Annotated in this window: 41 protein-coding genes, 1 tRNA gene and 1 pseudogene; 34 read left to right on the forward strand and 9 right to left on the reverse strand. The window is 40.2% G+C overall.

All coding sequences use genetic code 11. From position 1 onward, the window contains the following. Positions 1–523 precede the first annotated feature (523 nt). Genes H5164_RS19015 through cydX form a run of 3 tightly spaced genes read left to right on the forward strand, consistent with a single transcriptional unit; the run spans position 524 to position 3363 of the window. Positions 524–2080 carry a cytochrome ubiquinol oxidase subunit I gene (locus H5164_RS19015; RefSeq protein WP_124016871.1) on the forward strand — a complete coding sequence of 519 codons (1557 nt, stop codon included), beginning with the start codon at positions 524–526 and terminating at the stop codon, positions 2078–2080. A 15-nt stretch (positions 2081–2095) separates the two neighbouring features. Next, positions 2096–3235: a cytochrome d ubiquinol oxidase subunit II gene (cydB, locus tag H5164_RS19020; RefSeq protein WP_182697974.1), complete on the forward strand. Its 1140-nt coding sequence runs from the start codon at positions 2096–2098 to the stop codon at positions 3233–3235. Positions 3236–3252: 17 nt separating this feature from the next. Next, positions 3253–3363, forward strand: a complete 111-nt coding sequence (cydX, locus tag H5164_RS19025) for a cytochrome bd-I oxidase subunit CydX (RefSeq protein WP_124016873.1) — start codon at positions 3253–3255, stop codon at positions 3361–3363. Between the two features lie 492 nt (positions 3364–3855). Here the strand turns inward: cydX and H5164_RS19030 are convergent, their stop codons facing one another. Then, the gene (locus H5164_RS19030; RefSeq protein ID WP_182721993.1) at positions 3856–5862 is read right to left on the reverse strand and encodes a methyl-accepting chemotaxis protein; all 2007 of its coding nucleotides are present in this window, start codon (positions 5860–5862) and stop codon (positions 3856–3858) included. A 390-nt stretch (positions 5863–6252) separates the two neighbouring features. On the opposite strand from H5164_RS19030, the gene H5164_RS19035 reads away from it, so the two are divergent. Further along, positions 6253–6396, forward strand: coding sequence for a hypothetical protein (locus tag H5164_RS19035; RefSeq protein WP_220492760.1), 144 nt, complete (start codon positions 6253–6255; stop codon positions 6394–6396). An 83-nt stretch (positions 6397–6479) separates the two neighbouring features. Here H5164_RS19035 and H5164_RS19040 read toward each other — a convergent pair whose 3' ends face one another. Both H5164_RS19040 and H5164_RS19045 read right to left on the reverse strand, forming a co-directional pair. Then, positions 6480–9548 (reverse strand): efflux RND transporter permease subunit, encoded by a 3069-nt coding sequence (locus H5164_RS19040; protein ID WP_182757329.1) that lies wholly within the window; start codon positions 9546–9548, stop codon positions 6480–6482. Further along, positions 9545–10666 (reverse strand): efflux RND transporter periplasmic adaptor subunit, encoded by a 1122-nt coding sequence (locus H5164_RS19045; RefSeq protein ID WP_182721991.1) that lies wholly within the window; start codon positions 10664–10666, stop codon positions 9545–9547. The genes H5164_RS19040 and H5164_RS19045 overlap by 4 nt, the downstream gene beginning before the upstream one ends. Positions 10667–10910: 244 nt before the next feature. Between H5164_RS19045 and H5164_RS19050 the strand changes: the two genes are divergently transcribed. Both H5164_RS19050 and H5164_RS19055 read left to right on the forward strand, forming a co-directional pair. Then, positions 10911–11561, forward strand: a complete 651-nt coding sequence (locus H5164_RS19050; RefSeq protein WP_182757330.1) for a TetR/AcrR family transcriptional regulator — start codon at positions 10911–10913, stop codon at positions 11559–11561. 106 nt (positions 11562–11667) lie between these two features. Next, positions 11668–12612 (forward strand): DUF6268 family outer membrane beta-barrel protein, encoded by a 945-nt coding sequence (locus tag H5164_RS19055; RefSeq protein WP_182757331.1) that lies wholly within the window; start codon positions 11668–11670, stop codon positions 12610–12612. A 122-nt stretch (positions 12613–12734) separates the two neighbouring features. On the opposite strand, the gene H5164_RS19060 is transcribed toward H5164_RS19055, so the two are convergent. After that, the gene (locus H5164_RS19060) at positions 12735–13181 is read right to left on the reverse strand and encodes an LPP20 family lipoprotein (RefSeq protein WP_182697980.1); all 447 of its coding nucleotides are present in this window, start codon (positions 13179–13181) and stop codon (positions 12735–12737) included. Next, complete coding sequence (locus H5164_RS19065; RefSeq protein ID WP_182757332.1) at positions 13178–13888, reverse strand: FlgO family outer membrane protein; 711 nt, start codon at positions 13886–13888, stop codon at positions 13178–13180. Before H5164_RS19065 ends, H5164_RS19060 begins: the two co-directional genes overlap by 4 nt. A gap of 268 nt (positions 13889–14156) precedes the next feature. On the opposite strand from H5164_RS19065, the gene H5164_RS19070 reads away from it, so the two are divergent. The 12 genes from H5164_RS19070 (at position 14157) to H5164_RS19125 (ending at position 24371) form a co-directional block, all read left to right on the forward strand. Further along, complete coding sequence (locus H5164_RS19070) at positions 14157–15365, forward strand: flagellar assembly protein FlgT (protein ID WP_259396879.1); 1209 nt, start codon at positions 14157–14159, stop codon at positions 15363–15365. A 69-nt stretch (positions 15366–15434) separates the two neighbouring features. Then, positions 15435–15510: transfer RNA gene (locus H5164_RS19075), tRNA-Arg, on the forward strand. 214 nt (positions 15511–15724) lie between these two features. Then, the gene (locus H5164_RS19080; protein WP_182757333.1) at positions 15725–16318 is read left to right on the forward strand and encodes a hypothetical protein; all 594 of its coding nucleotides are present in this window, start codon (positions 15725–15727) and stop codon (positions 16316–16318) included. 15 nt (positions 16319–16333) lie between these two features. Further along, entirely contained in the window at positions 16334–16627 is a 294-nt protein-coding gene (locus H5164_RS19085) for a hypothetical protein (RefSeq protein ID WP_182757334.1), read from the forward strand. Positions 16628–16744: 117 nt separating this feature from the next. After that, positions 16745–16933, forward strand: coding sequence for a helix-turn-helix domain-containing protein (locus H5164_RS19090; protein WP_182721987.1), 189 nt, complete (start codon positions 16745–16747; stop codon positions 16931–16933). Then, complete coding sequence (locus H5164_RS19095; RefSeq protein WP_182757335.1) at positions 16917–17189, forward strand: hypothetical protein; 273 nt, start codon at positions 16917–16919, stop codon at positions 17187–17189. Before H5164_RS19090 ends, H5164_RS19095 begins: the two co-directional genes overlap by 17 nt. Beyond that, on the forward strand, positions 17189–17467 hold the full coding sequence (locus H5164_RS19100) for a hypothetical protein (RefSeq protein WP_182757336.1): 279 nt from the start codon (positions 17189–17191) through the stop codon (positions 17465–17467). The genes H5164_RS19095 and H5164_RS19100 overlap by 1 nt, the downstream gene beginning before the upstream one ends. Beyond that, a complete protein-coding gene (locus tag H5164_RS19105; RefSeq protein WP_182757337.1) occupies positions 17460–19349 on the forward strand; it encodes a replication endonuclease in 1890 nt (629 codons plus the stop codon). Before H5164_RS19100 ends, H5164_RS19105 begins: the two co-directional genes overlap by 8 nt. Positions 19350–19450: 101 nt before the next feature. Then, positions 19451–20590: an antiviral reverse transcriptase Drt3a gene (gene drt3a, locus H5164_RS19110; RefSeq protein WP_182757338.1), complete on the forward strand. Its 1140-nt coding sequence runs from the start codon at positions 19451–19453 to the stop codon at positions 20588–20590. A 181-nt stretch (positions 20591–20771) separates the two neighbouring features. Beyond that, complete coding sequence (gene drt3b / locus H5164_RS19115) at positions 20772–22823, forward strand: antiviral reverse transcriptase Drt3b (protein WP_182757339.1); 2052 nt, start codon at positions 20772–20774, stop codon at positions 22821–22823. A 332-nt stretch (positions 22824–23155) separates the two neighbouring features. Next, complete coding sequence (locus tag H5164_RS19120; protein WP_182757340.1) at positions 23156–23782, forward strand: DUF6988 family protein; 627 nt, start codon at positions 23156–23158, stop codon at positions 23780–23782. A gap of 166 nt (positions 23783–23948) precedes the next feature. Then, positions 23949–24371, forward strand: a complete 423-nt coding sequence (locus tag H5164_RS19125; protein ID WP_182697993.1) for a hypothetical protein — start codon at positions 23949–23951, stop codon at positions 24369–24371. Positions 24372–24417: 46 nt separating this feature from the next. Here H5164_RS19125 and H5164_RS19130 read toward each other — a convergent pair whose 3' ends face one another. Next, complete coding sequence (locus H5164_RS19130; protein ID WP_182757341.1) at positions 24418–25725, reverse strand: site-specific integrase; 1308 nt, start codon at positions 25723–25725, stop codon at positions 24418–24420. A gap of 400 nt (positions 25726–26125) precedes the next feature. On the opposite strand from H5164_RS19130, the gene H5164_RS19135 reads away from it, so the two are divergent. Together H5164_RS19135 and H5164_RS19140 are read left to right on the forward strand one after the other, a co-directional pair. Then, the gene (locus tag H5164_RS19135) at positions 26126–26605 is read left to right on the forward strand and encodes a DUF2947 domain-containing protein (protein ID WP_182697995.1); all 480 of its coding nucleotides are present in this window, start codon (positions 26126–26128) and stop codon (positions 26603–26605) included. Between the two features lie 161 nt (positions 26606–26766). Further along, positions 26767–27327 (forward strand): chalcone isomerase family protein, encoded by a 561-nt coding sequence (locus H5164_RS19140; protein ID WP_182721957.1) that lies wholly within the window; start codon positions 26767–26769, stop codon positions 27325–27327. 107 nt (positions 27328–27434) lie between these two features. Here the strand turns inward: H5164_RS19140 and H5164_RS19145 are convergent, their stop codons facing one another. The 3 genes from H5164_RS19145 to flgA all read right to left on the reverse strand — a co-directional run bounded on the left by H5164_RS19145 (position 27435) and on the right by flgA (position 29133). Further along, a complete protein-coding gene (locus H5164_RS19145) occupies positions 27435–27920 on the reverse strand; it encodes a flagella synthesis protein FlgN (RefSeq protein WP_182757342.1) in 486 nt (161 codons plus the stop codon). 99 nt (positions 27921–28019) lie between these two features. Next, positions 28020–28352 carry a flagellar biosynthesis anti-sigma factor FlgM gene (gene flgM, locus H5164_RS19150; RefSeq protein WP_182697998.1) on the reverse strand — a complete coding sequence of 111 codons (333 nt, stop codon included), beginning with the start codon at positions 28350–28352 and terminating at the stop codon, positions 28020–28022. A 73-nt stretch (positions 28353–28425) separates the two neighbouring features. Further along, complete coding sequence (flgA, locus tag H5164_RS19155) at positions 28426–29133, reverse strand: flagellar basal body P-ring formation chaperone FlgA (protein ID WP_182757343.1); 708 nt, start codon at positions 29131–29133, stop codon at positions 28426–28428. Between the two features lie 384 nt (positions 29134–29517). Between flgA and H5164_RS19160 the strand changes: the two genes are divergently transcribed. From H5164_RS19160 to H5164_RS19225, 14 genes and pseudogenes are all read left to right on the forward strand, one after another. Further along, a complete protein-coding gene (locus H5164_RS19160; RefSeq protein WP_124016904.1) occupies positions 29518–30438 on the forward strand; it encodes a chemotaxis protein CheV in 921 nt (306 codons plus the stop codon). A gap of 65 nt (positions 30439–30503) precedes the next feature. Beyond that, positions 30504–31337, forward strand: a complete 834-nt coding sequence (locus tag H5164_RS19165; RefSeq protein WP_124016905.1) for a protein-glutamate O-methyltransferase CheR — start codon at positions 30504–30506, stop codon at positions 31335–31337. A 135-nt stretch (positions 31338–31472) separates the two neighbouring features. Then, positions 31473–31871: a flagellar basal body rod protein FlgB gene (gene flgB / locus H5164_RS19170; RefSeq protein ID WP_182757344.1), complete on the forward strand. Its 399-nt coding sequence runs from the start codon at positions 31473–31475 to the stop codon at positions 31869–31871. 2 nt (positions 31872–31873) lie between these two features. After that, a complete protein-coding gene (gene flgC / locus H5164_RS19175) occupies positions 31874–32290 on the forward strand; it encodes a flagellar basal body rod protein FlgC (RefSeq protein WP_124016907.1) in 417 nt (138 codons plus the stop codon). Between the two features lie 23 nt (positions 32291–32313). Next, a complete protein-coding gene (gene flgD / locus H5164_RS19180; RefSeq protein WP_182742694.1) occupies positions 32314–33099 on the forward strand; it encodes a flagellar hook assembly protein FlgD in 786 nt (261 codons plus the stop codon). Positions 33100–33159: 60 nt separating this feature from the next. Then, positions 33160–34539, forward strand: coding sequence for a flagellar hook protein FlgE (flgE, locus tag H5164_RS19185; RefSeq protein WP_182698001.1), 1380 nt, complete (start codon positions 33160–33162; stop codon positions 34537–34539). A 251-nt stretch (positions 34540–34790) separates the two neighbouring features. Next, positions 34791–35534, forward strand: coding sequence for a flagellar basal-body rod protein FlgF (gene flgF / locus H5164_RS19190; protein ID WP_124016910.1), 744 nt, complete (start codon positions 34791–34793; stop codon positions 35532–35534). Positions 35535–35545: 11 nt separating this feature from the next. Beyond that, a complete protein-coding gene (gene flgG, locus H5164_RS19195) occupies positions 35546–36334 on the forward strand; it encodes a flagellar basal-body rod protein FlgG (protein ID WP_124016911.1) in 789 nt (262 codons plus the stop codon). A gap of 9 nt (positions 36335–36343) precedes the next feature. Continuing rightward, complete coding sequence (gene flgH / locus H5164_RS19200; RefSeq protein ID WP_182698003.1) at positions 36344–37018, forward strand: flagellar basal body L-ring protein FlgH; 675 nt, start codon at positions 36344–36346, stop codon at positions 37016–37018. Positions 37019–37028: 10 nt separating this feature from the next. Then, positions 37029–38126, forward strand: coding sequence for a flagellar basal body P-ring protein FlgI (locus tag H5164_RS19205; protein WP_124016913.1), 1098 nt, complete (start codon positions 37029–37031; stop codon positions 38124–38126). A gap of 17 nt (positions 38127–38143) precedes the next feature. Continuing rightward, positions 38144–39271 carry a flagellar assembly peptidoglycan hydrolase FlgJ gene (flgJ, locus tag H5164_RS19210; protein WP_182757345.1) on the forward strand — a complete coding sequence of 376 codons (1128 nt, stop codon included), beginning with the start codon at positions 38144–38146 and terminating at the stop codon, positions 39269–39271. Continuing rightward, positions 39271–41184 (forward strand): flagellar hook-associated protein FlgK, encoded by a 1914-nt coding sequence (flgK, locus tag H5164_RS19215; protein ID WP_182757346.1) that lies wholly within the window; start codon positions 39271–39273, stop codon positions 41182–41184. Before flgJ ends, flgK begins: the two co-directional genes overlap by 1 nt. A gap of 10 nt (positions 41185–41194) precedes the next feature. Continuing rightward, the gene (flgL, locus tag H5164_RS19220) at positions 41195–42415 is read left to right on the forward strand and encodes a flagellar hook-associated protein FlgL (protein WP_182757347.1); all 1221 of its coding nucleotides are present in this window, start codon (positions 41195–41197) and stop codon (positions 42413–42415) included. Between the two features lie 163 nt (positions 42416–42578). After that, positions 42579–43219, forward strand: a pseudogene (locus H5164_RS19225) (flagellin); the annotation flags it as partial.

A 43219-nucleotide genomic window follows, 5' to 3' on the forward strand; every position in this document is an offset into this window, starting at 1 on the left:
TATTAATTATTATTTAGTTGTTGGTTTTTATACTTTCTTTTAACAATAGCGATGAGTTAGGTTTTTTGTGGCGACCTATATTCAATCGATTTATCTTCCTAGCAATTGGCTTGTTTTTGTCAATACCTCAAGAGGGGGATGCGAGAGATGTTCAAAAAGTTTTACAGAAAATATGACCATTTTTTTGATAAATTGTGATCCATCTGACAACAACTGGAGATCATTTAAGAGTGATTTTCACTGTAAAGGCCTGATTTTTTATATCAAAATATTATCCATTCGAAAAATCTAATGTTTATCACATTTTTGACTAAAAAATATGATCTCCTAGGTATTTATACCGTAAGATACAAGGCGTTTAAGATTGCACTTGAAAACACAGGCAAACAGATTAATTTATCATTTTTACTCATTGGTGAGTTATCCACTGCTTCAATATGACCGTTTTCAGGTATAACATCATCATTATAGTAACCCCGTGTTACTGTGTAGTATTTGGTTGTACTGAAGTAAGGAGCCGCCAATGATTATCGAAGAGGTCGTTGAGCTATCGCGTTTTCAATTTGCGTTGACAGCCATGTATCATTTTCTATTTGTTCCACTCACCCTAGGTTTAGCTTTCATCCTTGCGATTATGGAATCACTGTATGTGATGACAAATAAGCAAATCTATAAAGACATGACAAAATTTTGGGGTAAGTTGTTTGGGATTAACTTTGCTCTAGGTGTTTCTACGGGTTTAGCAATGGAATTCCAGTTTGGTACTAACTGGTCCTACTATTCTCACTATGTAGGTGACATTTTTGGTGCGCCTCTGGCCATTGAAGGCTTAATGGCTTTCTTCCTCGAGTCAACGTTAGTCGGGATGTTCTTTTTCGGTTGGGATCGTTTTAGTAAACGTCAGCATTTAGTGGTCACATGGCTTGTTGCCATCGGCTCTAATATGTCAGCCTTATGGATTTTGATTGCCAATGGTTGGATGCAAAATCCAGTAGGTTCAGTATTTAACTATGAAACCATGCGCATGGAGATGGTTGATTTTGGCGCCGTAGTGTTTAACCCTGTCGCGCAAGTTAAGTTTGTTCATACTGTAGCCTCTGGTTATGTTGCTGGTTCGATGTTTGTGTTAGCTATTAGCTCATACTACATATTAAAAGGGCGTGACTTACCGTTTGCTCGGCGCTCATTTGCTGTTGCAGCAAGCTTTGGTATGGCAGCGATTTTATCGGTTATCGTATTAGGCGATGAGTCGGGTTATAAAGTCGGCGAAGTTCAACGTGTTAAGTTAGCAGCTATTGAAGCTGAGTGGCACACTGAGCCTGCTCCAGCAGCCTTTACCGTCGTTGGTTTTCCTAATCAAGAAACCATGGAAACCGACTATGCGATTAAAATCCCTTATGCCATGGGTATTATTGCAACGCGAACATTAGACGAAGAAGTGACGGGTATTAAGGATCTTATTAAAGATCACGAAGTACGAATTCGTAACGGTATGGTTGCCTACGGATTGCTTGAAAAACTACGTGCTGGTGATAAATCAGCAGAGGTTAGAGAGCAATTTGAAGCGACTAAAATCGATTTAGGTTATGGTTTCTTGCTTAAGCGTTATACCGACAAAGTGGTTGATGCTACCGAAGAGCAGATTAAAGCGGCCTCTTATGATTCTATTCCAACTGTCGCACCTATGTTCTGGAGTTTCCGGATTATGGTGGCAGCAGGGGTGATTATGTTGTTTGTGTTTGCAGCCGCTTTCTGGCAAAGCACTCGTCATCAAATCGCTGAGAAGAAATGGGTACTGCGTGCAGCACTTTATAGCTTGCCACTTCCTTGGATTGCCATTGAAGCCGGTTGGTTTGTGTCAGAGTTTGGTCGCCAACCTTGGACTATTTCTGAAGTGCTTCCGACCTTTATGTCGGCGTCTAGTTTAACCACGGCGGATCTTTGGTTTAGTATTATTTCGATTACGGTGTTCTATACCATTTTACTGGTGATAGAGGCTTTCTTAATGTTCAAGTTTGCTCGTCTTGGCCCTAGTAGCTTAAAGACTGGCCGTTACCATTTCGAAACCCAAGATGCTTAATCTGAGGACCTGATTATGTTTGATTACGAAGTATTAAGATTTATTTGGTGGGCGTTAATCGGTGTATTATTGATTGGTTTCACCGTGACAGATGGCTTTGATCTGGGCGTGGGGATATTGTTACCTATTATAGGTAAAGACGATACCGATCGCCGTATCATGATCAACACAATTGCTCCGCACTGGGATGGTAACCAAGTTTGGTTAATCACTGCTGGTGGTGCATTATTTGCAGCTTGGCCTATGGTATACGCAGTGGCGTTTTCTGGTTTTTATGTGGCAATGATGCTGGTGTTGTTCGCACTCTTTTTGCGTCCTGTTGGCTTTGATTACCGCTCTAAAATTGAAGATCCAAAATGGCGCAAAACATGGGACAAGGCATTATTTGTCGGCTGTTTCGTACCACCATTAATCATTGGTGTTGCATTTGGTAACTTACTCCAAGGTGTACCGTTTAACTTTGATGAATATTTACGTGCTACCTACCATGGCGGTCTATTCGGTTTATTAAATCCGTTTGGGTTATTAGCTGGTCTTGTGAGTGTCACTATGGTGATAATGCAAGGGTCTACATGGTTACAAATGAAGACGGACGGCGAGCTTCGTGTGCGCAGTGCTAAGACATCACAAATTTGTGGCAGTCTATTAGTGGTTCTGTTTGGTGCAGCAGGCTTTTGGTTGGTCAATGGTATTGATGGTTATGTGATCACTTCAGCTCTTGACGTCGCTGGAGCATCAAATCCAACCACTAAAACGGTAGCGGTTGAAGCCGGTGGTTGGTTGATAAACTACGATAAATATCCTTTGACTATGCTATTTCCTGTATTAGGTTTGTTAATGCCAGTACTAGTGGTATTAGCCAGTCGTTTGAATCGTAGTGGTTTTGCATTCTTTTTCAGCTCGCTTGCTGTTGCGGGGGTGATTTTAACGTGTGGTGCTGCTATGTTCCCATTTGTTATGCCTTCATCATTAGAGCCTAATGTGAGCTTAACTATGTGGGATGCTACTGCTAGCCAAATGTCACTTAAAGTAATGACCGTTGCCGCTATCATCTTCGTACCGACTGTCCTAAGTTATACCATTTGGACTTATTACAAGATGTTTGGCCGCTTAAATCGTGAGTTTATTGAAAACAATAAAAACTCACTTTATTAAATTAAGGAGCAACATTTATGTGGTATTTTGCTTGGATTCTTGGTGTATTGTTAGCGTGTTCATTCGGTATTATCAATGCGTTATGGCTTGAGAATACTGAAAATATGGATCGTAACAGCGACAACTAATCGCGACATCTGTAATTGAAAAACCGTCTTGGTAACAAGGCGGTTTTTTATTGGCTTTTGTTTGGTAGGTAATAAAGCACACGTCTAAACAGGCTTGATAGTAGTCGAATTACCAACTTATCTTGGTTATTCATTCAGACTGTAGCCAACCTTAACGAGCAAATATAAAGTCACTTTACGTTATGTTGATGTCTATAAAGATAGAGCCCAATCGATGTAGGACGCCGATGAGGGGGATTGATGCAGAAGGCTGAGAAAGATAACTGAAAACGATAACTGAAAACAATCATAACAGTGGGATGACACCACAGTAATAATGCTTTCAATATAGTGATAATTGAGACTTGCAGAAGAGATAAATCGCGCTGTGCTGTACTTGAATATTAGTGATATTTGAGTCGCGTGGTAATCGGGTATCATGGGCCTGAAGAGTATTTTATTGGATCAGAACCCAATTGCTGAGCTCTGATCCCTGTTATCAATTCCAGTCAACTACACGACTTTAAATACTCCAATTTGTTGCTTGATGCTGACAGCAAGTGCGGTTAATTGTTCTGCATCACTAACTGCTTTTGTTGCCCGTTCATCACTATTTTGTGCCAACGTCGCTATAGTATGCAAGCTATGAGACACCTCATCTGCAACTGTGCTTTGTTGATTAGTTGCACTGGCTATACTGGATGAGAATATTGCCATTTCACCGATACTCTGATTAATCTGACTGAGTTGGAGATTGACGATATTAGCTTGTTCAGCTGAAGATGCTCCTAACTGCTGGCACTCGACCATTTGTGTCGCGGTAAATTTTACTTGATGCTGTAATTTAGCTATCGTCGAGCTAATCTCACTAATTGAACGCTGCGTTCTTTGCGCAAGAGAGCGCACCTCATCAGCCACAACGGCAAAACCACGACCTTGTTCTCCTGCTCTAGCAGCTTCAATAGCAGCGTTTAATGCTAGCAAGTTAGTTTGTTCTGCAATGCCATTAATCACTTCAGTTACTTTACTAATAGCTTGGCTCTCACTGCTGACACTTTCAATATTTTTTTGACTTTGGATGAGTTGCTCACTTAAAGATTGCAGCGCGGTGACCTCTTGGCTTAACTGAGCATGCCCTTGAGCTGATGCACTATCAATTTCCTGCGCTTGCTGTGCTCCTTGACTAGCATTTTGGGCGACGTCTTTAATCGAAGAAGACATCTCTTCGATAGCCGTCGCAATTTGCTCTGTTTGGTTTAACAGTGCTTTTGCTTCATGACCATTTAACTTTGATGTTTGTTGGCTTTGATTTGCTTGGTTTTCTAAGCTAATAACCGACTGTTTTAATGATTCAATTAAACTCGCCAAACTCGCAGCCATTTGGGTCACACTGATAGTGATGTGATCAACTTCATTACCACTGCTTTCAGAGCACTGCATGAATGTTTGTGAAAGATCGCCTTGACCTAATTTAGCGATTTGTTGCTGTAGATTTTTTAATGGCTTCATCGCACGATTGATCACCATAAACAGTAAAACAGCAATCAGAACTATGCCTATCAATGCTAAAATCACGTTAATTTTTAGCATAGCTAAACTTTCATTATTTAATTCTTTGGTTGGCACATAGCCAACCATGGTCCAATTCCAACCTGCAATCTTTATTGAATAAGCATACATCTCTTCATCCGATAATGAAGTGTAAACCCAGCTGCCTTTATCTGTGAGTGCCTGTTCAAGCGATAAACCATTAAACAATGATTCAGTAAAAGGCGCTTCAGTGTTCAAATCGCGATGAGAAATAACTTGTTTATCAGAATTACGGATAATGGCATAAGATCCTGACTCTTCGAGTGTGAGTGTTTTAAGTGCATTCTGGATTTGCAGAATTGATTGGCTAATGTCATAACCGATAAAAAGGATAGCATTAACTTTGCCGCTGCTGTCTTTTACTGGGCTATAAATTGTCATGTAATCTTTGCCAAAAAGCTTGGCATAGCCTTCGTATTTTTGACCACTAATTAATTGCTTATAGCCTGGGTGATTAACCCCTAGATAAGTCCCTAGCGCACGGTTACCATCCGTTTTTTTCAGTGATGTTGACACTCGAACAAAATCATCATTATCACGAGCAAATATAGTCGCTACGCCGCCAGTTAGTTGCGAAAAGCGGTCTACATTATTATTTTCATTATTAACTTGTTCATTATCATGTAAAAGAACCGGAGTCTTAACGCCTAACACGTCAACGGATTTATTTTCTATCGAGAATTGTCCTGGATATAAAGTACGAAGAATATCGGAGCTACGTTTCGCCGAAGACAACATACTGTCGTATTCCAGTTCAAGTAAATGAGTATTACTGTCCATTTGTGATTGTATAGCTTTGATCGCTTTATCATGTAATACAGTGGAAGCGGTTAGATATGAAAAACAAGACATAGCGGTGAAAATAATAACGGATGACAACACGACAAGAGAGCCTATTTGTTTTGAAATAGGCCAGTTTTTATAGTTCATATGCTCTTTCTCATAATTATTGTGATGATTAATCTAAATAGATATGGTTCGCTCAATTTAATATACCGCGTAAATGTAAAGATTGTCTGATATGAAGCCAAAAGTGTGAAACAAATGAAGATTCATGTTCTATGGGGACATTTATCGCATAATACGACTAGGAATTTTAAATTTAGACTGTTTTTTTAGGTTAATCAATAACGCTTATGTTAACAATGCCTAAATTAGCATCAGCCTTTTTGCTCAGGCCACTACCAGCAAGTATTAAGAGGGTAGAGCTAACCATAATATATTAAGTTGACTTGAATTATTATCTTGTTTATTTGACCAAATTGTCGATTTATACCTAATTGCACGGTGCAGGTTAGTGAAGTCATGTGGCTTATAAGGTTGGACGAGAAAGTATGTTGGGCCGGTGAAATGCTCGACAAGTATTCAGATTTAACCTTGGTTAATTATGGCTTTGTTTACCACAGAGACATTAATTTCCCCCAAGACGACACCAATTGGTTCTTGTTAGAGAAAACCGTTTAATTTATGTTTGAGTTTTGTGCTTACTGCCCTAAACCGGATTTTTACTGCCAGTTTAGGGCGAAATTTTTATTTTGTATTGAACATTAAATCGAAATTGGCTTCTTGATAAGGTTGACCTTAGGTTTCATCAACAAGGTATACATTACAGGCACCCAAATCAGTGACAACATGGTCGCCAAAAGCGTACCGCCAGCAATGGCTATGGCAAATGGCGGCCAAAAGCCACCACCTGCAATAATTAGCGGTAAAAAGCCGCCTATAGTCGTGATGGTGGTGGAGCCGATATGACGACCACAACTGCTCACAGTACTGATGATCAACTCAATATTACCATGGCGCGCCTCGGGTATATCTTCTAACTCAGCCAAAATAACAATCGCAGCATTAATGGCTAAGCCCATTAATCCCAATAAGCCGATAATAACGGTAAACCCAAACGGATAGCCAAATACATACACGGATAATAAACCTAAACCCGCCGATTGAAATGCACTCAGTAAAATGATTGCCGTTAATCTAAAGGAGTTAAATGACAGCACCACAGTGGCTAGTAATAAGGTGACAACTAACACTACATTTGACAATAAATTACCCACAGCCTCATTACGTTTTGCACTTTCGCCGCCAATTTCAAGATGATATCCCGCCGGAATAGACAAATTAGCAATGGTATCCTTAACCTCGTTTAATACTTGTGCAGGCAGTACTCCACTGGTGATATAAGCTTCAATAGTGTTGACGCGTTCGCCATTTCTGCGGGGGATTGCGCCGCGACTCACATTGATTTCGTTATAAGATAATGCCGCTAGCGGTATACCTGAACCCGAAGGCGATACCAGATTTATCTCGGCTAAGCGTGTGGCTTGTTCGCGACTGTTGTCGCCTAAACGAACGCGAATGGGCAGTGATTCTGTTTGCTCTAAAATGCTGCCACCTATTATACCGGTAGTTGCCATTTGAATTTGATTGGCAATATCGCTAAGGCTCAACCCACTCATTAAGCTGGCATCTTCATTAACTTGTAACCACACTTTTGGCGCGCCAGAACTTAGTGTTGCGCGAGTATGGATCACATCGGGTGTTGCAACTAAAATCCCGCGCACTTGTTCACCCAGTGCTTTCAATGTATCCAGATTGGGGCCGTATATACGCAACTCTACCGGAGCGTTAAAAGGAGGGCCTTGTTCCAGTTTTCGAACCAAGATTTGGGCTTGTGGAAACTCTACATCAAACTCTTTCTGTAATTGTAAAATTAATCGATTAGCCGCAGCAAAATCGGTTACTTTAATCATTGCTTGGGCATAGTTAGTTGCCCCTTGCTGCCGTTGAGTTAAATTGTAATAGAAAGAGGGCGTGTTACCACCGACAACCCAAGTCGCAGCCACAATATCTTCAATTTTTTGCAGTTTATTATCAATCAGTTTTACCTGTTCTAGGGTGTTTTCAATACTCACATGCGGCGCTAAGTAGACTTCAATTTGGAACATATCGCGGTCAGACGGAGGGAAAAATTGTTCTGTCATTTTTCCCGCGGCAAAAAAACCGACAATAGGTAATATACCGATAACAATCGCCGTCAGTATTGGCCGTGTTAACGCAAAGTAAAGGCTGGCTGTATATGCTTGGCTGATTTTGGGAAATGCCATACCTTGTTGATACCAAGCCGTTGGTTTTTCACTGCGGCTAAAGCGCCCAGCAAGGCCTGCGATAATGGTATGCGAAATAATATATGACCCCAGCAATGCAAACATCACCGAAATTGCGATACCACCAACAAACTCACCCGCAGCGCCTGGCATTAACACAATTGGTGCAAAAGCTAACATGGTGGTAATGGTTGAACCCGCCAGTGGCAGCCATAAGTGGTGCAGAGTTTTAGATACCGCTTCAAGTTTGCTCATACCTTGCTGACGGCGTTGCGCAATGGCATCAACAATCACAATTGCGTTATCAACCATAATACCCAGCGCAACCACTAACCCTGTTACCGACATTTGATGGATCGGTAGTCCAGTATATTTCATGCAGGTGAGGGTAAACAGTGCGGTTAGTGGTAATGATATTGCTACAATCACTGCATTACGTAGGCCTAATGTCAGCATTAAGACCAGTAAAATAATCACAAACCCTTGCAGCAGATTAATCACCAAGTCGCCTAAGCGATCGCTGGTATAGCTTTGTTGGTCAAATAACCATTGCACCTTAATATTGGCAGGCAAGTTTACTGAAAACTCGTCAATGGCGTTGCTCACGTGCTGTTGCCATACATCGACGCGGTTATTATTGAGCATGCGCGCAGAGACTAACACGCCTTGTTGACTATCGATTAAAGCAATACTCGATGCAGGCGTTTTAGCTTGGCGGCTAATATTGGCCACATCGCCTAAGCGAATAATTTGGCCGTAAGCGTCTACTTTTAACGGCACTTGGCGGATACGGTTTTGTGAGTCTAATTCACCAGAAACCTCAACTAAGGATCTAAACTGGTTGTTATTAATTTCACCGGCGGAAATTTTGCTGTCGGCATTATTTAAAATTGCCGCGATACCTGCGGGAGTTAAATGCAGTTGACTGATTTTATTACCATCTAATTCTACTAAAATCTCTTCTTCAGGTGCGCCATACAACTTTGCAAAGTCAGTACCGCTGAGTAATCTTAAGCGACTTTGTAATTCTTTGGCGTACCGATTAAGAATATCGACTCTTACTGGGCTGTCATCGGCCCAAACCAGTCCTAAAATAGCGGTATTGGCATACCCTAGCTGATCATCTAATACACTGTTTTGTGCTGCAACGGGTAACAGTGATTTACTGTCGGCAATAAGATCTCTTGCCCGTGACCATACTGGAGCAGTATCGGTAACAGTATCTTTTAATTCTAACTGGATTACCGAAATACCCGGGCGGGAAGTTGACTGGACTAGCTTCAACTCTTCTAAACGGCGAAGTTGATTTTCGAGTACTTCGGTCACAAGTGCTTCAACGCGTTCTGCTGATGCCCCTGGGTATTGAGTAATAACCGATGAAAATCGGTTCGTAATATGTGGGTCTTCCGTACGCGGTAAGCTTGAAATTGCTCCTAAGCCAGCAACAATTAATAATGCAATAAATAAACTGGTTAGGCGGCCATTTTCTAAAAATGCTTTAATCATAATGCCCCCGTTTTCTCAGCTTGAGCTAGGGTGACTTTTTGATTAACCACTAACTTATGCAAGCCTTGAGAGACAATGATATCGGTTGGTTTTATGGCGCCTTGAATATAGGCTTGTTGTTCATTGGTATAGATAATTTCAACATCGCGACGTTCAATGGTATAAAAACCTTGCTCAGCTTTAACTAAGGCAAACACGTTCCATAACCCGCGTACGCCATCGGTTAATGCCGACATCGGCACCCAGTAACCAGATGCAGGCACATCTTGTTGATAAGCCAAATAAGCTATTTCGCCATTGATTACTCTGGCTGAGTCGGGCAAATGAATACGCAACTGCACCGTGCGACTAATGGTATTGACCTCGGCACTAATACCGGCAATTTTAGCGGTAAAGGTTTGTTTACCTACACGGACATCTACCATCTGCTCGGCGGCTAACTGCTGTGCAATATCAATCGGTACCCCAATATAAGCTAAAGGCTCACTGTTACCCACTAAGGTAAAAACCGGACTGCCTAGCGCAATCACTTCGCCGACATTATGAAACCGCTGACTGATAGTGCCATTGAATGGAGCTAACAATGTCGATTTTTCAATTTTTAAATGGGTGGCACTTAAGCTGGCTTCTATGCGCTTTTGATTCGCTTGTAAGCTAATGACTTGTTGCTGGGTTTCATCAAGCTGCTGTTCAGACACATAATTTTGTTGTTTTAGTTTTTGAGTGCGAACTAAGGTGCTTTTGGCTAAATCGATGTCCGCTTGGGTTTGTAATAAACTGGCTTGCAGTTGCTGTTGTTCGGCCGTTAATAACTCGATATCAAGTAGGGCTAATGTTTGACCTTTAGTCACAGTATCGCCACTGTCGACTGAGATATTGTTGAGCTTACCCGCAAGCTCAAAGCCAATACCTGTGGTATTGGCTGAGCGAATTGTCCCTGTATAGGTTTGCATATGCTGGTAATGGTCATTTAACACTAAGCTTTGTGATAACACCGCTTGATAGTCAATTGTATGCGAGTGTTCTTTTACCTCAGAGCCACAACCGCTTAAAACGATTAAGCTTAAACTTAGCGCCCAGTATCGAATGATGGCAGTGAATGTCTTTGACGCGTTCATAAGTTTATTCCTTGCAAAGCAATTAATAGTGTCAATGTTGATTTATTTTTCGCTGTTGGCATGAAAGGCAATAAGCTCATAGGTTTTCAGCACAACGTAAAATGTAACTTTAATGTTAACTAGACTCGATAGTCTAATTTTATAAAACTAGACTGTCCAGTCTATTTTTGGTTACTATTAGGCTAAATGCTGATCAGCAATGCAGAGGCTTGATTTGCTTAATGAGCTAATTTATGGAACCAATATGACAAAACAACACACAGCCCTTAATCCCAGCGGGCAGATCCACATCAGCCGCAGTGAACAAAAGCGTGCTCAGGTGCTCGAATCTGCGATTGATCTTTTTTGTCATCATGGTTTCCCTAATACCAGTATGGATGAAGTGGCCAAGCATGCCGGTGTATCAAAACAAACTGTTTACTCCCATTTTGGTTCTAAAGACGATTTATTTGTGTCTGCGATTGAATCGAAATGTGTTGTGCATCAACTCACTGACGATGCCTTAATTGATGCCAGCCAACCACAACAGGTTATTTTGTTATTTGCACAGCAGTTTGGCGAAATGATTGTTAGCAAAGAAGCCATGACAGTGTTTAAAACCTGTGTTGCTCAAGCCGATACTCACCCAGAAGTGTCTAGATTGTTTTATAATGCAGGCCCTAAGCATGTACTAGGATTGGTTCGAAACTACCTAACAAAAGTCAATGAACACAACGAATACTTTTTTGAAAACCCTCATGAAAGTGCGGTTAGATTGTGTTTAATGTTGTTTGGTGAGCTAAAATTACGCCTAGAGTTAGGCTTAGAAATAGAAGATTTAATCGTCACCAGACAACAATACCTGCAAGATACCGCCGACATGTTTTTACGAGCACATAAAGTGGGCGTAAAATAAACTCAACCTCAAGTTGAACTTAATTGGCCATATAGCAGTATTACTTGAGCAATTAAGCCAAAGTAATATTCAGTTTATTTCATTATTTGAAGGGAAGCAGATTAGTATGACGCTTTACAACACTAAGGTAATTTCTTCTCCGGCACAGAATAAGTCACTGAATTTATCTGTACGGTCATTATTGTGCGTATCGGGTCTGCTGTTAAGTCAGCATGCTTTAGCGGCACCAGAACGTTCACCGTTTTCACTCACTGTTGCTCGTACATCAACGGGCACCGCTAATGTAGGCGCAGAGAGTGCTAACCCTAATCAGTTACAACGAGATACATGGAAAACCAGTTTTTCGGCAAACATGCCACTTAATCGTCAGTGGTCTATAGGGGCAAACTTAGGCTACGATAATCTCGATTATGACTGGGATATTAACCAAAACAGCCTGTTACACAGCAATACTCAACCTTGGTCAACCATCCATCAGTACAGTGCTGGTTTATCACTATCGTATCGCTTAGATAATCATTGGATGTTTCTCATCGCACCCAAATTACAGTATGCCTATGCTGATACGGCATCATCTTCAAATGCACAAAGTTATGGTGTCGTCGCCTCGGGGATGTACCGCTTTGATTCGGGTAATATGCTTGGTTTCGGTGTGGCATATTTAAATGATATTTCAGAAGTGCGCACCTTGCCTTATTTAGCCGTGCGTTGGCAGATAAGCGACAAGTGGGTACTTGCTAACCCGTTCCAAGCTGGTTTTAGTGGCCCTGCAGGATTAGAGTTAAGTTATCAATATAATCGTGACTGGGATTTTGGCGTGGGCAGCTCAATGCGAACAGAGCGTTTTTTAATTGCTGACGATGACAAAACCATTGAAGTTGAAGAATGGGTAGGCTTTGCTCGCGCAGGTTGGCAAGCAACGACTAACGTTAGCCTTAACGCTTATGCTGGTTACTATTTTGGCGGTGAAATGCAGTTAAGTTATCCCGATGTCACTGAAGACATGGAAAACCAAGCCGCATTCGGTTTAGTGTTTAAACTGAACTTTTAACGATTAGTGGTAAACCATACAATGAAAAATGCCGCTGATATCAGCGGCATTGTTGTAAAAGTTAATCTAGCAACTGAGCATTTATCTAATAAAATCGTCTGAACTGCTAATGTGAATCGGCCCTAGAAGTAAGTCACTTCTTTTACCCGCTTAGGGCGATTTTGTTGTTCGTATAACTGCCATACTTGTTTAAAATCAAGTGCTAACTCAGTGACATAAAACTCACCTGCTGGGTAGGTTTTTACCACTTTAGCCCCGCGAATAATGCCACTCACGCTAGACTTAACGTTGTCGTCAGTTAATAACCACTCACTCACGTCGCTGTTTGCGGTAATCTTTTGGCCATACACTTGCTCTGCTAACTCACGATATGCAGCAATTTTTGATGCTTGCATTGCCATTAAAATACGATGCGATGGTTCTTTGCTTGGCTGAGTCGCTAAGGGTGCATAACCAATTGCGGTTAGGGTAGGGAACGAGGCTGGAGCTTCGGTTTCCCACTGGACATATTTATCCTTGCTTACACAGCCAGTTAACAGTACCAGCACAATTAACATTAACGACTTCATAGCTTATCTCCTAATACGGTATAACGACTGTCGCCCTTATTTTCGTGGCGATACAGTAAACCATTACGCGATTCAATCATTTCAGACGGTTGTAAATAACCCGATAAGCTCGACGCCGCCACAAATGATTGCACCGCCGAAACCACTCTATTATTGGTCACATTCACTATTCGGCCGTTAAAGACTATTCCTTCAGGTGTTAAGGTCATGGTTGATACCAAAACGTGCGCTACCGGTAAATTGGAACGCAACAGCTCCCAGTTTCGGCTCAACATAAATTCACCTTGCTCTGTTGCACGTAAATTAGTTGCGACGTTTAAATCAACCAAATTAAACTCATGGGCATGGAATGCAGCAAGCAATCCTTGCTGTAATTGAAGGCCTAACTCATTGGATGTATTTAAATTGCTGGCCATTACCGGCGTAGAAATGAGCAGTGGTTCATCAGGGCGAAGGGCATCATTTTGCAATACTAATTCGTTGACTAACTTTTCTGCCCACACATTGACCTGGCCCTTAGGCGATATTCCAACAGCTTGTATATCATAAGCTAACTTGTGCTGATAAACCTGATCTTCATCGACCACTTTGACAAATTTACCGTTATTACTAAAGGCAAGATTATTGGCAGCATTAGGCGTTTGGGTGCATGCAACTAACGTCAATGACGCCAGTATGACCGTTGGGACAACAAGCCTATTAATCATAATAATTCCTCTTACAAAAATGCCGCAAGTCTTGGTATAAATGAGCCATTTTATCGCCTTATTTATCGGTAACTAAGGTCAATTTTTTACTCTCTAATATTCGTTCCTTTATATCGGCAAATGCGTTAGAAGCTTTACTATAATTACCCTACATCTAAAAAAAACTATTAAAGCGGTTATAGGCACAATTTTTGCTTTGTAAAATATAGAGTAAGCTTAATTCATTTTATTAAGCCAAATAGACGTTTTTTTGACATTAGGACATCGTATGCTGATCCGACACAGCCCTACTAACCGAGCTAATCCCTTTAGTCATCTTGCTGTCATAGCCATATTATGTGCAAGTGGCTTGCTAGTGACAATGTCTGCATTTGCTGAACAAATTGAAGTGACTGGCAAAGCCAAAATTGTTAATGGCGATATTGATAAAGCTCGCGAAGACGCTATCAGCCAAGCATTAAATTATGCCAGTTTAAAAGCGGGAGTTAACTTTTCTAGCGAACAACAAGTTAACCAAGGACGGCTTACTCAAGATACTTTTCAAATGCAGCGTATGGGCTCGGCCAATAATGTTGAATTAATGAGTGAAATGATCAGCGAGCATACTATTACTGTCATTTTACAGCTTGAGCTTAGCGAACAAGAGCCCGATGCCCAATGTAAAAGCCAATCACTCAAAGCTGCGATTATGCTGCCTCAAGCTTATTTACAAGAACGCGAACAATTACGCTATGGTCAATTAGCCCACTTTGAAGAGCGCATTACCGAACAATTAGGCAAAGCGATTAACGCGCAATCGCGTTACAGTTTTGCCAGGCTACATGCAGATGAGAAAATTGATAATACCAATCAATTGGTCAATTTTAGAGGTAACCGCATACCCAGTTGGTTAGGTGAACTCACCGACAGCCAATATTTGCTGCAGCCCGAAATTATTGATATTTCAACTGAACCAGTACAAAGCAGTTATTTGGGCTTTGTAGAAGATGATCCACTGAGGCAATTTATCCTTAAATTAACCCTTTATCATGGCATTAGCGGTGAAGTGGTCTGGTCGGAATCATTTGCGACATCAGCGCCTTGGGAATTTGAACGACAAGAAATAGTGTCACCAGCTAATCAACGCTTTTGGCGATCATCTTATGGCCAGGCGATCAGTGATATTTTACAACAAAGCGTTATGTCGTTAGATAAGCAACTTAATTGCCGACCATTACTAGGCCAAATTGTCGCAAGAGATGGTGATCGCATTATCATCAATTTAGGCCGTAAAAATGGCGTTAAAATGGGTGATAAGTTCCAAATCGTCCTACAGAAAAACATCCCCGACAGATTCAACTCTATGCGCGCTATCGCGACTAAAAGTCGGGCGAATGTGGTTATCGAACAAGTGACCGAAGACAGTTCAACGGCAATCTTTGACGGTATCGACAGTGCTTATAATATTCAAGTGAATGACATTGCGATTAAGAACTAGTTGGTTGTTAATTAAGCAATTAAATTTAAAAGGTTTAATTCGATTATAAACTCAGTATAATCACTGGGTCTCTCTATAGCTCAACAGGATAGAGCAGCCGCCTCCTAAGCGGCCGATCGGGGTTCGAGTCCCTGTGGGGAGACCATAACACCTCTTTTTACCTTAAAAATCAAACGCTTACTAAAATCGTCAAAAGTTGTGCCGCCTATGTGCCGCCTCTGGAAACCACTTTTTTGGAATTTTTTTTTAAGCATTCTTCAAAACTCCGCTTTTCGATAGTTTGAACCCAATCATGGACTCAAAGCCTATTTTTCGTTAAATTCCATTTAAGTCAAATAGCATGATGCGGTGAACATTAAATGGAAGTTTCAGAGATTAATTTACTGGCGAACAAAGAGTCATTAATCGATAACATTATCGATTTAATGCCCGAATCGTTGATAGGAAATATCGATAAAGACAACTTACAAAAAGAATTAGACATTTATGTAGAGCAAATATTTCGATTTGTCCTCAGTGTAAAAAGCTACTATACAGCCATATCAGATACGGATTCAGATGAAGTTATAGTCAAAGCACTTGCCAAAACTCCCCATGGACTATCAATATTTGATGAATTGCATGAGTCACGCTGTCAAGTTTGGGGCATGGCGATAAAACTATTTATAAGTATCATCGATAGCGAAAGTCCACTTATGAGCAAAGTTAAAGAGATAGAAGCTACTCAATCGTTCGGCGAAGCATTAAGAGTTTGTTCACCTAAGTCTGAAGCATTTGTAACACCACAAATTAAAACTTTGATTGCTAGATTTACAGGCAAAACTTCAACTGAACACAGGCATGAATTGTTCAGATTGTTTAAGGGTATGTTGGTCTGTCAATTGAGTGGGCTAAATGAGCAAGCGGATATTTTTGCCGATATGTTAATAAAAGCATTTATTCTCAATCAATAATCACACGCCATACTAATGAGAGAGCAGATTATCAAGAATATTGCTGTTCTTGAGCAGAATAAACTAGCTGGTAAGAAAGGCGGAAAAAAAACTCAGCAAGGTTCTTTGGCAACATCGGAGGAAGCGATCGCACTTTTTCTATCTACTAACGAATTCACTTCTTACACTAAAGCTGCTGAGGCACTTTACCCTCAAATTGTAGAAATTGGCAAAAAACATGACTTCATTTTCAATAGTGTAGTTAATGGACATAGAACTGTGATTAATTGGTTTAGATCAACTGAGCGATTTAAAAAACAGAAAGTCTAAAGGTGTGAAAATACAGTCAAGCAGCTTAATGTATTTTTAAGCAGCTTGATTGTACATACACTCTAATCCAATAATTTTATTCTCACTCCTGAAATATATACATTATTAGGAGTTAACATGAATAATCTATTACTTACCCCTGCTCAGGTTGCTGAGTTTTTAGGTGTCACAAGTGGCACTCTTTCTGTGTGGCGTTGTACTGGCCGCTATCCTCTCTGTTTTATCAAAGTTGGTCGTCGTGTGATGTACCGCCAAAGCGATGTTGAAAACTTCGTTAACGGGAGGGTATATGAACACACTGTATAGCTTTTTAGCGGGAATGATTATTTGCTCGCTATTAAATATAAATAGCACTCTTAAAAGATCTGTTAATGAGCTTAAAGAGCTTCGTGAACCTAACGAGTACATTATCCTGTTACGGCAAAATGAAGCTTGTGAATCGAGCTTGTACCCGTTAACGGAACATGTACCTGTTAACAAGCCCATGGATGACAATTCTGACAGTATAGAAGTGAGCCCGTTACATAATGTAACGGCTTCAGATAGTGAAGGAGGCAAGTAATGGCCGCCTTTACTAATGAACAAGTCACATTCATTGAGTGGTTATCTCAAGATAACCACATCGAGGTCTGTATTGAGATATGTCCCGACCTAGGCAAGATGATCGGTTATGACTCATATACGGGTCATTTTCAAAAACGAACATTGTGTAAATTGAAGCTACAAGGCTTCTTAGTCGAGAGTCCCCATTACATTGCGGGCGTAAAGTGGCAACGTTGCTCACTCAATCATCGTGGGCATGAATGGCTAAAGCAACATGGAGGGCAATCTAATGACTAGAGTTGAAATGGATAATGCTCGCTTTGTGGCTAAAAGACTTCATGGCATTCCTCAAATCTATAAGACTGTACTAAAGCAACGTTATGATCGCTTTTCACACCATAGTGAAGCTAATTTAGATTTGTTACAAACAACGAAAGCTATTTCAAAAATACTGGGTCACAGCAGTATTCGAATGACTAGCGTTAATATTAAATCTCCCAATTTTAAGCAAAAGTCTAAACACCACGCTCGCCAATGCGCCAATATGGTTATTAGGCATTACTCTAATGGTTTAAAACATACCTATTTTGCAATTTCGCGCTATATAAATTGCAATCAAATTAAGCCGCGCCCATTAACGGATACTATTTTAAATCACCTCGAAAATGACTGTTTGAGTGATGAAGAATATTCAAAAGTCATTGGGGTGATTAAGCGTGCTTGTGATCCGCTATGGTGGAAGCCAAAACTTAGACGGCTCCATAACAGGCAAGTTGAAACTATTTCGCGGGTCCTAAACCAAATTAATCGTCATCGTAGTATTTATGCCAGTGACATTACCGTTGAGAGCATTAAGAGCCAATGGCTCAGCAGTCGTGAACAGCTTGAGAATACCTTAGCCACTAATGAGCTTGATTACAGTGTAAGCCTTGCTGAATTATCAGACCTTAATGTGTCTAATCCTAAAATCCGTAAAGCTGAACTGATGGTGCGCATTCGTGGCTTTGAAGATTACGCCACAAAGCATGGCTACTCAGCTGTATTTTTGACAATGACCACACCGTCTAAGTATCACCGTTGCTTTGCTAAATCTGGTGCAGAAAACCCTAAGTGGCAAGGCGCAACACCTTTGGATGGGCAAGATTATCTCAATCGAACATTCCAAAGAATTAGAGCATCACTTAATCGTGACAAAATTACTCCATTTGGTTTTAGGGTAGCAGAGCCTCACCATGACGGCACACCCCATTGGCATTTATTGTTATTTGTTGAAAATGAGCAGCAACAACAATTAGTCGAAACCTTTCAAGAATATTGCCTACAAGAAGAGGGGGACGAACAAGGTGCAAAAGAACACCGTTTTAAGGTTGAATACATCGATCCTAATAAAGGTTCTGCAACGGGATATATTGCCAAGTATGTAGCCAAAGGAATTGATGGTGAAGGGATTGAACATGACCTTTATGGAACTGAGTCTGTCACCGCAGCTACACGTATTCGTGTTTGGGCTTCCTGTTGGGGGATTCGTCAATTTCAGCAAATTGGTGGAGTAGGAGTAACACCTTGGCGTGAATTAAGACGGTTAAGTAAAATAACTGATGAAAGCCTAGAGTGGGTGGAAGAAATTAGGCAAGCCGCTGATGACTCCGATTGGGGTCGTTACACTGAACTCATGGGCGGCGTTTTTTGTAAGCGTGATGATCAGTTAATTAGACCTTTATACGAACATAAAAAACAAAAGTCTTTAAATCATACTTCTGATGACAATTGCCGCAATGCCTATGAAGACTCTAGGGATGCAGTGGCTCAACCTAAGTTGAGTTCAATCGGTGTGCCCATACCAAGTTCGGAAAATGCTAAGTGTCATCAGGGATTGAACACTAATGGTATTTCTGGAAATTCAGCAAAATTCCAAGATGCCAATGCGGAAATTAATGCGGGAATAGCTTCTGATAGAAGCGAGGTATTACCTAAGCAATCCCGTAATTCAGTTCATGGTAATGTTGAATCTAGTATCTATAAACTTAATCGATATGGTGACGAACTTATCGTGCAGTTAAAAGGCATTGTGGCTTTAGGCTTTGAAATCGTCACTAGAGTACATGAGTGGACGTTAAGCTATTCACAAGCTAATGGTAAAATTGAGCCTAATCGCTCTAACTTGGAGTTCTGTCAATAAGTGTACTAATTTTATTAACTTATTGATTGTACATTGCTTTGAAGCAGATTATATTGATAAATAGATATAATATAGACGAACTAAAAAAATAAGGGATTATTATGTTTGATCAGTCTTTTTCTGCACAAAACCTTTACTATATCTATAAGAGTGAGAATAATAATGGGAATAACGTTTTTTCAAAATTATTCCCTGAAGTTATTGATTGTTATGAAAAAATAAAGAGGTTGAAAAGTGCTATTTCGAAGCATTATAGTAGGAGAAGGAACTATTCTAAAGACTGGTTCGATTTAAGAGTTAGGAATTTATATTTGCTATTGAAGCTGTTAAAGAGAAACAGGGATGAAATAATAAGTAAAAAATTAGAAATTGTTTCAAAAGAAATATCCTCTAAAGATTTTTATTTTGAAATTAAAAAATCTTTAAAATTAATTAATAATAAAGCTGTTTACTCAATAGGTAATAGTGCGAGCTCCTTATTTGCCGAAAAGCAAATTCAAAGAAATATACGATATACATATGGTGTTAAACAAAATGATAGGGATTTGATTATTCCTCAATTATATTCTTGTTTAAATAATAAATATCCTTTTCATATAATTAGGACTGATATTAAATCATTTTACGAGTCTATATCTCCAGTGCTTTTATTAAAAAAATTAAACGAAAGTGCAGCTTTAAGTTTGTCTAGTCGAAAAATAATTGCCAAGTTATTGCGTTCATACAAAGTCTTTAGTGATAAAGGTATTCCAAGGGGTATCGGTATAAGTGCATATTTAGCTGAGCTTTATTTGAAAGATTTTGATTTTAAAATTAGATCTTTAGAGAACTTAGTTTTTTATGCTAGGTATGTAGATGATATCATTTTAATCGTCACTCAAAAAAATAGAGATTCTAACGATAATTATCTGGATTTGATAAAGTCTTATCTTGAAGAGGAAGAGCTCGAGTTAAGCACTGAGCTTGAAAAAACTTCAGTGCACTCAACTTTTGAGTCAGATGTTTTTGAATTCGATTATTTAGGATATAGTTTTAAAAAACAATCAAATTCTATTGAAATTGGTATTTCTAAAAAGAAGAAAGATAAGTATATATCAAAAATAAAATTCTCTATTGATAAGTATAATAATAGTTATATTAAAACCCCGAAATTAGCAAGGGCTGAACTGATGTTAAGGCTACGCTTTCTAACAATAAAGGTAATGCAGTTATCGGTATATATAACAATAATAAATGGGTGACAGATAAAAAATTTCTTAAATTACTTGATGACCAACTTCAGAGCGAACTTTCAAGTTTAGAAAACGCTCCGCTTCTTAAGAAAATTAGGGGGATGTATTCCTTTGAATATGGTTTCACAAAGAGAAGTTTTGTTAGTTTTAACTTAAAAGAGTTTTCAGTTATTGGTCGAGGGTGGGGGTTATGAGAACTAGGTTAAAAGTTAAAAATACTAATGAAAGGGTTATTCTTTCAGACACTTTACCATATGAGACGCCAATAACGTTTTCTAATCGTTTTTATTATGACTTTTTAATTGACACTGAATTAAGAGTTGAGGAAGGGGTTGCGACCTGGAAAATACTACCAGTAGCTATTGAAGCAATAATATTATTACTACTTGGTATTAATAGTAATGAAAAAATTAAAATAAAAATCAAAGGCGGAAAAAGAGTATTTAATTACTCAAATAATAAGTTTATAACTATACCTTTCTCATATGGAATTAGCCATAAAGAAAAAAGTCTTAGAAAGCTTTCTGTAATTCACCCAAGAAATCAACTTGATGTTATAAGTTTCTACAGTCGCTTTAAAGAATTGATCATATATAACTCAGGAATATCTAGCTTCAGCCTTCGAGCCCCTTCTCGAATTGCAACGACAAGGTTTTATGATGAAGAAAAGAAAAGTTCAACAGTTATTTTGTCGAATGGTAATGAACAGGTTTATGATAATAAATATAAGAACTTGAAGTCGTTTTTTGGATATAAAAAGATTAATAATATACATCAGTTTTTTGAATCTATTGATTACCATAAATGTGAAAAGAGATATGATCATATGTCTCAACTTGATATTTCAAAATGTTTTGATTCTATATATACACATTCAATTGCTTGGGCTGTATTAGGAAAGGGGGCTGTTAAACACTCAATAGCTTACTCTGGTGGGCAGGATGTTTTGTTGAAAACTTTTCCAGATAATTTCGATCGACTTCTAAGAACTCAAAATTATAATGAAACTAATGGGATTTTAATTGGTCCTGAAGTTTCTAGGATTTTTGCTGAAATCATTCTGCAACGTATTGACTACAATCTTGAAAAAGACCTTGATTTACAAAATTTTAAATTTGGCGTTGATTACGATGTGTATCGGTATGTGGATGATTACTTTGTGTTTTTTAATGATGAAAAAGCATATAAAGCTTTGTTTTCTTCTTTAGAGGGGTTGTTGAGTGAATATAAGCTAGGTATAAATTCAGAGAAAGAGATGGTTTACAACAAACCAATTATCACGGAAATAACAATTGCAAAAAGAAAAATATCAGATTTTTTGACGAATAGAATTAATCTTGAGTTAGTTAAAAGTGAAAGCGGGGACGGAGAACTAACTCCAAGATTTAATGTTAAATCAAAATCTCTAATTACAGATTTCAAAATGATATTGGCAGAAAGTTGTGCCGATTATAAGAGTGTAATAAATTATACACTTACTATTGTTGAGGCAAGACTTAAAAAAGCATTTTCTGATTATATCTTGGGGGTATCAAATCAAAATGATTATAAATCCTTTTTACTTTCTATTCACTCTTGTTTGGAATTTTGTTTTTTTATTTATACAGTTGCACCAAGAGTTAACACGACGATAAAGCTAAGTCGTATTTTAAAATTAATTATAGATTTTTCAAGAACTAAATATATAAAGTTCGATGATATGCATCAAGTTTTTAAGATAATATATGATAATGTTAATTTTGTAATGCGTAAGTATGAAAGTAGGATGTACACTCAAGTTGAAACTTTATATTTGTTAACGGTAATCTCAGAGTTAGGGAAAGATTATTGGTTAAGTGAGAAGTCATTAATTAGTTACTTTGGTGGTATTGATAATCGAGGACTCTTAGAGTTTGATTTGAAATTAAACTATTTTTCAATTGTTGCAATAATATTTTATGTGAAAAATAAAAAAAGGTATAACTCGATCAAGAAAGCTGTAAAAAAAACCATAGTGCTGAAGATTAAAGATAGCTCATCAACCCTAACTAAGGATAGCGAGTGCTTTTTACTTTTGATGGATTGTATCGCCTGTCCTCATTTAATGAGTAGCTTTAAACATTATCTTTTAAAAATTTATGGTATAACCTCTCCGGCTGAGCGAAAAGCAATAATCGAAGACAATAGACTGCATTTCACTAAGTGGGAAAATTTTGATTTTGGTAAAGAACTTGACGCTAAACAAAGTGATAGCGTATATTAAGCATGCTCTACATCACCTCTACCGTTAATCGCTGTAGGCAGCGCTACACACTCGTAGAGTGCAACTGGAGCCCTATGAATGGGAAAGGTTGTTTAGCAGCTTAGGGGTGAGCTGCTTCCAATATAGAATACAAGATTCCTCTAATGAATTGATATAAAGCTTTTGCTATTTTTTGCATGAAAAAGCACTCCCCCCAAGACTTAGTCTAATATTCCTCAAATTATTGTGAGTATAATTATTATTTCAAACTAATTTTCTTAACAATACTCGTAGCTCCTGTAATTAATATTTAGTAAACTTGAACGATTCATTTGTGAATAATTAGGTTAAGCATGGATCAGCTTCTCTCTCGCTCTGCTGAGTTCGAAAACTTTGTTAATGGACTGCTAGCACATCCTGAAGCACAAAAATCAAAACGAACCGAAGGCGCTCGTATTCTCTGCTCAGTTGTTATGGAGCATGCACTGAGTATTAAAATTCTAATGCACGCTAATGCTTTTACATCAGCTTTAGGCCTACTAAGGCTCCAATATGAGGCTTTAGTCAGAGCGCATTGGTTAGTTTTCGCGGCATCAGACATTATGGTGGATAAATTACTTTCAGAGCTTACAAACGAGTCTGCTCAAGCGGCTAATTCAATACCTATGGTCGGTGAAATGATGAAGGCAATGGAAGGAAAAGCACCACAAAATGCACTTCAACCGCTACTTGAATTCAAAGAAAACTCATACAGGTCTCTCAGTTCTTATATCCATGGAGGCATACATGTCATCAGCCGTAAGAAGCAGGGCTACCCAGTCATACTGTTGGAAAATGTTCTTAAAAATTCTAACCAACTCAGCGGAGTCGCAGGGTACTTTTGGTCTCATCAGACTCAGAACCCGCTGATTATTGCTAATGCTATGGCTTCTTTTAAAAAATATCAGGATTGTTTTAATTACCTGACACAAGATAATTAGGAGTATTAAATGGAATTAGATGCAGTTTCGAAGTTGATTACTGGTGAACTCTAAACGCAATGTCATTAACAAAATATCGAAAATAAATTAAAAAACAAGACGTTAGTCACTAAAAGGATACACCTTTTCATTTAAGTTATTGCAAACAAACCTAGGAGTAACTTAAATGAAAATAAGTGCAATAGTACTTTCAATACTATTAACAGTAACGCTTTGCATCACTTCTGTCAGTGCAGCCACACCGCAACCAGGAGAGCAATTGTCCGATGGAACACTTACACATGCAGGTTTCATTAAATTATGTTCACTTCCAGAGCAATCTAATCAAGATGCTTGCATTTTTATATTTTTTCATGCTTATCAGGCTCTCTCTATTGGGTACTTAACAGTAAACAGGTTAGTTCTAAAAAATGATGAGCCTATATATTTTTGTATGGATAAAGCTGCTAAGTTGACAGGTAAACAACTTCTTGAAGATTATATTGAAAAAACTAAGGCGTTGGCGAAAACCCCTCAAGGTAAACAACAAGCATTATCAACTATTCTCGCACAGTATCTCGCGATCGTTTTCCCAACATCATCTTGTTAAACAACATGTTAATACTGCAAATTAACATTTTATAAAAAATTTTAATTCAATATAATCTATCTAGCAGCTCTCTTCTTTCCTCCGTGGAGAGCTGTTCTATTTCCTTAGCCAATCTATCCACTTTCGATTCATGCTGAAAAGTCCCCAGTAAATGAGCAGTAGTGATACCTAGCTCTTGCCTAACATGTTCAATATCTAAATGAGCATAAGTGCTGGCTGTAATGCTGATATCGCTATGTCCTAATAGTTTACTCGTTGTTTGAATGTTACCGCCTCGCATGACGCTCCAACTTGCTATGGTTCGCCTTAAATCGTGAATGGTGACGTTATCACCTTTTTCAGTACCGCGAAGCTCTGCACGTTCTGTAATGCGATGCCAGAAGCTGCCTTTACCTGCTTTTTCGATAATATGGCCTGATTGACTGCGCTCACTCGGGAATACAAAGCGTTCACCTTTAGCTGCTTCTTGGCTGCGTCTGGTTAGAATATCCATCGCTTCTTTAGTGAGTGGCACAGCATGAGGCTTTTTAACTTTCATTTTGCTGGTAGGGATAAGCCAAATACCACGTTGGTGATCTATCTCGCGCCATTCCATACTGAACACGCAGCTTTTACGCTGGCCTGTTAATAGCAGCATCATCACCACATCGCGGTAAATAGGTAGCTCTAACTCTAAAGCTTCAAGTAGTCGCTTAACTTCATGCTCGGCTAAAATACGTTCTCGCTTTGTGCCTGCTAGTTTTTTGATATGCACAAACGGATTAGCAGGTTGGTCATTGAACATCGACTTGAGCAAGGTCAGGCATTTGTTTCTGATGGCGGCAGAGTTTTTAGTGATAATCAGTTTGATAAAATTTTCAGCATCCGTTTTAGAAATGCTTTCAACTCTTAAATGACCAATGCGCGGTTTGATATGTTTATTCCAAATGGAATGAACATCATCTAATGACTTTTGCCGACGTTCACCAGATTTAATCTTGATGTTGAACTCAGCAACGTATGCGTCAAATAATTGTTGAACAGATAAGGATAGGGCATCTTCAAGGGCTATCGCTTCTTTGGCTTGTCGTTTAGATTCGTTGGGGTTAATACCTTGGGCAATGTCTACCGCGATTAATTTGGCCTGCTTACGTGCCTGCTCAATGGTCAAATTGGGGAAGAGGCCAATAGTGACGGCAACGTCTTTGCCTAAGTGCTTGCGTCTAAAGCGAAAATACTTTTTTCCTGATGGCATAACTTCTAAAATTAGGCCTTTTACTGACTCTCTTTGGTCTAAATCGGCAATTCTATAGCGTTTTGGGGCACTTTTTAGCTGTTCAAAACAGCGTTTATTGAAAGTAAATTCTTTATCCATAATCACTTAGCCTCAAAAGTTGTGCCGCCTATGTGCCGCCTCTGGAATCTATTTTGACTAATTTACAGTAATTTTGGTTAATGTCAAAAATGCAATTATCTATTTAAGGTATTGATAAATAACATTTAGTTAATTTTGGTTAACTTTGGTTAAAGTCAACCAAACTCACCTGTGGGGAGACCATATAAACTACTCCTATGCTCATTCTCTGTCTTTTCTCATCATCTGATTTATTTCATTGTCCCTTACCAGAATTAAGATATTTACTCGTATCAATATTTTTAACTACAGCATTAATCTTTTTAACAAATCATCTCATCATTTGTGTTTATCACTATCGCAGTCTGATCGGCTTTAGCGCTATAATTGTGCTTCATTTTTTATTGCTAGGAGCAGTTGTTTGTCACATTCATATATTCCGTTTGATCTTTATAAGCGTAAGTGGATTTTTAACCATAAAGATTTGCCTGTATCAGATGATGATAAGGCCTTGATTAAACCACTGACCGATAAAAGTGCCATGGAAGTGTGGGATAAGTGGATAAGCAATAAGAGCAGTCGTGCGGAATTATTTGAGAAAGGTGATTGGCCAATAAAGCAAGATGCTTGGACGGCAACAGAACATTGGCAATCGGCGTGGGACTCTCTGGACAACGCGATGCCTGAAGCTGTTAGTACACATATTCAATGGCCTGATGATGTGGTGGTGTATTTTTGTTATGAAAAGTACCAAATCATTGAAACGCGTTGGGATGTCTTTGTGCGTAATTGGAAGTGCTTCTTGTTTTTCGATGATGGTCCAATTTTAATTTCACCTAAGCACAAGCAAGCGTTGATGTTTAATCAGAATGGCCAATTTAAGTTAGGTGTTCGTGGTTAACCCCTTATTCAACCTCGAAGTGCAATACTCGGCAAATAAGCTATTAACGGTTAATCGCTGAGTTTTAGTATGTGATTTGGTTGCGGTATATATTGCCAGGCATAAAACCACTTTTTATTCTTTCTGTGGTTATTTTTGTGGCGTTTTTTTAGAGAGTTTATATGAAGTTATTAGCTTTAATGGGTATGAGTTTAGTGTTGATGCTGCCGTCATTCGCGCACGCTAAAGTGATTGGCGATATTGATGTGGTAGAGCAAATGACGGTTGCTGAGCAACCATTAATACTGAATGGCGCAGGAGTGCGCAGCAAGTTTTTTATTGACTTATATGTGGGCAGTTTGTATTTACCGACAAAAGTGCAAACCTTAGATGATGTATTGGCGCAGCCGATTGCGGTTATACAGTTAACCATTACCTCTGGAATGATTACCTCAGATAAAATGCGTGATGCAATTACTGACGGTTTTGATGCTGCTACGGACGGTGACACTCATTCTATTGCCAAAGATATTGAACATTTTACCCAGCTGTTTGCTGACGAGATTGTTGAAGGTGATCGATTCACTTTTGTGACTCAAAAAGGCAAGGGCGTGAGCAGCATTAAAAATGGTATGGCTCAGGGTGATATTGCTGGTGAAGCATTTCGTCAGGCATTACTTAAGATTTGGTTAGGTGAACATCCTGCGCAACAAAGTTTACTTGAGGCCATGCTCGCTCAGTAAATCTCCTGCTAGGAAGGAACGATAACAAGCGAACACTGCGCTCACGGTGGCACTTGGCTCGTTATCGCATGTCATCGCTCGTATGGCTTGCTACCAAGATTTTAACGCTAGGCTGAAAAGTCATTCCCTAGCGTTGAAATGGTCGACGTTTTGCCTTTGTCATTGTAGGTCAAGCTTGAAGCGTTGCGGCTAGCTTGTAATGCTTGTGCGAATCTATTGAGGCTGGCGATATTGAGCTCAATTAAACTGGCATTTTGGCTATTGATGTCTTTGCACTCAGCGAGTATCGATTTTGCTTGAGCAACTTTTTGTGCCAGTTCAACATCTGTGGTGATCAGCGTGTGGTGTGGATGACTAGCCAGTTTTTCGTCAGTGGTTTTCATATTGAATAAACACTGGGTTTTATCTTTGGAAAGTGCCAGCAATTGATCGGCGTCTTGCTTTTCTAACGCAGCTTTCTCTGCTGAAATCAGCTGTTTTAGCTGAACTAATGTCTGATTTTGCGTATCAAGCAAAGTATGCAGTTCTGTAAGTAATTGCTTGTTTTGCGGATCGTTGGATTGTCCTGAGGATTGTACGTTTACTTGTGTCATAAGTTACTCTTGTTTTTTTTACTAACACTTCTCTATGATGCAAATGCGCACCTATTATTCTAGTGTTGTTAAAGCAAATTAAAGAGTAACATTTAACGGTTACTCTTTGTCAAATGATAGACTGCCTAGCTCTGCTTCAAAACTAGCAATATTAGCCGCAAGTTTTTCTGGGTCGACTTTATATCGTCCTTCAGAGATTGCGAGTTTAATTTCAGCGACCTTTTTTTGGTCTACTTCAGGCAATGATGCCATTTTAGTTTGCGCGCCCTGTAGCTGTTGAGCTTGAGAGGTAATGCTAACCGAATCAGTTTTAACTGGAGTCGCTGTTTTTTGCGCCACAGCTGCAGTATCAGATTTGGTATTAGACTGCGTTTCACGTGCAGTGCGCAGTTGTGTATTAGTAGCAGTGTTATGCTTAATGTCAATTGCCATGGGAGGCTCCAGCGTAATTATCAGGTTTTCCAAACAGGCTATCGGCAGTCCAGGAAAAAACTTTAACTCTATTTTACATTCTTACTTCAACTTCGCCAATGCCAATTACTACAGCATCAAATTGTTTGCTCGTATTACTATTTTTTACTCTGATAACCTCATTGAGATTACCGTCCCGTAAAGCTTCACCAAGGGTTTTAATTTCAATATTAGCGGTTTTAGCATAAATAGAAATCGTGTCTCCTTTGCAAACAAAACACAAGTTATTACTTAAGACTGGAGAGTCTTTCGCAACCCGACGTTTTACTCTTGAACCAATTAATGAGTTGATATCTGAAAAAAATTGGCCTTTTAGACTATATTGATCAATATACATAATGTGTAAATGTTGTTGGTCAATAATTTGGTCTGGTGACAGTATCTGGTTTGCCGCGACAACGGGGTATTGAATTTCAACTCGAACTGAGAGATACATTTGCCATGGGTAGTCATAGTCTGGACTATCACAGCTCAGTTTTACCATATTATTGCGACTAATCGCTCGTTCACTGGCAAGCTCAGCCGTTATCGGTGGATAGCACCGCGGAGGATTGACACGACCTTCAAGGTTTTGTGGGGTGATTTCGACCTTAGCTTTTGAGTCTGCTTCGATTTTTTTTTCTATCGTCTCTTTAGCTAAGTCATAAATGGTCGATAGTGAGGGTGTTATTATCTCTTCGCTGGCAAATGCTGGCAAAAAAAATGTTATTGAACATAATAAACATAAAAAAAATACTTTCATAATGAAGATACTAGCTTGTTTTGCCAGAATACACCTATACTTTTAAAAACGGAAAATATGCGGGCTATCTCTGCATACACAATAAGCTAAAAAATATGTACCGATGACATAATAATTTCATTATGTCCCCGTCAAAAAAGTGTCAGCTCACCGTGTGTGAGTTAATTAATACAAATTAAAGCAAGTTGTATGCCCACTTTTTTAATTTAATGAATAGATAAGTATTCGCTGGGTTGTTGATGGTTTACACTCAAGGTTGGTAGGTCTTTAGCGATAAATGAGCTAGATGTAATGAGCTAACGTATTGTGTTGAACCTGGGTTTACTATAATTTTAATGAATAATTTTTATCCTTTTGGGTGACAGTTAACTACAAGGTCGTGTTATGTCGAGCATTTTAGATTCAGTCAATAAACGTACTCAGCTTGTCGGGCAAAACAGACTCGAGTTACTATTATTTAGGCTTAACGGCCGCCAACGGTTTGGGATTAACGTGTTCAAAGTGAAAGAGGTTTTACAATGCCCACCACTGACAACCTTACCTAAATTAAATCGTTATGTTAAAGGTGTTGCTCATATTCGTGGCGCAACGATTTCTGTTATCGATTTAAGTGCTGCAACGGGTGGTCGTCCGCTGACATCAACAGAAAATTGCTTTATTATCATTTCCGAATACAACCGAAGCATTCAAGGCTTTTTAGTGAGTTCTGTTGAACGTATTATCAACATGAATTGGGAGGCAATTATGCCGCCTCCACAAGGTTCTGGTCGTTCTTCATATTTAACCGCAGTGACAGAGATAGAAGGCGAGTTGGTTGAGATTTTGGATGTTGAAAAAATTCTTGATGAAATTTCACCGGTTAAGACTTCGATCAGTCAAGAACTCAACGAAACTTTAACGATTGATAGAGAACAGCATTATCATATTATGGTTATTGATGATTCTGCAGTGGCACGTAAACAGATTATTCGTTCGTTAGAGTCTTTAAATCTGCAAATCGATACTGCCAAAGATGGTAGAGAAGCGTTAGAGATGTTGAAAAATATTGCCAAAGAAATGGATGATGTATCAGTGGAAATTCCGTTGATTATTTCTGATATTGAAATGCCTGAAATGGATGGCTACACTCTAACAGCAGAAATTCGTGATAATCCAAAGTTAAAGAATATAAAAGTCGTACTGCACACATCGTTAAGTGGTGTGTTTAACCAAGCGATGGTACAAAAAGTTGGGGCTAACGATTTTATTGCTAAGTTTAACCCCGATGAATTAGCCGCAGCGGTTAACAAACATTTGAGTTTATAATTGTTTAGAATTGAATAATATTGAACGTTCGGTCGGCTCATCGGCAAACATATTAGGAAGATAATGTGACAGATAAATCACTTGCTGAAGCAGAGTACAATCAATTTAGGCTGTTTTTAGAGCAGCATAGCGGTATTGTGTTAGGTGAGAACAAACAGTATTTAGTTCGTAGCCGCTTAGCGCCACTGATGGGAAAGCATAATTTGCCTTCTCTATCTGAGGTGGTTAAAAAGTCGATGAAACCGATAGAGCGTCAATTACGCGCTGAAGTGATAGATGCGATGACTACTAACGAAACCTTATGGTTTCGAGACCGTTATCCATTTGAGTTGCTGAGTAATTCTTTGTTGCCTGAATACAGCAAGTTGGGCCGACCATTAAAAATATGGTCTGCTGCTTGCTCATCTGGGCAAGAACCTTACTCTTTAGCTATGACAGTGTTGGAATATCAACAGCGTAAACCCGGTGCTTTGCCTGGGGGCGTGACAATTCAGGCAACAGATTTATCACCTTCTATGTTAGAGCGTTGTAAGAATGCTGAATATGATGGTTTAGCTCTGGCTCGTGGTTTGTCTGAAGAGCGTAAACGTCAGTTTTTTGATGCTTTACCGTCTGGCAATATGAAAGTGAAAGATAACGTAAAACGTTTAGTGAACTTCAGAGCACATAATCTACTTGAAAGTTATAGCTTATTAGGCAAGTTCGATATCATTTTTTGCCGTAATGTATTGATTTATTTTGCGCCAGAGGCAAAGGCTACCATTTTGCGGCAATTTGCTGCCGCACTTAATCCTAAAGGTATCTTATTCTTAGGTGCGTCAGAATCTCTTGCGGGGTTAACCGAAGAGTTTAATATGGTTCGCTGTAATCCCGGTATCTATTACCAGAAAAAAACCTAGCTAAAACAGTTGATTAGGTTCACCCCATGCCGACGATCGTCGGCATGTTAGTTTTTTTATTTTATTCTCCCATTATAAAAATTGTTGGCATAACCTTTGCTTTATATCTATCAGTTAGCTGATGGAGGCAATTTTATGGCGATTAATTTCGATAATGCATTAGGTGTTCACCAATATTCTTTGGGCGTACGAGCTCAAAGAGCTGAAGTGATTTCAAGTAACATCGCCAATGCCAATACTCCTCATTATAAAGCTCGAGATGTTAATTTTGCTTCTGCTATGCAAGCAGCAAGCTTACATCAGAAGGGTTTGAGCATGAGTCAAACCACAGAAAAACATTTCGATTTAACAGCGTTAAGTCAACAACATGTCCAATATCGTGTTCCAAATCAGGCCGATACAGGTGACGGTAATACTGTTGATACGCAGAAAGAACAATCAGCATTTATGCAAAATGCGCTCGAATATCAAATGTCATTAGGCTTCCTTGAAGGTAAGTTTAATGGCATGCGTAAAGCTTTGCGAGGTGATTAATCATGAGTTTATTTAATATTTTCAATGTGTCTGGATCAGGTATGTCTGCGCAGTCAGTGCGTTTGAATACCACTGCCAGTAATATTGCCAATGCGGATTCTGTATCAAGCAGTGTTGATAAAACTTATCGAGCACGTCATCCCATTTTTGAGGCTGAAATGCTTAAAGCTAATAGCCAGCAAAATAGTTCGCCGGGTGTTAACGTCAAAGGCATTGTTGAAAGTGATAAACCATTAATAAAAGAATACTCGCCAGATCATCCGATGGCTGATGGTGATGGTTTTATTTATAAACCGAATGTCAATGTGATGGAAGAAATGGCCGATATGATTTCTGCATCACGCTCTTATCAAATGAACGTTCAGGTGGCTGATGCAACTAAGTCTATGTTGCAACAGACGTTAAGGATGGGTAAATAGTATGATTATTCAAGGAGGTAACAATGAGCCTCGTTAATTCTTACAGTCAGTCTTTACCGCAACAATCCAGTAGCACATCAAATACAAGTGCTACCACGAAAAGTTCTGTACAGACAAATACAACCAGCACTACTACTGGGAACCCTTTCCTTGACGGAATTCGATTACCTGAAGAAAGTGCGATCCCTGAATCAAAAGATCAGATGTTAAAGCAAGAAGATTTTTTTGCTTTACTCAGTCAACAGTTGTCTATGCAAGATCCTTTTAAACCGGTTGATAATGATCAAATGATTGCCCAAATGGCATCGTTTTCGACGGTTGACGGTATTTCAAATCTGAATGATGAGATCCTTAACCTCAATACGGTAATGAGTTCTAGCCAAGCGTTACAAGCATCAGGCTTGGTGGGTCGAAAAGTGCTTATCCCTTCTGATACCGGGGCAATTTCTACTGAAAGCCCTGAGATTAAAGGTGTGATCAGTACGCCATCTGCAATTGAAACGATTACGGTGAAAATTGAAGATGAGTCGGGTCAGCTGATCAAGAGCTTTAATGTTGATGGCAGTAAAGGCGGCAATGTTGATGTGACATGGGATGGCTTAGGTAAGGATGGCCAACCCGTTAAAGCGGGTAATTACTCGATAAAAGCCAGTGGTAAAGTTGATGGTACGTCGGAAGATTTAGCGGTATCAACTTATGCACATGTGACAAGTGTGTCACTGGGCACTGCAGCGACTGGGGCCATTTTGAATTTGCGTGGAGTAGGCGGAATTAAGTTATCTGACGTACTCGCAGTATCTGAAACATAGTAAGGCCTGTATTGAATTATTGGCTTTATTGATAAATGAATTAATTGTGAGAGGTGAACTATGTCATTTAACATTGCACTGAGTGGTATTGCTGCCGCGCAAAAAGACTTAAATACAACGGCGAATAATATCGCTAACGTGAATACTATTGGTTTCAAAGAATCACGAGCTGAGTTTGCTGATGTGTACGCAAATTCTATTTTTTCGAACAGTAAAACCGCTGTCGGTGGTGGAGCAACCACCACTCAAGTGGCACAGCAATTTCATCAAGGTAGTTTGCAATTTACCAGTAATTCACTGGATATGGCGATCAGTGGCGGTGGTTTCTTTGTTACGTCGTCTGAGTTAGGGTCGCAAGATCAGTCATATACACGTGCAGGGGCATTTAAAGTTGACTCGGCCAACTATATGGTCGATTCAGCGGGTAACTTTTTACAAGGTTTCCCTGTTGATGAAGATGGTAACTCGACTTCTGTGAGTTTAACCACAACCCAACCGATTAAGATCCCTGACACTGCAGGTAGCCCTGTGCAAACCGGAAATGTTGGTTTGCAAATGAACCTTAATGTGGGTGAAACCGCATTAGACCCAGCTAATTTTAATCCTGCTGATTCTGATACGTTTAATAATTCTACCTCGGTGACGATTTATGATTCATTAGGTGAATCGCACATTATGACCACTTACTTTATTAAACCGACCAATGGTTCATTTACAGGTGAAAGTAATTGGGTTGCCTTTTATGCAGTTGATGGCGATCCTGTTGATGTTGCGGCTGGCGCTGGTACTTATTCAACAGATACCAATGGTGATGGCACTGCTGACGCAACGGGTACAGCATCTGCTGCTAATCCCGATGGATTAGGTGGAGTCTGGTCAGGAGCTGTGCTTAAATTTAACTCTGTTGGTGCTTATACTGGCAGTGATCCTGCTAACATTACCACTGAAGCATTAGGTTCTGGCGGTGCAGGTGCTTTAGGCCCTGGAGCCGACGGCACTCAAACACTTACGATAAAATTTAATAATCCAACTCAGTATGCTTCTCCATTTGAAGTCACTGAATTGACTCAAGATGGTATTACCGTAGGGCGATTAACCAATGTTGGTATTGGGTCTGACGGTCTGATTACCGCCAGTTATAGTAATGGTTCAACTGTGCCGTTAGCGCGAGTGGCATTAGTACGTTTTGCTAATGAGCAAGGTCTTACTCAGGTGGGTAATACGTCTTGGAAAGCCAGTTTAGGTTCCGGCGCGGCATTAGCTGGTGAGGCAAATAGTGGTACATTTGGTAGTATTCGCTCTTCTGCACTTGAACAGTCAAACGTTGATTTAACCACTGAGCTGGTCGATTTAATCTCAGCTCAGCGTAACTTCCAAGCTAACTCACGTACGCTTGAAGTTAACAATACCTTGAACCAAACGATATTACAGATCCGCTAAATGATCCTTAGGCTATATAGGTGTTGCCGTTTACGGCAACACCTTGCCTTTTCCACCTCGTTACTTGTCCCCGTTGTTACTCCCCCTCTTGTCGATAGATTCTTTTTTGACACTCATGCGCTACCCATTAATTTTATTGATTAACTGATTCATACAGTTACATCCCAACTCCCTCACTTAAAACTCATTGGCATGATGCTTGCTTGTTCTGTGTATATAGTGTCTTTGCAGAAAGTTTGACGGAGCAAAAAATGGACAAATTTCTTTATATTGCCATGAGCGGCGCAAAGCAAGGGATGAATGCCCTAGCAGTGAGTGCGAACAATCTTGCTAACGCGAATACTGATGGATTTAAAGCTGACATGGTCCAAGCCCGTTCAATGCAGGCATTTGGTGAAGGTTTGCCTACACGGGTTTTTTCGATGATGGAAAGCCCAGGCAGTAACTTTAATGGCGGCCCCATTAAAACTACTGGTCGCGATCTTGATATTGCGGTTAAAGGAGATGGCTGGCTTGCTGTGCAGGCGGCTGATGGTTCCGAGGCATATACCCGCGCTGGTAGTCTAAAAATTGACAGTACCGGCTTGTTATTAAATAGCCGTGATCGTCCCGTTATGGGCGCTTCAGGTCCCATTGTGTTACCCATTCCAGTTGAAAAAATAGAGATTTCGGCCAACGGTATTATTTCTGTACGCCCTCAAGGGGCAACCGCAGAGGTAATAGAAGAGGTCGGAAGGATTAAGTTAGTTAATCCTGGTAACGAAAACCTTATGCGCGGTGAAGATGGTTTATTTCGTCTTATTGCCGGTGGCAATGCGCCAAACGACCCAGGCGTTCAAGTTGAAAGTGGTGCGGTCGAAGGCAGTAATGTTAATTCTGTGCATGAAATGGTCGCCATGATTGATATTCAACGTCAATACGAAATGCAAGTCAAAATGATGAAGAACGCTGAAGAGATTGATCGAGCGTCCACTTCCTTGATGAGAATTAGTTAGGAGTAATTATTATGCATCCAGCGTTATGGATAAGTAAAACCGGTGTCGACGCCCAACAAACCAATATTGCGGTTATTTCAAATAACGTGGCTAACGCCAGTACCGTTGGATTTAAGAAAAGTCGTGCAGTATTTGAAGACCTTCTTTATCAAACGGTTAACCAAGCTGGTGGCATTAGCTCAGACAATAGCAAGTTACCTAATGGTTTAAACATTGGTGCAGGTACTAAAGTGGTTGCCACGCAAAAAATGTTTACCCAAGGCAACATGCTGACTACAGATAACTCATTAGATTTAATGATTGAAGGTTCGGGCTTTTTTGAGGTGCAAATGCCAGATGGTACAGCAGCCTACACCCGTAACGGCCAGTTCAGCTTAGATGATACCGGCCAAATCGTCACACCAGGTTCTGGTTATGTGGTTCAACCGCCTATCACTATTCCAGAAAACTCCACCAGTATTACGGTGTCGGCCTCGGGTGAAGTGTCAGTGCAAACCCCAGGTACAGCTGCCAGTCAGATTATTGGCCAGTTAACCATGACCGATTTTATTAACCCTGCTGGTTTAGATCCATTAGGGCAAAACTTATACACCGAGACAGGTGCGAGTGGCACGCCTATTCAAGGTACTGCATCACAAGACGGTTTAGGTTCTATCCGCCAAGGCGCATTGGAAACCTCTAACGTTAATGTGACAGAAGAATTGGTTAACCTTATTCAAGGTCAACGTATTTACGAGATGAACTCCAAAGTTATCTCGGCGGTTGATCAGATGCTGTCTTATATTAATCAGAATCTCTAAGGAGCTAACATGATTAAATACATTGCGTTAGCGTCAGTATTGTTATTGGCTGGGTGCAGTTCTACGCCCAAGAAACCGATTGCTGATGATCCATTTTATGCGCCGGTATACCCAGATACTGTACCAACGCAAGTGGTGCCAACGGGATCTATTTATCTTGATAGCCAGGCATCAAGCTTGTATTCCGATATTCGTGCGCATCGGGTCGGTGACATCATCACTGTGACCTTAAAAGAATCAACCCAGGCGAAAAAAAGTGCCTATAACCAAATCAAAAAAGGCACAGACTTAACCGTCGAGCCTATTTATGCTGGTGGGAAAAATGTGTCTATAAGTGGTATCCCGCTCGATCTTGGTTATAACGACAGCATGAATACCAAGCGAGAATCAGATGCCGATCAATCAAACAGTTTAGATGGCAGTATTTCAGCCAACATCATTCAAGTACTTAGCAACGGCAATTTAGTTATCCGTGGTGAAAAATGGATTTCGATCAATAACGGTGATGAGTTTATTCGCGTCACTGGCATGATCCGCAGTGAAGACATTAACCCAGATAATACAATTGATTCTACACGAGTGGCTAACGCTCGTTTTCAGTATAGCGGTACCGGTACGTTTGCTGACTCCCAAAAAGTCGGTTGGCTGAGTTCATTCTTTATGAGTGACTGGTGGCCTTTCTAAGGAGTAATGCATGAAAACTAAATTGATCGTGTCGCTTGTAGCGTCGATATTAATGCTCAGCGCTTCTGCAAATGCGGAGCGGATTAAAGATATCGCCAGTATTCAGGGAGTACGAAGTAACCAACTAGTGGGTTATGGCTTAGTTGTTGGTTTGCCTGGTACCGGGGAGAAAACCCGGTATACCGAACAAACATTTAGAACCATGCTAAAAAACTTTGGCATTAATTTACCTGAATCAGTTCGTCCAAATTCAAAGAACGTAGCCGTTGTTGCTGTACACGCTGAAATGCCAGCCTTTATCAAGCCGGGTCAAAATCTTGACATTACCGTGTCTAGTTTAGGCGAGGCAAAAAGTTTACGTGGTGGCACCTTATTGCAAACCTTCTTAAAAGGGGTTGACGGCAATGTGTATGCCATTGCTCAGGGCAGTTTAATTGTGAGTGGCTTTAGTGCCGAAGGGCTTGATGGCTCTATGGTGATTCAAAATACGCCAACGGTTGGCCGTATTCCAAGTGGCGCCATTGTTGAACGCAGTGTGATCAGTCCGTTTGCTAGTGGTGATTACCTGACATTTAATTTACGTCGCTCAGATTTTTCTACCGCCAAACGTACTGCCGATGCGATTAACGATTTACTTGGCCCCGACATGGCAAAAGCTATTGATGCTACTTCTATTCAAGTCAGTGCACCGCGCGACGCATCACAGCGGGTATCGTTTTTATCAACATTAGAAAACATTGAGGTCATTCCGGCTGAAGAGTCAGCCAAAGTCATTGTTAACTCTCGTACCGGCACCATTGTGGTTGGTCAAAATGTCAAGTTACTGCCTGCGGCTGTGACCCACGGTGGATTAACCGTGACTATTGCCGAAGCTACGCAAGTATCACAACCCAACCCCTTAGCGGGTGGTAATACGGTTGTTACCACCAACAGTACGATTGATGTGTCAGAAAAAGATCGTCGTATGTTCATGTTTAATCCAGGCACCACTCTTGATGAGCTTGTCAGAGCCGTGAATCTAGTGGGCGCAGCACCATCAGATGTTCTTGCCATACTCGAAGCGTTAAAAATGGCAGGCGCTTTGCATGGTGAACTTATCATCATCTAAATATTGTCGGAATGACTATGGAAAAGTTGTCAGCTTCATCGAACTTTCTGGATCTAGGAGGACTAGATTCACTTCGTGTCCAAGCCCAGAAAGACGAGAAGGGGGCACTTAAAGAAGCGGCTAAGCAATTTGAAGGGATCTTTATTCAAATGCTCATGAAAAGCATGCGAGATGCTAATGCCGCGTTTAAGTCAGACAATCCAATGAACAGTGAAACAACAGCATTTTTTGAACAAATGCGTGATCAACAAATGTCTGTCGATTTATCCAATAAAGGCATGCTAGGGCTGGCTGAAATGATGGTGCAGCAATTAGACCCAGAAAATAGCCCTATTACTCCGGCATCAGTATTACGCGGTAATAGCGACTACAAAGTAAACCCGAGCATGTTTGTTGCGCCAGCCACAGAGTTAGATAAAGACACCTTAGATGCTATAGCACCAAAAGATCAAATAGCGGCATCGCATTCTGTTATTGATCATGCGCAGTCTATGCAACCTATGACAGCCAAGCTTTCTCGGGTGTTATCTGGTGAGCAATTAGACAGTGTGTTACGCGGCGAGCAATTAACCAGCCAAGCGTTACAAACGGGCAAAAGTTTGCCGCCGGTTGATACCCCTATGGCAAAAAGCAAAGGTATTGCGGTAAGTCAATTTACCAGTCCAGAACATTTTATTTCGGTGTTGTATCCCCACGCTGAAAAAGCGGCTAAATCCCTGGGTACCTCAGCTGAAGTGTTAATCGCTCAATCAGCACTCGAAACCGGTTGGGGCCAAAAAGTGGTACGTCGTAATGACGGCACTATGAGTAATAACTTATTTAATATCAAAGCTGATAAACGTTGGCAGGGTGACAAAACCTCTGTTAATACATTGGAATTTGAAAAGGGCATAGCGGTGCAACAAAAAGCGGATTTCAGAATGTATGACAACCTTGAACAGAGCTTTAACGATTTTGTGTCGTTTATTAGCCAAGGTGATCGTTATCAAGATGCGCGTAAAGTTGCCGCAGAGCCGACTCAGTTTATTAAAGCACTGCAAAAAGCAGGCTATGCCACCGACCCTCAATATGCCAATAAAATTATCAATGTGATGAAGTCGGTAAAAGAAGGCCTTAAATCTGTATTACCTGTGGAGACTAAATAATGTCGATTGACTTACTCAATATCGCTCGCACAGGCGTTCAAGCATCTCAAGCGCAATTAGGCGTCACCAGTAATAACATTGCCAATGCAAATACTGCTGGTTACAACAGGCAAGTTGCTACCCAGTCATCATTAGAATCACAACGCTTAGGCAATAATTTTTATGGCACCGGCACTTATGTGTCCGATGTTAAGCGTGTTTATAACGAATTTGCCGCGCGTGAGTTACGCATAGGTCAAACCAGCATGAGTGCGGCTGAAACCTCTTACAGTAAGTTGAGTGAGTTAGACCAGATTTATTCTCAAATTGGCAAAATGATGCCAGAAAATTTGAACAATTTTTTTGCTAGCATCAATAATGTAGCCGACTTACCGACCGATTTAGGTATTCGCGGCAGTAGTCTCAGCTCTGCAGAGCAGTTAGCCGCTGGTCTAAATCAAATGCAGTCGCAACTTGATGGTCAGGTAAAGCAAACCAATAGCCAAATTGAATCCGTTACCACTCGTATAAATGAGATAAGTAAAGAATTAGGCAGCATCAATTTAGAATTGATGAAATCTCAAGGCGATGACAGCCAAGTGCTGGACAAGCAAGACGCACTCATTTTAGAGCTCAGCCAGTATGCTCAGGTGAATGTTATTCCATTAGATACTGGCGCAAAATCAATTATGCTGGGCGGTTCAGTGATGTTGGTGTCAGGTGAAGTGTCGATGTCAATTGGCATGAGCCCAGGCGATCCATATCCAAATGAACCGCGCATTAATGCTTCTATTGGCGATAAAACTCTTAACATTGATCCGTCTAAATTGGGCGGTCAACTTGGCGCATTATTTTCATTTAGAGATGACACTTTATTACCGGCCAGCACTGAACTTGGCCAATTAGCCTTAGGCATTGCAGACACCTTTAACGAAATGCAATCCAAAGGTTTTGACTTAAACGGTAACGTCGGTAGCGATATCTTTCGTGACATTAACGATCCATTAATGGCATCAGGCCGTGCAGCAAGTAATTCTACCAATACTGGTACAGCAGCAATGTCGGTCAATATTGATGATGTGGGTGCATTATCTGGTGGCAGCTACGAGTTGAGCTATACCATCGCAGATGGTTACCAATTAAAAGATACTAAAACTGGAGAGCAAACCACATTAACAGTATCGGGTAGTCAACTTACCGGTGGTGCAGGTTTTAGCATTAATATTGCCAGTGGTGCCGTAGCGGACGGTGATAAATTTGAAATCCGCCCAACCGCTGGTGCCGCTGCAGGCTTAAAAGTGGTGATGACCGATCCTAAAGGCATTGCTGCTGCGGGGCCTAGTTTAAGTGCCGACGTTGCCAATTCTGGTAATACTTCTATCAGTTTAAATAGCATGAACTCCAGCGCTGCGGGTTTCCAGGGTGTTGGATCGTCGATTACTTTTCAAATCAATACTGCAGCCAATACTTACGAAGCATTTGACAGTGCTGGCGTGTCGTTGGGAGTAGGTGCTTATACCGGCAATAACATTAACGCTTTTGGCATGGACTTTAATATTACCACTTCAGGTACTGCGACTGGCGAACGTTTCACGTTTGATTTGTCATTTGCAGAAGGCGACAACAGTAATGCAGTTGAAATGGCTAAATTGTCTGATGCTAAATTGATGAATAACGGCACTGGTACCTTAAACAGCGTATTTGAAAATACTAAATTGGATATTGGTAGCCAAACTAAGTCTGCTGAAGTGCGAGTGGGCTCGGCAACGGCAATATATCAACAAGCCAGTAACCGTGTGCAAAGTGAATCTGGTGTCAACCTTGATGAAGAAGCAGCAAATTTATTGCGTTTTCAACAGTCTTACCAAGCCTCCGCCAGAATAATGACAACTGCACAAACCATTTTCGACACTCTATTAAGCTCGGTTCGCTAGGAGATATATCATGAGAATTTCTACCGGACAGATGTTTCAGCAAAACACTAATAGCATATTAGAAAAGCAATCTGCCACCAACACCATAATGGCACAAATTTCTAGCGGCAAAAAAGTCAATACCGCTGGTGACGACCCAGTTGCGGCTATTGGTATTGATAACTTGAAGCAAAAAAATGCTTTGGTGGATCAATTTGTAAAAAATATCGATTACGCCACTAACCATATCCAACAAGCCGAAAGTCAGTTAGGCCAAGCAGATACCTTGGCTGGCAGCATGAAAGAGTCAATGCTTCGCGGCATTAACGGCAGCATGACTTCCGCCGAGCGGCAAGTGATTGCCGATGACATGCGTCAAAGTCTTGAACAATTAATGTCCATTGCCAACACCAAAGACGAATCAGGCAATTATATTTTTGCTGGCAATAAAACCAACAGCGCACCATTTGCGTTTGATAATAATGGTGATGTGGTTTACAGCGGTGATGCCGGCATTCGTAAAAGTAATATTGCCCAAGGAGTCCAAGTTAATACCAATACTCCTGGCGATGCCGCCTTTATGAACGCGCCCAATGCCATGGGCGACTATGGCGTCAATTATTCGTCAACTCAACAAGGTGATTTTGTCGTAACAAGCGCCAAGGTTACTGATACCGCCAGTTATGTAGATAGTAATTACACATATAGCTTTGCATTTACCGATGATGGCACCGGTGGCCTGAACGTAGAGGTGACAGATAATGCCACACCGACGGCAAATGTTGTCTATCCAGCAGCTCCTTTTGACGCTTCGATGCCGGTTAAGTTCAACGGCATGGAAATTAACATCGATGGCGAACCTGCAATTGGCGATACTTTCAGCATAGAAGAAGTGGCACAAGTCAGTATATTCAATACTTTCAGCAAGGCTATCGCATTATTTGAAAGTGGTGATGATGCACAAACACCTGCTGGACAGTCAGAGTTGGCACAGCTCTTGAATAACATTGATAGTGGCGTCAATCAAATGAGTCAGCAACGTAGCTTAACCGGCAACAGCCTAAAAGTGCTGCAGCAGTATAGCGACAACCATACTGATGAAAAGTTGATTAACACCTCGGCATTATCAAAGTTAGAAGATTTAGATTTGGCTTCGGCCATTACCGAATTCGAAAAGCAGCAACTAGCACTCAATGCAGCATCGAGTTTGTTCAGTAAAGTAAGTTCGACCAGTTTGTTTGACTATATATAACGTCCATTTTGCTTAGCGCGAATAGACACAATTTACTATCAACAATGTTTACCTGTTATTAATCCGCGGCATCTGTTTATAGAACAGTTTTGATTCAATAACTTGATTAACACGTTTAGCCAAGCTCCTAGTCTTGGCAATGCTACTAAGAGAGGAACGTAACATGGCTATTTCAGTTAATACTAACGTCACATCAATGAAAGCGCAGAATAGTTTGAATGGCGCTAATGGTAAACTTTCTATGTCAATGGAACGTTTATCATCTGGTCTTCGCATTAATAGTGCTAAAGATGATGCTGCAGGTTTGCAAATTTCTAACCGTCTAACCAGCCAAATTAATGGCATTGGTGTTGCTATGCGTAATGCCAATGACGGTATTTCGATTGCGCAAACAGCTGAAGGTGCAATGCAAGAGTCGACCAACATATTGCAACGCATGCGTGACTTATCATTGCAATCGGCTAACGGTTCAAACTCGACCGATGACCGAACTGCAATGCAAAAAGAAATGTCAGCCTTACAGACTGAGTTGACGCGAATTTCAGATACTACCTCATTTGGTGGGCAAAAATTGATTGATGGCAGTTATGGTACTCAAAAGTTTCAAGTAGGCGCTAATGCCAATGAAACGATTTCGGTATCTATATCTTCAGTGGCGGCTAATAAAATCGGTAACCACACCGTGTCTGGAGTTGGTACTGATTTTGGTGTTGAGGCCAATACCGCATTAACTTCAACGGTAGCTGCTGACACTACGTTTGGTGTTAATGGTAAAGTTGTTGGTGTAACCTTAGCCGAATCAGC

The organism is Shewanella sp. SG41-3 (assembly GCF_014164545.1).
Taxonomy (GTDB): Bacteria; Pseudomonadota; Gammaproteobacteria; order Enterobacterales; family Shewanellaceae; genus Shewanella; species Shewanella vesiculosa.

Coding starts and splice junctions, on each gene's coding strand:
- H5164_RS19015 (WP_124016871.1), top strand. CDS start 524: ATGATTATCGAAGAGGTCGTTGAGCTATCGCGTTTTCAATTTGCGTTG.
- cydB (WP_182697974.1), top strand. CDS start 2,096: ATGTTTGATTACGAAGTATTAAGATTTATTTGGTGGGCGTTAATCGGT.
- cydX (WP_124016873.1), top strand. CDS start 3,253: ATGTGGTATTTTGCTTGGATTCTTGGTGTATTGTTAGCGTGTTCATTC.
- H5164_RS19030 (WP_182721993.1), bottom strand. CDS start 5,862: ATGAACTATAAAAACTGGCCTATTTCAAAACAAATAGGCTCTCTTGTC.
- H5164_RS19040 (WP_182757329.1), bottom strand. CDS start 9,548: ATGATTAAAGCATTTTTAGAAAATGGCCGCCTAACCAGTTTATTTATT.
- H5164_RS19045 (WP_182721991.1), bottom strand. CDS start 10,666: ATGAACGCGTCAAAGACATTCACTGCCATCATTCGATACTGGGCGCTA.
- H5164_RS19050 (WP_182757330.1), top strand. CDS start 10,911: ATGACAAAACAACACACAGCCCTTAATCCCAGCGGGCAGATCCACATC.
- H5164_RS19055 (WP_182757331.1), top strand. CDS start 11,668: ATGACGCTTTACAACACTAAGGTAATTTCTTCTCCGGCACAGAATAAG.
- H5164_RS19060 (WP_182697980.1), bottom strand. CDS start 13,181: ATGAAGTCGTTAATGTTAATTGTGCTGGTACTGTTAACTGGCTGTGTA.
- H5164_RS19065 (WP_182757332.1), bottom strand. CDS start 13,888: ATGATTAATAGGCTTGTTGTCCCAACGGTCATACTGGCGTCATTGACG.
- H5164_RS19070 (WP_259396879.1), top strand. CDS start 14,157: ATGCTGATCCGACACAGCCCTACTAACCGAGCTAATCCCTTTAGTCAT.
- H5164_RS19080 (WP_182757333.1), top strand. CDS start 15,725: ATGGAAGTTTCAGAGATTAATTTACTGGCGAACAAAGAGTCATTAATC.
- H5164_RS19085 (WP_182757334.1), top strand. CDS start 16,334: ATGAGAGAGCAGATTATCAAGAATATTGCTGTTCTTGAGCAGAATAAA.
- H5164_RS19090 (WP_182721987.1), top strand. CDS start 16,745: ATGAATAATCTATTACTTACCCCTGCTCAGGTTGCTGAGTTTTTAGGT.
- H5164_RS19095 (WP_182757335.1), top strand. CDS start 16,917: ATGAACACACTGTATAGCTTTTTAGCGGGAATGATTATTTGCTCGCTA.
- H5164_RS19100 (WP_182757336.1), top strand. CDS start 17,189: ATGGCCGCCTTTACTAATGAACAAGTCACATTCATTGAGTGGTTATCT.
- H5164_RS19105 (WP_182757337.1), top strand. CDS start 17,460: ATGACTAGAGTTGAAATGGATAATGCTCGCTTTGTGGCTAAAAGACTT.
- drt3a (WP_182757338.1), top strand. CDS start 19,451: ATGTTTGATCAGTCTTTTTCTGCACAAAACCTTTACTATATCTATAAG.
- drt3b (WP_182757339.1), top strand. CDS start 20,772: ATGAGAACTAGGTTAAAAGTTAAAAATACTAATGAAAGGGTTATTCTT.
- H5164_RS19120 (WP_182757340.1), top strand. CDS start 23,156: ATGGATCAGCTTCTCTCTCGCTCTGCTGAGTTCGAAAACTTTGTTAAT.
- H5164_RS19125 (WP_182697993.1), top strand. CDS start 23,949: ATGAAAATAAGTGCAATAGTACTTTCAATACTATTAACAGTAACGCTT.
- H5164_RS19130 (WP_182757341.1), bottom strand. CDS start 25,725: ATGGATAAAGAATTTACTTTCAATAAACGCTGTTTTGAACAGCTAAAA.
- H5164_RS19140 (WP_182721957.1), top strand. CDS start 26,767: ATGAAGTTATTAGCTTTAATGGGTATGAGTTTAGTGTTGATGCTGCCG.
- H5164_RS19145 (WP_182757342.1), bottom strand. CDS start 27,920: ATGACACAAGTAAACGTACAATCCTCAGGACAATCCAACGATCCGCAA.
- flgM (WP_182697998.1), bottom strand. CDS start 28,352: ATGGCAATTGACATTAAGCATAACACTGCTACTAATACACAACTGCGC.
- flgA (WP_182757343.1), bottom strand. CDS start 29,133: ATGAAAGTATTTTTTTTATGTTTATTATGTTCAATAACATTTTTTTTG.
- H5164_RS19160 (WP_124016904.1), top strand. CDS start 29,518: ATGTCGAGCATTTTAGATTCAGTCAATAAACGTACTCAGCTTGTCGGG.
- flgB (WP_182757344.1), top strand. CDS start 31,473: ATGGCGATTAATTTCGATAATGCATTAGGTGTTCACCAATATTCTTTG.
- flgC (WP_124016907.1), top strand. CDS start 31,874: ATGAGTTTATTTAATATTTTCAATGTGTCTGGATCAGGTATGTCTGCG.
- flgD (WP_182742694.1), top strand. CDS start 32,314: ATGAGCCTCGTTAATTCTTACAGTCAGTCTTTACCGCAACAATCCAGT.
- flgE (WP_182698001.1), top strand. CDS start 33,160: ATGTCATTTAACATTGCACTGAGTGGTATTGCTGCCGCGCAAAAAGAC.
- flgF (WP_124016910.1), top strand. CDS start 34,791: ATGGACAAATTTCTTTATATTGCCATGAGCGGCGCAAAGCAAGGGATG.
- flgG (WP_124016911.1), top strand. CDS start 35,546: ATGCATCCAGCGTTATGGATAAGTAAAACCGGTGTCGACGCCCAACAA.
- flgH (WP_182698003.1), top strand. CDS start 36,344: ATGATTAAATACATTGCGTTAGCGTCAGTATTGTTATTGGCTGGGTGC.
- H5164_RS19205 (WP_124016913.1), top strand. CDS start 37,029: ATGAAAACTAAATTGATCGTGTCGCTTGTAGCGTCGATATTAATGCTC.
- flgJ (WP_182757345.1), top strand. CDS start 38,144: ATGGAAAAGTTGTCAGCTTCATCGAACTTTCTGGATCTAGGAGGACTA.
- flgK (WP_182757346.1), top strand. CDS start 39,271: ATGTCGATTGACTTACTCAATATCGCTCGCACAGGCGTTCAAGCATCT.
- flgL (WP_182757347.1), top strand. CDS start 41,195: ATGAGAATTTCTACCGGACAGATGTTTCAGCAAAACACTAATAGCATA.